Annotated in this window: 54 protein-coding genes and 1 pseudogene; 25 read left to right on the top strand and 30 right to left on the bottom strand. The window is 73.5% G+C overall.

Annotated elements, in window-relative coordinates; translation table 11 throughout:
- Window positions 1–13: 13 nt before the first annotated feature.
- Window positions 14–502, top strand: coding sequence for a glutathione peroxidase (locus tag AB0H28_RS16060; RefSeq protein WP_358039857.1), 489 nt, complete (start codon window positions 14–16; stop codon window positions 500–502).
- A 61-nt stretch (window positions 503–563) separates the two neighbouring features.
- Here AB0H28_RS16060 and AB0H28_RS16055 read toward each other — a convergent pair whose 3' ends face one another.
- Both AB0H28_RS16055 and AB0H28_RS16050 read right to left on the bottom strand, forming a co-directional pair.
- On the bottom strand, window positions 564–1370 hold the full coding sequence (locus AB0H28_RS16055) for an SGNH/GDSL hydrolase family protein (protein ID WP_358039855.1): 807 nt from the start codon (window positions 1368–1370) through the stop codon (window positions 564–566).
- Between the two features lie 343 nt (window positions 1371–1713).
- Window positions 1714–2064 carry a DUF2203 domain-containing protein gene (locus AB0H28_RS16050; RefSeq protein WP_358039853.1) on the bottom strand — a complete coding sequence of 117 codons (351 nt, stop codon included), beginning with the start codon at window positions 2062–2064 and terminating at the stop codon, window positions 1714–1716.
- Between the two features lie 170 nt (window positions 2065–2234).
- Here AB0H28_RS16050 and AB0H28_RS16045 point away from each other — a divergent pair.
- Window positions 2235–2379 (top strand): annotated as a pseudogene (locus tag AB0H28_RS16045) (IS5/IS1182 family transposase); the annotation flags it as partial.
- Between the two features lie 26 nt (window positions 2380–2405).
- Here AB0H28_RS16045 and proC read toward each other — a convergent pair.
- From proC to AB0H28_RS16025, 4 genes are all read right to left on the bottom strand, one after another.
- Window positions 2406–3218: a pyrroline-5-carboxylate reductase gene (proC, locus tag AB0H28_RS16040; protein WP_358039849.1), complete on the bottom strand. Its 813-nt coding sequence runs from the start codon at window positions 3216–3218 to the stop codon at window positions 2406–2408.
- 82 nt (window positions 3219–3300) lie between these two features.
- Complete coding sequence (locus AB0H28_RS16035) at window positions 3301–4329, bottom strand: 6-phosphofructokinase (protein WP_358040261.1); 1029 nt, start codon at window positions 4327–4329, stop codon at window positions 3301–3303.
- Window positions 4330–4509: 180 nt separating this feature from the next.
- Window positions 4510–5013, bottom strand: coding sequence for a pyridoxamine 5'-phosphate oxidase family protein (locus tag AB0H28_RS16030; protein WP_358039846.1), 504 nt, complete (start codon window positions 5011–5013; stop codon window positions 4510–4512).
- A 239-nt stretch (window positions 5014–5252) separates the two neighbouring features.
- Window positions 5253–5750: a polyadenylate-specific 3'-exoribonuclease AS gene (locus tag AB0H28_RS16025; protein ID WP_358039843.1), complete on the bottom strand. Its 498-nt coding sequence runs from the start codon at window positions 5748–5750 to the stop codon at window positions 5253–5255.
- A gap of 243 nt (window positions 5751–5993) precedes the next feature.
- Here AB0H28_RS16025 and AB0H28_RS16020 point away from each other — a divergent pair, with 243 nt between their 5' ends.
- Window positions 5994–6686 carry a Crp/Fnr family transcriptional regulator gene (locus AB0H28_RS16020; protein ID WP_358039840.1) on the top strand — a complete coding sequence of 231 codons (693 nt, stop codon included), beginning with the start codon at window positions 5994–5996 and terminating at the stop codon, window positions 6684–6686.
- Between the two features lie 65 nt (window positions 6687–6751).
- Here the strand turns inward: AB0H28_RS16020 and AB0H28_RS16015 are convergent, their stop codons facing one another.
- Window positions 6752–6949 (bottom strand): hypothetical protein, encoded by a 198-nt coding sequence (locus AB0H28_RS16015; protein ID WP_358039837.1) that lies wholly within the window; start codon window positions 6947–6949, stop codon window positions 6752–6754.
- A 184-nt stretch (window positions 6950–7133) separates the two neighbouring features.
- On the opposite strand from AB0H28_RS16015, the gene AB0H28_RS16010 reads away from it, so the two are divergent.
- The 3 genes from AB0H28_RS16010 to AB0H28_RS16000 all read left to right on the top strand — a co-directional run bounded on the left by AB0H28_RS16010 (window position 7134) and on the right by AB0H28_RS16000 (window position 13166).
- Window positions 7134–10598, top strand: coding sequence for an adenylate/guanylate cyclase domain-containing protein (locus tag AB0H28_RS16010; RefSeq protein ID WP_358040258.1), 3465 nt, complete (start codon window positions 7134–7136; stop codon window positions 10596–10598).
- Window positions 10599–10742: 144 nt separating this feature from the next.
- Window positions 10743–11576: a DUF308 domain-containing protein gene (locus AB0H28_RS16005; RefSeq protein ID WP_358039834.1), complete on the top strand. Its 834-nt coding sequence runs from the start codon at window positions 10743–10745 to the stop codon at window positions 11574–11576.
- A 171-nt stretch (window positions 11577–11747) separates the two neighbouring features.
- Window positions 11748–13166 (top strand): trehalose-6-phosphate synthase, encoded by a 1419-nt coding sequence (locus AB0H28_RS16000; protein ID WP_358039832.1) that lies wholly within the window; start codon window positions 11748–11750, stop codon window positions 13164–13166.
- A gap of 15 nt (window positions 13167–13181) precedes the next feature.
- Here AB0H28_RS16000 and AB0H28_RS15995 read toward each other — a convergent pair whose 3' ends face one another.
- From AB0H28_RS15995 to AB0H28_RS15970, 6 genes are all read right to left on the bottom strand, one after another.
- Entirely contained in the window at window positions 13182–14009 is an 828-nt protein-coding gene (locus tag AB0H28_RS15995; protein WP_358039829.1) for an alpha/beta fold hydrolase, read from the bottom strand.
- Entirely contained in the window at window positions 14006–15415 is a 1410-nt protein-coding gene (locus tag AB0H28_RS15990; protein WP_358039826.1) for an NAD(P)-binding domain-containing protein, read from the bottom strand. The genes AB0H28_RS15995 and AB0H28_RS15990 overlap by 4 nt, the downstream gene beginning before the upstream one ends.
- Before the next feature lie 475 nt (window positions 15416–15890).
- A complete protein-coding gene (locus tag AB0H28_RS15985; protein WP_358039823.1) occupies window positions 15891–16592 on the bottom strand; it encodes an endonuclease/exonuclease/phosphatase family protein in 702 nt (233 codons plus the stop codon).
- A gap of 1 nt (window position 16593) precedes the next feature.
- Window positions 16594–17541, bottom strand: a complete 948-nt coding sequence (locus AB0H28_RS15980; RefSeq protein ID WP_358039820.1) for an ROK family glucokinase — start codon at window positions 17539–17541, stop codon at window positions 16594–16596.
- Window positions 17542–17614: 73 nt separating this feature from the next.
- Window positions 17615–18259, bottom strand: a complete 645-nt coding sequence (locus AB0H28_RS15975; protein WP_358039817.1) for a hypothetical protein — start codon at window positions 18257–18259, stop codon at window positions 17615–17617.
- A gap of 42 nt (window positions 18260–18301) precedes the next feature.
- Window positions 18302–18757, bottom strand: a complete 456-nt coding sequence (locus AB0H28_RS15970; protein WP_358039815.1) for an SRPBCC family protein — start codon at window positions 18755–18757, stop codon at window positions 18302–18304.
- 98 nt (window positions 18758–18855) lie between these two features.
- On the opposite strand from AB0H28_RS15970, the gene AB0H28_RS15965 reads away from it, so the two are divergent.
- From AB0H28_RS15965 to AB0H28_RS15945, 5 genes are all read left to right on the top strand, one after another.
- Entirely contained in the window at window positions 18856–20664 is a 1809-nt protein-coding gene (locus tag AB0H28_RS15965) for a long-chain fatty acid--CoA ligase (protein WP_358039812.1), read from the top strand.
- A 14-nt stretch (window positions 20665–20678) separates the two neighbouring features.
- Window positions 20679–22373 carry a GAF domain-containing sensor histidine kinase gene (locus AB0H28_RS15960; protein WP_358039809.1) on the top strand — a complete coding sequence of 565 codons (1695 nt, stop codon included), beginning with the start codon at window positions 20679–20681 and terminating at the stop codon, window positions 22371–22373.
- A gap of 7 nt (window positions 22374–22380) precedes the next feature.
- Window positions 22381–23049, top strand: a complete 669-nt coding sequence (locus AB0H28_RS15955) for a response regulator transcription factor (RefSeq protein WP_007072219.1) — start codon at window positions 22381–22383, stop codon at window positions 23047–23049.
- Between the two features lie 200 nt (window positions 23050–23249).
- Window positions 23250–24062 carry an SAM-dependent methyltransferase gene (locus AB0H28_RS15950; RefSeq protein WP_358039807.1) on the top strand — a complete coding sequence of 271 codons (813 nt, stop codon included), beginning with the start codon at window positions 23250–23252 and terminating at the stop codon, window positions 24060–24062.
- An 85-nt stretch (window positions 24063–24147) separates the two neighbouring features.
- On the top strand, window positions 24148–25821 hold the full coding sequence (locus tag AB0H28_RS15945) for a bifunctional diguanylate cyclase/phosphodiesterase (RefSeq protein WP_358040256.1): 1674 nt from the start codon (window positions 24148–24150) through the stop codon (window positions 25819–25821).
- Between the two features lie 124 nt (window positions 25822–25945).
- Here AB0H28_RS15945 and AB0H28_RS15940 read toward each other — a convergent pair whose 3' ends face one another.
- The 4 genes from AB0H28_RS15940 to AB0H28_RS15925 form a co-directional block, all read right to left on the bottom strand.
- Window positions 25946–27070, bottom strand: a complete 1125-nt coding sequence (locus AB0H28_RS15940) for a glycosyltransferase family 4 protein (protein ID WP_358039804.1) — start codon at window positions 27068–27070, stop codon at window positions 25946–25948.
- Window positions 27067–28326, bottom strand: coding sequence for a M48 family metallopeptidase (locus AB0H28_RS15935; protein WP_358039802.1), 1260 nt, complete (start codon window positions 28324–28326; stop codon window positions 27067–27069). The genes AB0H28_RS15940 and AB0H28_RS15935 overlap by 4 nt, the downstream gene beginning before the upstream one ends.
- A gap of 108 nt (window positions 28327–28434) precedes the next feature.
- Complete coding sequence (locus AB0H28_RS15930; RefSeq protein ID WP_358039799.1) at window positions 28435–28653, bottom strand: hypothetical protein; 219 nt, start codon at window positions 28651–28653, stop codon at window positions 28435–28437.
- Between the two features lie 221 nt (window positions 28654–28874).
- Complete coding sequence (locus tag AB0H28_RS15925) at window positions 28875–30272, bottom strand: NYN domain-containing protein (RefSeq protein ID WP_358039796.1); 1398 nt, start codon at window positions 30270–30272, stop codon at window positions 28875–28877.
- 126 nt (window positions 30273–30398) lie between these two features.
- On the opposite strand from AB0H28_RS15925, the gene AB0H28_RS15920 reads away from it, so the two are divergent.
- From AB0H28_RS15920 to AB0H28_RS15900, 5 genes are all read left to right on the top strand, one after another.
- Window positions 30399–32156, top strand: a complete 1758-nt coding sequence (locus AB0H28_RS15920) for a DEDD exonuclease domain-containing protein (protein WP_358039793.1) — start codon at window positions 30399–30401, stop codon at window positions 32154–32156.
- A 129-nt stretch (window positions 32157–32285) separates the two neighbouring features.
- Window positions 32286–34073, top strand: a complete 1788-nt coding sequence (locus AB0H28_RS15915; protein WP_358039790.1) for an HD domain-containing protein — start codon at window positions 32286–32288, stop codon at window positions 34071–34073.
- A 48-nt stretch (window positions 34074–34121) separates the two neighbouring features.
- Window positions 34122–34661, top strand: a complete 540-nt coding sequence (locus AB0H28_RS15910) for an NUDIX domain-containing protein (RefSeq protein ID WP_358039787.1) — start codon at window positions 34122–34124, stop codon at window positions 34659–34661.
- 224 nt (window positions 34662–34885) lie between these two features.
- Window positions 34886–35719 carry a sugar phosphate nucleotidyltransferase gene (locus AB0H28_RS15905; RefSeq protein ID WP_358040254.1) on the top strand — a complete coding sequence of 278 codons (834 nt, stop codon included), beginning with the start codon at window positions 34886–34888 and terminating at the stop codon, window positions 35717–35719.
- Window positions 35720–35771: 52 nt separating this feature from the next.
- On the top strand, window positions 35772–36059 hold the full coding sequence (locus AB0H28_RS15900) for an Lrp/AsnC ligand binding domain-containing protein (RefSeq protein WP_278104426.1): 288 nt from the start codon (window positions 35772–35774) through the stop codon (window positions 36057–36059).
- A gap of 61 nt (window positions 36060–36120) precedes the next feature.
- Here the strand turns inward: AB0H28_RS15900 and AB0H28_RS15895 are convergent, their stop codons facing one another.
- The 5 genes from AB0H28_RS15895 to AB0H28_RS15875 all read right to left on the bottom strand — a co-directional run bounded on the left by AB0H28_RS15895 (window position 36121) and on the right by AB0H28_RS15875 (window position 41324).
- Entirely contained in the window at window positions 36121–36795 is a 675-nt protein-coding gene (locus tag AB0H28_RS15895) for a DUF4142 domain-containing protein (protein ID WP_358039784.1), read from the bottom strand.
- Between the two features lie 233 nt (window positions 36796–37028).
- The gene (locus AB0H28_RS15890; protein WP_358039781.1) at window positions 37029–38660 is read right to left on the bottom strand and encodes a cytochrome b N-terminal domain-containing protein; all 1632 of its coding nucleotides are present in this window, start codon (window positions 38658–38660) and stop codon (window positions 37029–37031) included.
- Window positions 38657–39751 carry a Rieske 2Fe-2S domain-containing protein gene (locus AB0H28_RS15885; RefSeq protein WP_358039778.1) on the bottom strand — a complete coding sequence of 365 codons (1095 nt, stop codon included), beginning with the start codon at window positions 39749–39751 and terminating at the stop codon, window positions 38657–38659. The genes AB0H28_RS15890 and AB0H28_RS15885 overlap by 4 nt, the downstream gene beginning before the upstream one ends.
- A 67-nt stretch (window positions 39752–39818) precedes the next feature.
- Window positions 39819–40652 carry a cytochrome c gene (locus AB0H28_RS15880; protein WP_358039775.1) on the bottom strand — a complete coding sequence of 278 codons (834 nt, stop codon included), beginning with the start codon at window positions 40650–40652 and terminating at the stop codon, window positions 39819–39821.
- Between the two features lie 72 nt (window positions 40653–40724).
- The gene (locus AB0H28_RS15875) at window positions 40725–41324 is read right to left on the bottom strand and encodes a heme-copper oxidase subunit III (RefSeq protein WP_091059316.1); all 600 of its coding nucleotides are present in this window, start codon (window positions 41322–41324) and stop codon (window positions 40725–40727) included.
- Window positions 41325–41432: 108 nt separating this feature from the next.
- Here AB0H28_RS15875 and AB0H28_RS15870 point away from each other — a divergent pair, with 108 nt between their 5' ends.
- From AB0H28_RS15870 to AB0H28_RS15855, 4 genes are all read left to right on the top strand, one after another.
- On the top strand, window positions 41433–42413 hold the full coding sequence (locus AB0H28_RS15870) for a cytochrome c oxidase assembly protein (RefSeq protein WP_358039771.1): 981 nt from the start codon (window positions 41433–41435) through the stop codon (window positions 42411–42413).
- 53 nt (window positions 42414–42466) lie between these two features.
- Window positions 42467–42865 carry a hypothetical protein gene (locus AB0H28_RS15865; protein ID WP_358039768.1) on the top strand — a complete coding sequence of 133 codons (399 nt, stop codon included), beginning with the start codon at window positions 42467–42469 and terminating at the stop codon, window positions 42863–42865.
- Between the two features lie 78 nt (window positions 42866–42943).
- A complete protein-coding gene (trpD, locus tag AB0H28_RS15860) occupies window positions 42944–43990 on the top strand; it encodes an anthranilate phosphoribosyltransferase (RefSeq protein WP_358039766.1) in 1047 nt (348 codons plus the stop codon).
- 289 nt (window positions 43991–44279) lie between these two features.
- Window positions 44280–44486, top strand: a complete 207-nt coding sequence (locus tag AB0H28_RS15855; protein WP_358039764.1) for a hypothetical protein — start codon at window positions 44280–44282, stop codon at window positions 44484–44486.
- A 149-nt stretch (window positions 44487–44635) separates the two neighbouring features.
- Here AB0H28_RS15855 and AB0H28_RS15850 read toward each other — a convergent pair whose 3' ends face one another.
- Window positions 44636–45061: a cytochrome c oxidase subunit 4 gene (locus AB0H28_RS15850; RefSeq protein ID WP_358039762.1), complete on the bottom strand. Its 426-nt coding sequence runs from the start codon at window positions 45059–45061 to the stop codon at window positions 44636–44638.
- Between the two features lie 11 nt (window positions 45062–45072).
- Window positions 45073–46044: a cytochrome c oxidase subunit II gene (gene coxB, locus AB0H28_RS15845; RefSeq protein WP_358039759.1), complete on the bottom strand. Its 972-nt coding sequence runs from the start codon at window positions 46042–46044 to the stop codon at window positions 45073–45075.
- 169 nt (window positions 46045–46213) lie between these two features.
- On the opposite strand from coxB, the gene AB0H28_RS15840 reads away from it, so the two are divergent.
- Both AB0H28_RS15840 and AB0H28_RS15835 read left to right on the top strand, forming a co-directional pair.
- Window positions 46214–47365, top strand: a complete 1152-nt coding sequence (locus tag AB0H28_RS15840) for an aminotransferase class V-fold PLP-dependent enzyme (RefSeq protein ID WP_358039756.1) — start codon at window positions 46214–46216, stop codon at window positions 47363–47365.
- Window positions 47362–47592: a sulfurtransferase TusA family protein gene (locus tag AB0H28_RS15835; protein ID WP_358039753.1), complete on the top strand. Its 231-nt coding sequence runs from the start codon at window positions 47362–47364 to the stop codon at window positions 47590–47592. Before AB0H28_RS15840 ends, AB0H28_RS15835 begins: the two co-directional genes overlap by 4 nt.
- 141 nt (window positions 47593–47733) lie before the next feature.
- Here the strand turns inward: AB0H28_RS15835 and AB0H28_RS15830 are convergent, their stop codons facing one another.
- From AB0H28_RS15830 to AB0H28_RS15815, 4 genes are all read right to left on the bottom strand, one after another.
- On the bottom strand, window positions 47734–48249 hold the full coding sequence (locus AB0H28_RS15830) for an ATP-binding protein (protein ID WP_358039750.1): 516 nt from the start codon (window positions 48247–48249) through the stop codon (window positions 47734–47736).
- On the bottom strand, window positions 48246–49220 hold the full coding sequence (locus tag AB0H28_RS15825; protein WP_358039747.1) for a carbohydrate kinase family protein: 975 nt from the start codon (window positions 49218–49220) through the stop codon (window positions 48246–48248). Before AB0H28_RS15825 ends, AB0H28_RS15830 begins: the two co-directional genes overlap by 4 nt.
- Before the next feature lie 183 nt (window positions 49221–49403).
- Window positions 49404–49775: an iron-sulfur cluster insertion protein ErpA gene (erpA, locus tag AB0H28_RS15820; RefSeq protein WP_089157290.1), complete on the bottom strand. Its 372-nt coding sequence runs from the start codon at window positions 49773–49775 to the stop codon at window positions 49404–49406.
- Window positions 49776–49911: 136 nt separating this feature from the next.
- Window positions 49912–51072 (bottom strand): glycerate kinase, encoded by a 1161-nt coding sequence (locus AB0H28_RS15815; protein WP_358039744.1) that lies wholly within the window; start codon window positions 51070–51072, stop codon window positions 49912–49914.
- A gap of 43 nt (window positions 51073–51115) precedes the next feature.
- On the opposite strand from AB0H28_RS15815, the gene nadA reads away from it, so the two are divergent.
- From nadA to AB0H28_RS15800, 3 genes are all read left to right on the top strand, one after another.
- On the top strand, window positions 51116–52291 hold the full coding sequence (nadA, locus tag AB0H28_RS15810; protein ID WP_358039741.1) for a quinolinate synthase NadA: 1176 nt from the start codon (window positions 51116–51118) through the stop codon (window positions 52289–52291).
- Window positions 52292–52505: 214 nt separating this feature from the next.
- Window positions 52506–53861: a UDP-N-acetylglucosamine 1-carboxyvinyltransferase gene (gene murA / locus AB0H28_RS15805; protein WP_358039738.1), complete on the top strand. Its 1356-nt coding sequence runs from the start codon at window positions 52506–52508 to the stop codon at window positions 53859–53861.
- Between the two features lie 93 nt (window positions 53862–53954).
- Complete coding sequence (locus AB0H28_RS15800) at window positions 53955–54563, top strand: DUF3043 domain-containing protein (RefSeq protein ID WP_358039734.1); 609 nt, start codon at window positions 53955–53957, stop codon at window positions 54561–54563.
- Window positions 54564–54583: 20 nt separating this feature from the next.
- Here the strand turns inward: AB0H28_RS15800 and AB0H28_RS15795 are convergent, their stop codons facing one another.
- Complete coding sequence (locus tag AB0H28_RS15795) at window positions 54584–55570, bottom strand: ATP-binding cassette domain-containing protein (protein ID WP_358039731.1); 987 nt, start codon at window positions 55568–55570, stop codon at window positions 54584–54586.
- Window positions 55567–56379, bottom strand: a complete 813-nt coding sequence (locus tag AB0H28_RS15790) for an ABC-2 family transporter protein (RefSeq protein WP_358039728.1) — start codon at window positions 56377–56379, stop codon at window positions 55567–55569. The genes AB0H28_RS15795 and AB0H28_RS15790 overlap by 4 nt, the downstream gene beginning before the upstream one ends.
- Window positions 56380–56489: the final 110 nt, after the last annotated feature.

Raw genomic sequence — 56489 nt, 5'->3', positions numbered from 1 at the left:
GTAGCCTGGTCGGATGACCGTTTTCGACGTACCCATCGACGCCCTCGGCGGCGGCCCGGCCGATCTCGACCGCTACCGCGGCCGTGCCCTGCTGGTGGTCAACGTGGCGTCCCGCTGCGGCCTCACCCCGCAGTACACCGGCCTCCAGGCGCTCGCCGACGCCTACGCCGAGCGCGGGCTGACCGTGCTCGGGGTGCCGTGCAACCAGTTCGCCGGCCAGGAGCCGGGCGGCGCTGCGGAGATCGAGGAGTTCTGCCAGGTCAACTACGGCGTCACCTTCCCGCTCACCGAGAAGGTCGACGTCAACGGGCCGGACCGGCACCCGCTCTACGCCGAGCTGGTGTCCACCCCGGACGCCGAGGGGCACACCGGCGACGTGCGCTGGAACTTCGAGAAGTTCCTCGTCGCGCCGGACGGGGCGGTGGCCGCCCGGTTCGCCCCGCAGGTCACCCCCGAGGACCCGGAGCTGCGCGCGGCGATCGAGAAGATCCTGCCGGCGTGACGCACGGCGGAGCGGCATGCCTCCCCTGCGGGGGCATGCCGCTCGCGGTCCGACAGTGCGGTCAGCCGGCGGCGGAGCGGAAGACCGGGTAGTACCCGCCGGACTGCCCCGCGGCCGTCGGGTGGTAGGAGACGGTCAGGTTCAGCACGTTCAACGCGTGCAGCCACTTGGTGCCGTAGCTGCACAACTGGTGGCCGACGAAGATGGACCGGACGTCGGCGAACGTGAAGCCGGCGGAGGTGGCGGCCGTCCGGGTGATGTCGTCGAGCAGGTTGATGCCCTCGTTGATCTTCGCTCGCGAGGTCGCGGTGAGCCCGACGCAGACGGTGCCGAGCTGGTAGAAGACCGGGTAGCCGACCACCACGACGCGGGCCGAGGGGGCGCGGTTGCGGATGCCGTTGTAGACGTTGGCGAGCCGGCCCGGCATCTGGGTGCGGGCCACGTTCATGGCCGAGTTGACCGCCGCTACGCACTTCGACTCGCCCTGGAGGACGCAGGTGCTCATGATGTTGGCGAAGCCGACGTCGTTGCCGCCGATCGTGACGCTGACCAGCGTGGTGGTCGAGGAGAGCGCGGAGAGCTGGCCGTTGATGACGTCCGCCGTGGTGGCGCCGGAGCAGGCGACCGAGCGGTACGAGGCGGGTCGGATGTTGGCGTTGTAGAGCGCCGGATAGGCGTTCGTGCTGCGCAGGCAGTTGCCGCTCTCGGAGGTGTAGCTGTCGGCGCCGACGCCGGAGGCGTACGAGTCGCCGAGCGCGACGTAGCGGTCGGACGGGGACGCCTGGGCGGGGGCGGCGCCCAGGGTCAGCGTGAGCCCGACCGAGGCGGCCAGGGTCAGGGCGAGGGTGGCAAGACGGGATCTCCGCACGTCGCACTCCTGGGGGTGGGAAGTGGTGGTGAGAGATTGATATCAATGAGATCACCAAACATGGAAGATCACCGATTCCTGATCGGTGCCCATAGCGACTTTCGATACAAATCGCTGCCAGGCCAGCGCCCGGTGATGAAGATTTCCGCCGGTGCGTGCTCGCCCGGCCGGCGGTGCGTCCCGCCGGGCTCAGCCGCTCTCGGTGGGCAGCGTCAACCGCATCGCCGGGCGACGGTGCACCGGCCGCCCGGCGCGCTCGGCGCGTAGCTCATCGCGGCGAGCATCATCCCCCCGAGCCGGACCAACTCGGCGGCGTGGTCGCGCGACGCGGCTCGCCCACCGCTCAGATCGGGCGGCGGCCGGCGAAGCCGCACTCGACCCGGTGATACCAGCGGACGTCGGTGTCCCCCTCCAGCCAGCACCAGAGCACCGCCCGGCCGTCCCGCTCACCGGGGAAGTCGAGCAACACCGGGGCGATCCCCTTGACCTCGATGCCGTGCTGGTGGAACTCCTCCACGACGGCGTGCAGCCGGGCCTCCAGCGCCTTCACCTCGGCGAGCCCGCCGAGCGCGCTGGCGCCGTGGTCGGCCAGGTCGACCCGCAGCTCGGCGAGATCGGCACGAAGTTTGATCAGCTCGTCGACGCGGGGGCGCAGGGTGGCCACCAGGTGTCGCGCCTGGGCGAGAGTGAACACCGGGCCAGTATGGAGCACGACGTGGCCCGAGGGGCGACCCGTCATCCGAGCCTCGCGGAGGTGTTTCGCACGGGCTCCCGCAGGTCGGTCGCCGCACCCAGTCGGCGAAGCCGTCCCCGGTCGGGCGAGCCGGAATGCAGCAGCGAGCAGGCCGTCACCGCCCACGTGCCGGACGTGCTCGGCGGCGCTGCACCGACCGCGACGCAAAAGGTCGTGGACTTCTACCTGCACCTGGTCGCCGTACGTCAACCCATCCACCGCGCCCGGACCCTCTACCGCTGGGACACTCGCCCCACCAACCGACGCCTCAGGTGACACCTACCGCCGGTCGCTCTTATCCCTCAGTCGGCCTGGGCGGCCAGTTCGCGGGCCCGGTCGCGGGCCGCCTCCAGCGCCGCCAGCATGGCCGCGCGTACCCCGTGGTTCTCCAGCTCCCGGATCGCGGAGATGGTGGTGCCGGCCGGCGAGGTGACCGCCTCGCGCAGCTTCACCGGGTGCTCCCCGGAGTCGCGCAGCATGACCGCCGAGCCGATCGCGGTCTGCACGATCAGCTCGTGCGCCACCTGGCGCGGCAGGCCCAGCAGGATGCCGGCGTCGATCATGGCCTCGACCAGCAGGTAGAAGTAGGCCGGGCCGCTGCCGGAGAGCGCGGTGACCGCGTCCTGCTGCGACTCGGGCACCCGGACGGTCGAGCCGAGCGGGGAGAACATCTCCTCGGCCAGGGCCAGGTGTTCCCCGGTCGCGTACGCGCCGGCCGAGATGGCGCTCATCGCCTGGTCGACAAGGGCCGGGGTGTTGGTCATCACCCGCACCACCGGGGTGCCGTCGGGTAGGCGGCGGTTGAAGAAGCTGGTCGGCAGGCCGGCGCAGAGCGAGATCACCAGCTTGCCGGCGGGGACCTTGGGGCCGATCTCGTCGAGCAGCGCGGCGGCGTCCTGCGGCTTGACCGAGACGGCCAGCACGTCCGCCTCCGCGACCGCGGTCGGGTTGTCCACCACCCGCACGCCATAGCGGTCGGTCAACTCCTGGGCACGGGCCGGCCGCCGGGCGGTGGCGAGCAGCCGCTCGACCGGCCAGCCGGAGCGCAGCAGCCCGGAGAGCATCAGCTCGCCGATCTTGCCCGCGCCGATCACCGCGACCGTGTGCCCGCCCACCGCGCCTCCTCGTCCGACTGTTAAAAGGGGGCCCCTGCTATACGCCAGGCGTTAACAGGGGGCCCCTCCTTACACCAACACCTCAGCTGCCGAAGAAGACCTCGGCCTCGGCGTACCGCTCCAGCGGCACGGTCTTCAGCTCGGCCGTCGCGTCGGCCAGCGGGACGCGGACGATGTCCGTGCTCTGCATCGCGACCATCTTGCCCCAGTCGCCCTCGTGCACCGCGTCGATCGCCTGCAGGCCGAGCCGGGTGGCGAGCACCCGGTCGAACGCGGTCGGCGTGCCGCCACGCTGGATGTGGCCGAGCACCACGGTGCGGGCCTCCTTGCCGGTCTTGGCCTCAAGCTGCTCGGCCAGCCACTGGCCGATCCCGCCGAGCCGGACGTGGCCGAACGAGTCGAGCTCCTGGTTGTGCAGCACCATCTGGCCGTCCAGCGGCTGGGCGCCCTCGGCGACCACGACGATCGGGGCGTACTGGTGCTGGAAGCGCTTCTCGACGTAGCCGGCGACCTGCTCGACGTCGAACTGCCGCTCCGGCAGCAGGATCACGTTGGCGCCGCCGGCGAGGCCGGCGTGCAGGGCGATCCAGCCGGCGTGCCGGCCCATCACCTCGACGACGAGCGTGCGGTGGTGGCTCTCGGCGGTGGTGTGCAGCCGGTCGATCGCCTCCATCGCGATGTTCACCGCGGTGTCGAAGCCGAACGTGTAGTCGGTGGCGCCCAGGTCGTTGTCGATCGTCTTCGGCACGCCGACCACGTTGACGCCCAGCTCGTGGAGCTTGGTGGCGACGCCCAGGGTGTCCTCGCCGCCGATCGCGACCAGGGCGTCCACGCCCTGTGCGGCCAGGTTCTCCTTGATCCGCTCGACCCCGTTCTCGATCTTGAACGGGTTGGTCCGGGACGAGCCGAGAATGGTGCCGCCGCGCGGCAGGATGCCGCGCACCTCCGCGATGCCCAGCGGCTTGGACAGGCCCTCCAGCGGGCCCTTCCAGCCGTCCCGGAAGCCCACGAACTCGTGACCGTAGGTGGCGACGCCCTTGCGGACCACCGCCCGAATCACCGCGTTGAGACCAGGGCAGTCGCCGCCGCCGGTGAGCACGCCGATACGCATGATCTGCTCATCCTCCTGAAGCATCAGGTGAAGCCCGGTTCTAAGCCCCAGGGTATGTGTCGGATCAGACCATCGGCGCCGTTGCCGGCCCGGGGCGGGCCGTCACTGCGCACTGTAGTCGGCGCGGGTGTGCGCCGGCACCGCGCCCCGGGTCGTCCCGCCCGCCGGGCCGGCTACCGGTCAGTAGCCGACCTCCTGGTTCTCCCCCGCCTTCGGCGGCTTCCCGGTCACCGCCGCTTTGGCGAAGCCGAGCAGGTTGACCACCGTGCTGCCCGGGGAGTCCCAGTACTCGGCGGAGCCGGCGTGCACCTTGATCAGGGTGAGCCCCGGCGTCTGGAGACCGTCCGGGAACCAGGCCTTGAGCACCGGGTTCCACAGCTCCTCGGCGCGGGCCGGGTCCCACTCCTCGGTGGCGGTCCCGGCCACCGACACCCAGGCGTTGTGCTTCTGATCGGAGAAACCGACGTTGACCTGCGGGTTCACCCGAATCTGGCGAATCTTGGCGGAGTCGGCGTACGCGAAGAACCACAGGTCGCCGTCGAAGTCCGCCTCCTGCAGGCCCATCGGCCGGCTGACCAGGCGCCCGTCGACGGCGGTGGTGGTGAGCAGGCAGATCCGGGCGTCCCGGATCAGCTCGGTGACCTTGCGGCGGGCGTCGGTTGCGCTGGTCGGCTCGTTGCTCATGGCACCCTCCTCGGATCGGCGTGATGCCGCTCCGGTGCCCCGGGCAGAACGGGTCAAACCTGCCGTGCCGGTTCGGCAGGCGCTCACGGCCCTCGCTGCGCTCGGTGCGTTCGCACCTGCGGTGCCGGTTCGGCAGGCGCTCACGGCCCTCGCTGCGCTCGGTGCGCTCGCACCTGCGGTGCCGGTTCGGCAGGCGCTCACGGCCCCCGCTGCGCTCGGTGCGTTCGCGCCAGCACCGCTCAGCGGGTGGTCATGGCCCGCCAGCGGGCCAGATTGTGCCGGGCGTCGACGAGCGCGTCGTGGCGGCCGGACTCGGCCTCCGGCAGCCGGGGCCGGCCCCGGTCGTCCCAGAGTTGGCGCAGCTCCTTGGTGAACCGGGGGATCTCCCGCGGCAACGCCGGCATGGCGCCCCAGAGCTGCGCCAGCACCACGTGGTCGTAGGCGGCGTACCAGGCCCAGAGTTCGAGCTGCTCGGACGGCCGGTCGCGGACCGGGGCGAGCAGGAACTCGTGCAGGTCGTCGCGGATCCGTTCCCGCGAGCGCCAGGCCCGGTCGGCCGGCGACGGGAGCTTGTCCAGCACGTGGCGGCGCACCCAGGGCACCGCCCGGGAGTCGTCGAACTCGGTGGAGACCGCGTAGAACTCGCGGCCGTACTCGTCGACCACGCCGATCGACACCAGGTCGACCGTGCGGCCGTCCTCGATGAACTCGCAGTCGTAGAAGTAGCGGTAGACCATCGCACCCATCCTCGCCCATCGGCCCCGCCGGGCCGCCGTCGGGGCGTCGACCGAGGTCGGCGCGGCGCCGGCCGACGGCCGGCATGGTCACGGAAGTGTCTCCAGGGGTGTACAGCACGCTACCGGGACGTCATGATCTGATGTGTACCGCCGTCGGGCGCCGAACCGGTTGAGCTGCCTCGTCCGGGACTGACAGCTTCACCCGGTGTGCGAGTGGTGACTTCTGACCGGGGAGGGGTTGGCGTGGAGTCTCGCATGCCGGAGCCAGGCGACGCGCTCACGGGCGTGGAGATGTTCGCCGGGCTGGAGCCGGAGGTGCGGCAGCGGGTCATCGCCGCGGCCGTGCCACGCACCTACCGCAAGGGGCAGCTCCTCTTCGTCGAGAACGACCCCGGCGAGTCGCTGATCGTGCTGCGCCGGGGCGCCGTGGCGGTGTTCCGCACCGCCCCCACCGGCGAACGGGCCGTGCTGTCGGTGATCCGACCCCCGGACGTGCTGGGCGAGGTCTCCCTGCTGGACGCCTCGACCCGGTCCGCCTCGGCCGAGGCGATCGAGGACTGCGCCGCGCTGGCGCTGTCCCGCCCCGCCTTCATGGAGCTGGTGCACTCCAACCCGCGCATCCTCGACGCGGTGATGCGCTCGCTCGGCCAGTTGATCCGCCGGCTCACCGAGCAGAACGCCGACCACGTCTTCCTCGACCTGCCCGGCCGGGTGGCCAAGACGCTGGTCCGGCTGGCCGGCGAGAGTCAGGCCCCGATGATCACCATCGAGCTCAACCAGAGCCAGCTCGCCGAGATGGCCGGCGGCTCGCGGCAGAGCGTCAATCAGGCCATCGGCTCGTTCGCCAGCCGCGGCTGGCTGCGTACCGAGGGTCGCCGGATCGTGGTCACCGACGTGGCCGCGCTGCGCCGCCGCGCCGGCATGAGCGACCGCTGAGCCGCCGACGGCGGGGCCCGGCGATCGATCCGCCGGGCCCCGCCGTCATGAACCGCGTCGTCGCGTCACTTGTCCTCGGTGTCGGCCGGCGGCGCGGTCGGGCCGGGGCCGATCTTCGACGGGTCGGTCTTCTTCGGCGGCGTGGTCGTCGTGGTCGTGGTCTCGGACGATCCGCTGCTCGTGGGCTGCTCCACCATGCCTTTTTCCTCCAGTTCGGCGAGCGTGACGGCATCCACGTCGACCGTGTCGCCAGTGGCCCACACCGTCCCTCGTGGATCGGTCCAGGGGGCGGAAAGCCGGACGTGCACGGCACTCTCCCTGTCGACGGGACTTCCTGCTAGGGGAGACTAGACCCGGCCGAACAGCCGTGACGTCCCGTCGACCCGTCGGGTACCCGACTGCCAGGTCGCGCGGGACACTGGGTACCTCACGCGTACGGAGCCGGACATCGACCTCACCTGTGGACACTGCGCCCGGAGCGCCGGGCCGGACGACCGCTTCTGCGGCGGGTGCGGCCGGCCGCTCGCGGCGGCCTGCCCGGGCTGCGGTCACGCCAACGACCCCGGCGCCAACTTCTGCACCAACTGCGGTCAGCCGCTGCGCGACCACGCGGTAGCGGTGCAGGAGGACCGCCGGCAGGTCAGTGTGCTCTTCATCGACATCGTCGACTTCACCACGTACGCCGAACGGGCCGACCCGGAACAGGCCCGCGGGTTGCAACAGGCGTACTTCGCCACGGTGCGCCGGCTGGTGCACCAGTACGGCGGGGTGGTGGAGAAGTACATCGGCGACGCGGTCATGGCGTTGTTCGGCGCGCCGGTGGCCACCGACAACGACGCGCTGCGCTGCGTACGCGCCGGGCTGGAGCTGCAGCGGAGCCTGGCCCGGCAGCCGTCCGGGCCGCACCCTCCGCTCGGCTTCCGGGTCGGCATCGCCACCGGCGAGGCGCTCGTCGACCTGGCCGCGGCGCGCGACGGCGGCCAGGCCTTCGTCACCGGCGACGTGGTCAACACCGCGAGCCGGTTGCAGGCGCTGGCCCCGGTCGGCGGCGTGGTGGTCGACGAGAGCACCTGGGGGGCCACCCGGCGCGAGATGGAGTACGCCGACCAGCCGCCGGTGACGCTGCGCGGGCGGTCCGCGGTGAGCCGGATCTGGCTGGCCGTGCAGGCCCGGCCCCGGCGCGACGACCAGGGCGCCGAGCTGACCCCGATGGTCGACCGGGACCACGAGCGGGGGCTGCTGGTCAGCGCGCTGCACCGCACCATGACCGAGCGCACCTCACAGCTGCTGACCGTCTTCGGGCCCGCCGGGGTGGGCAAGAGCCGACTGCTGCGCGAGCTGGCCCGGCACGCGGCGAGCCTGCCCGGCCCCCGGGTCAGCTGGCTGACCGGTCAGTGTCCGCCGTTCGGCGAGAACGTCACCTACGCCGCGCTCGCCGACATCGTGCGGCGCTGGGCCGGGCTGACCGGCGCCGACGACCCGGTCGCCGCCCGGGAGCGCCTGCGCGAGCGGTTGGGGCGGCTCGCCGACCCGCACGCGGTCCGGCTGGCCGAGGCGCTGGGCCCGCTGCTCGGCCTGCCCGGCGAGCGGCTCACGTCGGCCGAGACCGAGGCGGCGTGGCGGCGTTTCCTGCTCGCGCTGGCCGCGACCGGCCCCACCGTGCTCGTCTTCGAGGACATGCACTGGGCGGACGAGGCGATGCTCTCCTTCGTCGAGCAGCTCGGCGCGTCGGCCCGTAACGTGCCGCTGCTGGTCGTCGCGACCGCCCGGCCGGAGCTGCGCGAGCGGCACCCGGCCTGGACCGGCACGATCAGCGGCGCGATGTCCATCTCGGTGCCACCGATGCACGACGGCGACATCGGCACCCTCTACTCGCTGCTGCTCGGCCAGGCCACGCTGCCCAGCGACGCCCGCGCGCCGCTGATCGAGTTCGCCGACGGCAACCCGCTCTACGCCCAGGAGTACGCCCGGATGCTGCTCGACGGCGGGCTGGTCGAGCGCACGAGCACCGTGGCGCGGCTCGGCCCGGCCGGGGGCGCCGGGATGCCGCGTACCGTCCAGGCGGTCATCGCCAACCGGCTCGACCTGCTCGACCCGGCCGACCGCGCGGTGCTCCAGGCCGCCTCGGTGGTCGGCGTGCAGTTCTGGGCGGCGCCGGTGGCGCTGGCCCTGGGCCGGCCCGCGGAGTGGGTGGCCCGGGCGCTGCACCGCCTCCAGCGGCGCGACCTGGTCTTCGAGCTGCCCGCCTCGACCATGCCGGGCCAGCCGGAATACCGGTTCCGGCACGTGCTGGTCCGGGACGTCTGCTATCAGCGACTCCCCCGGGCCGAGCGGGTCGCCCGGCACCAGCGCGCCGCCGACTGGTTGGAGCAACTCGCCGACGGCCGGCAGCACGACCTGGCCGAGGTGGTGGCCAACCACCGCTGGGCGGCGCACGAGATCGCCCGCACGGTGGGGCTCGACCAGGCCCCGCACGCCGCCGCGACCCGGGCCGCGCTGCACCGGGCGGCCCGCCGGGCCTACGAGCTGCACGCGCTGGACACCGCCGCCACGCTCGTCGAGCGCGCGCTCAGCGTGGAGTGCGGCCCGGACCCGGCGCTGGAGCTGTTCCAGGCCGAGCTGACCTTCTACGCCGACCAGGACGGGTTCCTGGTCGACGGCGGCACCGCCCTGCTCACCGGCCTGGCCGGGCGGCTGGCCGACGCCGGTGACCTGCCGGGCGCGGCGAAGGCGTGGCGGCTGCTGGCCACCGCGGCGTGGGCCCGGGCCGACCGGTCGGAGACGCTGCGCTGCCTGGACCGGGCGATCCGGCTGCACGCCGCGCTGCCGGACAGCGAGGACAAGGTCGGCGTGCTGCTGGAGCTGGCCCGGGCGCACATGCTCGACGCCGAGACCGAGCCGGCCTGCGCCGCCGCCGGCAGCGCCGCCGAGCTGGCCGAGCGGTTGGAGCTTCGCGAGGCGCGGGCCAACGCCCGGATCACCCTCGCGGTGGCCCGCTACCAGGCCGGCGTCGAGGAGGCGTACGCCGAGTTGGCCGAGGTCACCGAGGAGTGCCGGCTGGAGCGGCTGACCAGCCGCCGGCGGGCGGTGCAGAATCTCGCCTGGGCGTTGCAGGAGGAGGGGGACCTGGCCGGCTCGGCCCGGCTGGTCGACGAGCAGCGGTCCCTGGACCTGGGCGGCGAGCACGGGCTGACGATCGGCTTCGCCGACCAGTGGGCCCGGTCCTACTACAGCGGCGACTGGACCGCGGCGCTGCGGATGGCCGAGGGTTCCACCCGGCGTCCGACCGACGAGTGGGACCTGCACATCGTGGCGGTGTCCGGCTGGATCCGGGCGTTGGGTGACGGCCCTGCCGGCGGCGGCGACCCCGACCTGGTGGACCAGGCGCTGGTCGCCGCCCGGCGCAGTGGTTTCCACCGGGTGCTGAGGTCCACGGTGGCCCACGCCGCGCTCTGCCGGGCGGTGCAGGGCCGCCGGGACGACGCGCTCGCGCTCCTCGCCGAGCTGGACGAGGACTGGCGGCGGACCCGGATGATCCCGTTCGCCGAGTGGGTGCCGGCGGTCGGCCACGTCGCCGGCCTGCTCGGCGGCGACGCCGCGGTGCTGGTGCGCGACCTGCTGGGTCGCGCGCCGCGCGCCACCCGCTGGGCGCGGGCGGCCGGCCGGTCGGCGGACGCGGCGCTGGCCCGGCACGACGGCGACCTGGCCCGGGCGGGCCGGTTGTTCACCGCCGTCGCGGCGGACTACGCCGGGATGACCGACGTCACCGACGAGATCATCGCCGCCGCCCTGGCGGCGGGGCCGTTGGCCGAGGCGGACCCGGAGGCCGCGACGCGGACACTGGCCCGGGTCCGGGCGTTCGCGGACCGGCACGCCGCCGGCGGGCTGCTGCGCGTCGCCGGGGCCGGTTGACCTCAGGCGAGCCCCGGACGGGTACGGTTTTCGGCTTTGGTGGTGAAGGTGACTTTTCGCCGCGCCACAACGCACTCCCGGAACCGGGCCCGGACGTGTCAGGATTCAGGGCACGGCGTCAGGCCGCGATGAAGGGGGTGTCCGGTGTCAGGGGGCGGGCCCCGCCGAGGGCGGCGGGACAACGGGCTCGACGCGGCCGAGTACGCGGTCGCGGGCGACGTCGATCCGCGCGTCGGCGAGCACCTGCTCGACGTGCTGGCCGCCGGCGGCATCGCCGCCTACCTCCAACCCTCCGCCGACCTGAATCCGGTGACCCGCACCACCACGGTGCCGGCCCGCCCGGTCGACCGGCTCTACGTCGACCGGTTCCACCTGAGGACCGCCCGCGACTACCTCACCCAGCTCGCCGACGAGGGTGGCGAGCCGCCGCCCGACGAGCCGGACATCGAGGCCGAGTGGGCCAAGATCGTCGCGGGGTTCCACACCGCGCCGGCCGCTGGCGGCAACCCCTGGCCCGCCGCCGAGGACGTCGACGACCCGGCCGCGCCGGGCGGTGGCGCCACCGGCCGCGCCGACGAGCCGGCCGGTCCGACCGCCACCGACGTACGCCGGCTGCCCTACGCCGCGGACGTCTCCGGCATCTCGGTCAGCCGCGACCGGCACGACGAGCCCTCCCTGCTGGACGGCCTGGACACGTTCGGCGCCGGCCTGCCCGACGACGCGTCGGCCGAGGAGCACTACACCCCGCCCCCGCCGCCCCCGCTGCCGCGTTTCTCGAAATACGCCGTGCTCGGCGTGCTCAGCATCGTGCTCGGCTTCCTGCTGTTCCTGTCCCCCACCGTGATGTCGCTGGTCGACCCGCAGGTGGTGACGCTGCTCGGCTTCACCGGCATCCTGGCCGGGTTCGTGATGCTCATCTGGCGACTGCGCCCGGGCGACCGGGACGACCACGACCCGGACGACGGCGCGGTCGTCTGAGCGGCGTCCGGGTGCCTGCCCGGATCGCGGGACGGCAGACGCCCCGCGGCTGGCGGGTAACAGGGGTGTAACTTACGGTCAGTAGGAATACCGCTGAACGTCACGTCCCGCACCGGCTGTCCGGTTTGCGCTTGATCCGGTCGCCGGTCCCCCTGCTGAGCGGATTGCCCGATGCGACAGAGTCCCCTCGTGGTGGTGGCCAACCGCCTCCCCATCGACGACAGCGTGGCGCCGGACGGCGCCTTCGAGTGGCGCCGCAGCCCCGGCGGCCTGGTGAGCGTCCTGCACCCCCTGCTCCGGCACACGCCCGCCACCTGGGTCGGCTGGGCCGGTGGCACCGGCCCCGCTCCCGACCTGCCCGACGTGGACGGCGTCCGGATGCGCTCCGTCGCGCTGAACGCCGAAGACTTCCGTGACCACTACGAGGGCTTCGCCAACGCCACCCTCTGGCCGCTCTACCACGACGCCGTCGAGCAGCCGGAATACCACCGCCGCTGGTGGGAGGCCTACCAGCGGGTCAACCAGCGGTTCGCCGAGGCCGCCGCCGAGGTGGCCGAGCCGGGCGGCCTGGTCTGGGTGCAGGACTACCACCTCCAGTTGGTGCCCGGTCTGCTCCGCGCGCTCCGCCCCGACCTGCGGATCGGCTTCTTCCTGCACGTGCCGTTCCCGCCGCCGGAGCTGTTCATGCAGCTCCCCCGCCGCTCCGAGCTGCTGCGCGGGATGCTCGGCGCCGACCTGATCGGCTTCCAGCGGGCCCAGGCCGCGCACAACTTCGCCCAGCTCGCCACGAAGGTGCTCGGCCTGTCCGCGACCGACCGGCGGATCGGCGTGGACGACCGGGTGGTGCGCATCGGCGCCTTCCCGGTCGCCGTCGACACCGCCGAGGTGGCCGCGCTCGCCGCCCGGCCCGAGGTCGCCGATCGGGCCCGCCGGCTGCGGCAGGATCTCGGCCAGCCGGAGAAGGTGATCCTCAGCGTCGACCGGTTGGACTACACCAAGGGCATCGAGCAGCGGCTCAAGGCCTACCGCGAGCTGCTGGCCAGCGGCGACGTCAAGGTCCGGGACACGGTGCTGGTGCAGGTGGCGGTGCCCAGCCGGGACCGGGTGGCGCAGTACCAGATCCTGCGTGACCGGGTGGAGCACCAGGTGGGCCGGATCAACGGCGAGTTCGGCCGGGTCGGCGAGCCGGCGATCCACTACCTCAGCCAGCCGTTCGACCGCGCGGAGCTGGTGGCGCTCTACCGGGTCGCCGACGTGATGGCGGTGACCCCGTTGCGCGACGGGATGAACCTGGTGGCCAAGGAGTACGTGGCGGCCCGGGTCGACGACACCGGCGCGTTGCTGCTCAGTGAGTTCGCCGGTGCGGCCGCCGAGCTGGAGCAGGCGTACCTGGTCAACCCGCACGACCTGGACGGCCTGAAGCAGGGGCTGCTCGCCGCGCTGCGGGCCGGCCCGCAGGACGTGGCGACCCGGATGCGCGCGATGCGCGAGCACCTGGCGCACAACGACATCCACGCCTGGGCGGCGTCCTACCTGAGTGCCCTGGAGGAGAGCGGGTCACTCGTCGCCCGCCGGGCCGCCGGCCGCTGAGCCGACGCCCGGCGCTCACCCCGAGGTGGGCGCCGGGTCCTTGTCCAGCCAGTCCAGGATCGCGTCGATCGGCTCCCGCCAGCGGGCGTCGAGCATCAGGTCGTGACCCATGCCGGGGAAGAGCAGCGGGGCCGAGGCGTAGCGGCGGGCCGCCCTGGTCAGCGCGGTCGCCGGCAGGACGCGGTCGTCGGGGCTGCCCAGCACCAGCATCGCCGGGCTGCCCACCGCCGGCTCCGGCTGCCGGCCGGTGAGCAACTGCCACTGCGCGCGGCGACCGGCCCGGCCCAGCCGGGCCACGTGCCGGCGGGCGTCCGCGTCGGGCAGTTCCCGGCTGAACAGCTGCCGCCGGTTGAGCCGCAGCCCGGCGCCGAAGACCGCCGGCAGCGTGCCGGCCGGGTTGCGGCGCAGCGCCGCGCCGAACGTCGCCCAGTCGCCGAGCACCGGCGCGACCAGCACCGCCGCCCGGGCCGGGTAGCGGGACAGCGCGTGCGCCACCACCCGAGCACCGGCGCCGTGCCCCACCAGCACCGCCTGCCGCGGCAGGCTCGCCGCCACCTGCACCACGTCATGGGTGTACGCGCGCAGCGTCGCCTCCGGCGCCGGCTCGCTGCCGCCGTGCCCGCGCAGGCTCACCGCGTACGCCGGGAAACCGCGACCGGCGGCGTGGCCCAGCCAGTGCTCGGCGAACGCCCACGCGCCGTGCCCGAAGCCGGGCACGAACAGCAGCGGCGGTTTGGCCTCCTCCTGGTCCGGCATCGCGGCCAGCACCTCGCGGCGCACCGGCCGTTCCGGCCGGGCCCACTCCCAGGCGCGGACCACCCGCACCCGCCCGGTGGTGGTCATCTGGCTCCCTCCAGCTCGTGCAGCGCCTTCTGCAGGGCGCGCAGGTAGTCGGCGTGGCCGACCTCGAACCAGTGCCGGGTGCTGTCCTTGACCTTCGCCGAGTATCGCTCGCCGAGACCGGCGCGGACCCGACGGTCGAACGCGGCGACCCGCTCCGGTCGGGTGGCGCGCAGCGTGAGCAGTCGGGCGAAGAGCACGCTCTGCCAGTGCGAGATGGCGAAGATGCCGGAGTCCGGCTGGACCAGGCCGACCACGGCCAGCGTGGGAGAGCCCGCGCTGAACGCGTTCAGCCACAGCCGGGGCTTGCCGGAGCCGTCCTCGTCGCCGAGCACCCGGCCCTGCATGAACTCGAAGCGCGGCAGGTATCCGGTGGCGAAGACCACCAGCTCCGGGTCGATCCGCCGGCCGTCGGTCAGCTCGACGGTGCGGTCGTGGAACCGGGCCACGTCCGGCACCGGCGTGATCTCGCCGTGCCCGACGTAGTAGACGAGCTGGCTGTTGGCGATCGGGTGCGTCTCGTAGACCCGGTGGTCGGGCTTCGGCAGGCCGAACCGGGTCAGGTCGCCGACGGTCAACCGCAGCGTCCAGTGGTAGAGCCACTGCCGCACCCGCAGCGGCACCCGCAGCGCCAGCAGCGTGTCGTTGACCTGGTCGGCCGGGCGGCCGAGGACGTACTTCGGGGCGTACCAGTAGCCGCGCCGGGTGGAGTGCCAGCAGTGTGACGCCTGCTGGGCGGCCTCCACCGCGATGTCGCAGCCGGTGTTGCCGGCGCCCACCACCAGCACCCGCTTGCCCCGCAACTGGGCCGGGTCCTTGTAGGACGAGGCGTGCATGACGTCGCCCCGGAACTCCGCCAGCCCTTCGTACCGGGGCAGTTTGGGCGACCAGTTGTGGCCGTTGGCCAGCACCACGCCGGCGTACCGGGAGGTGCGCTCCGGGCCGTAGCCGCCGGTGCTGCGGGTCGTCACGTCCCACCGGTCGCCGTCGACCGGCTCCACCCGGACCACCTCGGTGCCGAACCAGACGTGCTGGCGCAGGTCGAAGTGGTCGGCGTAGCGCTCGAAGTAGGACAGCAACTGGCTGTGGTGCGGGTAGTCCGGCCAGTCGTCGGGCATCGGGAAGTCCGGGAACTGGGTGAACGGCCGGGACGAGATGAGGTGGGTGCTGGCGTACACCGGGCTGCGGTCGTGCCGCCAGTTCCACGCCCCGCCGACGCCGGTCTCCCGCTCGTAGCAGTCGACGCCGAAGCCGGCCTCGCGGAGGTTCTTCACGGCGGTCAGCCCGCTGGCGCCGGCGCCGATGACGCAGACCGTGTCGCCCCGGTCGGAGACCGGCCGGTCGTCCCGGCTCGGGGCGGCAGTGGCAGCCGTGGCGTCCGGGCGGCCGGGATCGGTGGAGGAGGGCACCGGGAATTCTCCTTTTGTGCGGCACGCATGCCGGTCGGTGCGAAATCCTGCCGACAATGCCCGCCGTTGTCCAGCCGTTCCGGACCTCGTGCGGGCATCGCGGCGCTCGATGCCACGATCGGCCTGACGCACGGTCACCACGCCCGGCTCACCCAACGTGAGGGCGAGGCCGCGCCGGAGGCGTACCTGCTCCGCGCCTTTGCTCTGCAGCCACGGACGCAGCACGGACGTGAGCTGGGCAGACCGGCGCGGGCCGGCGGTTCGCGGCCGACTGCCGCGATCACCATGGGTGACTGCTGCGCAGATGGCCGCAGAGCAAAGGCGGCGGCGGGCGGAGTCCGCCGCTGGCCGATGCGTCACGCTCCGTCGTGACGTTCGGCGCGCCCGCCGGTGTCGCGCGGCACCGACACACCGCCGTCGCCGTCCGCGAGACACGCCCGCCCGCCCGCATGCGCGGGCCGCGGCGGGAGCGCGGTCAGTCGGCGGTCGGCAGCAGCAGATCGACCAGGACCGGGAAGTGGTCGCTGGCCCGGCGCGTGCGCGGGGTGTCGACCACGTCGTAGTCGACCACGCCGATCCGCGGGTCGACGAATAGCGCGTCGATGCGGCGCCGCGGGTCGGCGCAGGAGAACGTGTGCCGGTCGGCCCGGTCGGCGGCGACCGCGGCGTCGGTAAACCCCTCGGCCACGGTCCGCCAGGCCGGCCCGTCCGGCCCCTCGTTGAGGTCCGCGCCGGCCACCACCGGCAGTGGGGACGCGGCCAGTTCCCGCTTGAACGCCGCCGCCTGGGCGGGCCGCTCCGCCGGGTCCGTGGACAGGTGCGAGCCGGCCAGCAGGAAGCCGACGCCGCCCACCCGGCACCGTGCGTACGCGGCCCCGCGCAGGTGCCGCCCCGGGGTGAGCGGGTAGCGCGCGCACCGGGTGTCGGTGACCCGCACCCGCAGGCTGGTCAGCAGCACGTTGCCCAGCGACGGCAGCCCACCGGCGGCCACCACGAGGCCGAACGAGTCGGCGAGCGTGGCGCACTTCTGCCGCCACCGGAACCGGCGCGGCCCCTCCTGGACGATCACCACGTCCGGCGCGGCCTCCCGGACCACCTCGGCCAGCGCGGCCGTGTCGTCACGCTGCGAGTGGACGTTGTACGACAGCACCCGCAGCGGCACCCCCGGGCCCGGCACGTCAGATCCGCCGGGCCAGGTCGGCGGCGCCGATCACGCCGGCGGTGTTGCCCAGTTCGGCCGGGCGCACCTCGGCCACGGGCAGGCGGCTGCGCTGGGCCAGCGCGTCGGCGAACGACCGCCGGGTCGGGCCGAGCAGCAGGTCCCCGGCGTCGATCACGCCGCCGCCGACCACCAGCACCTGCGGGTCGAGGATCTGCGCCATGTCGGCGAGGCTGGTGCCGAGCCAGCGACCCACCTGGGCGAACGCCTCGGTGGAGACCTGGTCGCCGCCCTTGGCCGCGGCGGTCACCATCGGGCCGGTGATCGCCTCGGCCTCGCCGTCGGCCAGCTCCAGCAGCGCGGCGGCCCGGTGCGGCTCCTGCCGGGCGGCGGCGCGGGCGAAGCGGACCAGCGCGCTGCCGCTGGCGTACTGCTCGATGCAACCGAGCCGGCCGCAGCCGCACTGGTGGCCGTCCGGCACGGTGAGCATGTGCCCCAGCTCGGCCGCGATGCCGTTGGCGCCCCGGACCAGCTCGCCGCCGAGCACGATGCCGCCGCCGACGCCGGTGCCGATGGTGAACATGACCATCGAGTCGTCGGCGTCGCGGGCCGCGCCGTAGCGGAACTCGGCCCAGGCGGCCACGTTCCCGTCGTTCTCCACGATCACCGGCAGGCCGGTGGCGTTGCCGACGTAGGAGCGCAGCGGCTCGTCCCGCCAGGCCAGGTTGGGGGCGAAGAGCACGGTGGAGCGGGAGGCGTCGATCCAGCCGGCCGCGCCGATTCCGACGGCCTCGACGGTACGCCCGGTGGACAGCTCGGTGACCACCTCGATGATGACGTCGCGGGTCTTGGCCACGTCGTCGGCGGGGGTGTCCCGGCGCGTCTGCACGAGCACCGCGCCGGTGTCGTCCACGACACCACCGGCCACCTTCGTGCCACCGACGTCGACTCCGATGGTCAGCGTCACCGCTGCCACTCCCCTCTGCTGTGCTCCCCCGGCACCGGCCGAACCGGCCGTGCGCTCCCGGGATGTCCGGTGGTCAGGCCCCGTCGCCTGGTGCGTCCGCGCCCGCCTCGCCGGGCGCCCGCGAGGCGGGCACCACTGGACTGCCGGCCGGCGGCCGGCTCGCCGCCGGCGCATCCGGCCCGGCGGCGTCGACGGGCGGTTCCGAGGCACCCGGGTCGGCCGCGCCCTCCCCCCGGGTGGCGGCGGCCCACACGTCCTGCTCGGGTGCCGGCTGAGAATCATGCCCGGTACGGGTCGCCTCGCGCCACACATGGTCGGCCGAGCCGGTCGGCGCGGCACCGGCCGGGGGCGCCGGTGGCGTCGGCTCCGCCGGTGCGGCCGGTCCGCCCGACGTCGGCGGCGCGAACGCCCGCAACATGCTGGCCACCCCCGCTGCGAGGTCGCCGGCGCCGGTGGCGAGCCGCTCGGCGAACTCCGGACTCGGGTCACGCAACGCCGCGATCCCGCGGCAGAGCGGACAGACGCAGCATTCCGGCGACCCGGTGGCGAAACCGGTGCCGGCGGCGCCCGGGCTGTGACCGAGGACACCCGAGAGGATCCCACCGAGCGGGCCCTGGCCCGCCCCGGACGAGGCGGCGGCGAGCCGCGCGGTGGCCAGCAGCGTGACGACGAGGCGCTCGGCCTCTTCCCGGGCCGAACCCGGATCGGTGGTGCCCATGGTTCGGCTCCTCAAGCGTGACGACCGGGACGGCGAACGGGATCAGTCTGCCGCACCGGGTGTTTCTACCCGGTGCTTGAGCTGCTTCAACGCCGTATCCATGATCATTTTCTCGGCCTTGCGGCGGAACATGCCGAGCATCCCCACCGACAGCTCCACCTCGAGCGTGTAGGTCACCGTGGTCGTGCCGTCCGAATTGCCGAGAAGGTCGTACGACCCGCGCTGGGACCGCTGCATGCGCGACGGCGCGACCAGGTGCCACTCGATGCGGGAGATGTCCTCGGCGTACTCGTAGGCCAGCACGTACTCGTCGGCCAGCACACCCGCGTCCAGCGTGAACCGCACCTGACTGGCGTAGCCGTCCTCGTACTCCTCGACCACCTCGGCCCGCCGCACCGCCTCGGTCCACTCCGGGTAGCGGGGGAAGTCACAGATGACCGCCGCCACCCGGTCCGGTGACGCGCCGATGATGATCGACTGGGTGGAGGAGTCCGCCATGGGGGGAGGCTACCCGGCCGCCCGGCCAGGCGGGCGGGTAGGTTTCGACTGAGCCGACCAGGCCGGCCCGGCGCCGGTGCGAGCACGAGGGAGTGCAGGTGCGCGAGTTCTCCGTCCCGCCGATCGTCACCGTCGGCGACGCGGCCAACCTGACCGACCCGGTCTGGGAAAACGCCGAGGTCGCCCCGGACACCGTGCAGTTCGTCCGGGCCACCGGCGACTCCGGGCCCGCGGCCCGGGTCGAGGTGACCTGTCGACAGTTCCGGGACGAGGTGGTCGCGGTGGCCCGGGGCCTGGTCGCGGCCGGCGTCTCCCCCGGCGACCGGGTCGCGCTGATGAGCCGCACCCGCTACGAGTGGACCCTGTTCGACTACGCCATCTGGGCGGCCGGCGCGGTCACCGTGCCGATCTACGAGACCTCCAGCGCCGAGCAGGCCGCCTGGATCCTCGGCGACTCCGGCGCTGTGGCCGTGGTGGTGGAGAGCACCGCCCACGCCACCCTGGTCGCCGGCGTCCGGGACCGGCTGCCCGAGCTGCGCGAGGTCTGGCAGATCGAGCTGGACGCGGTGGACGAGCTGGTCACCGCCGGCGCGTCGGTGGACCCGGCCGAGGTCGAGGTACGCCGCTCGATGCTCAAGGCCGACGACCTCGCCACGATCATCTACACCAGTGGCACCACCGGCCGGCCGAAGGGCTGCGTGCTGACCCACCGCAACATCTACGCCGACATCGCCAACGCGGTGCCGGTGCTGCCGAACCTGTTCCGCGAGGGCGCCTCGACCCTGCTCTTCCTGCCGCTGGCGCACGCGTTCGCCCGGCTCATCCAGGTCGGCGTGGTGCAGGCCCGGGCCACCATGGCGCACTGCGCGGACACCAGCAACCTGGTCGGCGAGTTGCAGGACGTCAAGCCGACGTTCGTGCTCTCCGTACCCCGGGTCTTCGAGAAGGTCTACAACGGCGCGCGGCAGAAGGCCGAGGCCGACGGCAAGGGCTCGATCTTCGACCGGGCGGAGAAGGTCGCCATCGCCTGGAGCGAGGCCCAGGAGCTTCCCGGCGGGCCGGGGCTGGCGCTGCGCGCCCAGCACGCCCTCTTCGACAAGCTGGTCTACGGCAAGCTGCGCGCGGCGCTCGGCGGCCGGTGCCGCGACGCCATCTCCGGCGGCGCGCCGCTCGGCGCCCGGCTCGGGCACTTCTTCCGCGGCGTCGGGGTGACCATCTGCGAGGGTTACGGCCTCACCGAGACCTCGCCGGCCGCCGCCGCCAACCTGCCCACCGGCACCCGGATCGGCACGGTCGGCCGCCCGCTGCCCGGCGTCACCGTCCGGATCGACGACGACGGCGAGATCCTGATCTCCGGGGACATCGTCTTCCAGGGCTACTGGCACAACGAGGAGGCCACCGCCGAGGCGCTCACCACCGACGGCTGGTTCCGCACCGGCGACCTGGGCCAGCTCGACGAGGACGGCTACCTCAGCATCACCGGCCGCAAGAAGGAGATGATCGTGACCGCCGGCGGCAAGAACGTCGCCCCGGCGGTGCTGGAGGACCAGGTCCGGGCGCACCCGCTGGTCAGCCAGTGCGTCGTCGTCGGCGACCGGCAGCCGTTCATCGCGGCGCTGGTCACCCTGGACGAGGAGGCGCTGCCGAAGTGGCTGGCCGGGCAGGGGCGGCCGGAGACCACGAGCGCGGCCGAGCTGCGCGAGGACGAGGCGCTGCGGGCCGAGGTGCAGGCCGCGGTCGACCGGGCCAACCTGTCCGTGTCCAAGGCCGAGGCGATCAAGGTGTTCCGGATCCTGCCGCAGGACTTCACCGAGGCGACCGGCGAGCTGACCCCGTCGCTGAAGGTCAAGCGACAGGTCGTGCACAAGACGTACGCCACGGAGATCGCGGAGATCTACCAGCGCTGACTACCATCCGTCAGGTGCCCGCCTCCACATCCGGACTGCCACCGACGCAGCTCCTCGCGGTCGGCGCCCGCGCGGTCCTCCTCGCGCTGGTCGCCGCCCTGACTCTGTTCGCCACCCGCGACCCCGCCCAGCTCTGGTGGATCGCCCTGCTCGGCCTCGCCGGGCTGCCCGCCGTGCTCGCCCCGCAGCACCGGCTACTCGCTCCGATCAGCCGCTTCGCCGAGGTGGTGGTGCTCGGGCTGGCGGCCAGCCAGGTCGCCGCCGAAGCCCAGCTCACCGGCGTCGTCGACGGGCGGGGCGCCTCCGCGGTGCTGCCGTACCTCGCCGTGCCGGTCACCGTGACCGCGTTGCGCCGGCGGTTCCGCGAGGGCGCCGCGCTGCTCGTGGTGGCCGCGGCGACGCTGCTGGTCAGCGCCGCCTTCACCGAGGTCGGCGGCGAGGCGCAACTCGGCCAGGTCGGCTACCTGGCGGTCTGCACCCAGTGGCTGATCCTGGCCGGCCTCGGCCTCTACACCGCCGGCACGTTGCAGCGGGTGATGCGGGTCCGCGGCGAGGGCAAACCCCAGCCGTACGCCGAGGCCACCCGACTGCTGACCCAGCTGCGCACGGTCGCCCGCCAGCTTCCCGGCGCCACCCTCGACCCGGGCGGCATCTCCGAGCACCTGCTGGAGGAGCTGCGGGTGGTCGCGAAGACCGACCGTGGGGCGGTGCTCTCCGCCAGCGGCGGCGGCCGGCTGGTGGTGCTCGCCCAGATCGGCGCGGACCGGGTCGACTGGGAGACCACGCTCGACGCCGACTCGGCCATCGCCGACGCCTGGGCCAGCCAGCAGCCGACCGTCTCGGCCCGCTCGCAGGCCCGGTCCCGGCACTCCGGCGACGTGTCGGCGCTGATCGTGCCGCTGGTCGCCGGCGTGCGCACGGTCGGCCTGGTGGTGATCGAGGCGGACACCGGCGCCGCGTACCCGCCGCCGGTGGTGTCCCGGGTCACCGCGCTGACCGGCCCGGCGGCCCTGCGGCTGGAGGCGGCGCTGCTCTTCGACGAGGTGCGTTCGCTGGCCACCAACGAGGAGCGGCAGCGGCTGGCCCGGGAGATCCACGACGGGGTGGCGCAGGAGCTGGTGATGGTCGGCTACGGCATCGACAACGCGCTGGCCACCGTGCACGACGACGCCGAGGAGACCGCCGACTCACTGCGCACGTTGCGCCAGGAGGTCACCCGGGTGATCACCGAGTTGCGGCTCAGCCTGTTCGAGTTGCGCAGCGAGGTGGACCGGCACGGCGGCCTGGCCGCCGCCATCGCCGAGTACGCCCGCACCGTCGGCGCCTCCGGCGGGCTGCGGGTGAACCTGTCGCTGGACGAGTCCACCGCCCGGCTGCCGGCCGCCACCGAGGCCGAGTTGCTGCGTATCGCCCAGGAGGCGGTCACCAACGCGCGCAAGCACGCCGGTGCGTCGAACCTCTGGGTCACCTGTGAGGTGGATCCCCCGTACGCCCGGATCGAAGTGTCGGATGACGGTCACGGCATCGGTGACCAGCGCCCCGAGGGGCACTATGGTCTTGCGATCATGGCGGAGAGGGCGGAACGTATCCGAGGCCGGTTGGAGATCAGGCCGCGGCAACCCAGCGGCACAACCGTGGCGGTGGTACTCGGCTCGTCGCCCCGGCGCGATAAGGTGCGCGGCAGCGCCGCAGCAGCAGAAGGGGAGTAACCCGAGGATGACCACCAGCCCGACACCGGCCACCCGGACCAAGGTTCTCCTTGTCGACGACCACGACCTGATCCGCAAGGGTCTGCGACACGCCTTCGAGCGGGACCGGCAGTTCGAGGTCGTGGGCGAGGCCGCCACCGCCGCGGAGGGGGTGCGCCAGGCCGGCGCGCTCCAGCCCGACGTGGTGATCATGGACCTGCGGCTGCCCGACGGCAGCGGCCTCGAGGCCACCCGCGCGCTGCGCAAGTCCAGCGCCTCGATGGGCATCGTCGTGCTCACCATGTACGCCGGCGACGACCAGCTCTTCGGCGCCCTGGAGGCGGGCGCGAGCGCGTTCGTGCCGAAGACCGCCCCGGCCGACGAGGTGGTGGCCGCCGCCCGGCACGCCGCCTCCTCCCCCAGCGCGTTCACCGCGGCCGACCTGGCCGAGGCGATGAAGCGCCGGCTGGCCCCGTCCGGCCCGCAGCTCTCCCCGCGCGAGGGCCAGGTGCTGCGGCTGCTCGCCGACGGCATGAGCGTGGCCGGCATCGCCAAGCAGCTCTTCGTCAGCGAGTCGACCGCCAAGACCCACATCTCCAAGCTCTACGAGAAGCTGGGCGCGGCCAACCGGGCCCAGGCGCTGATGACCGCGCTTCGGCTGGGGCTGCTGGAGGCACCCGACGCGCCGAAGTTCTGACCCCCCGCAACGCCGGAGAGACCCCGCCCGCACGCCGGGCGCGGGTCTCTCCGCCGTTGCGGGTGGCGACGACCGCGCAGGGTGAGCGGCCGGACGCAGAGCGACGGTGGTCTTTGCACCACGACGGCGGGCGGGCAGAATACCCGGGTGATCCGCGCGGCGGTGAGGCCGCGAGTCGCCGACACCCAAGGGGCAGGGACATGCAGCGGCCGGACTGGGCACCCGAGACGATCGACATCGAGCGCCCGAGCGTCGCCCGCATGTACGACTACTACCTGGGCGGGTCGCACAATTTCGCGGTCGACCGGGCCGCCGCCCGGGCGATGGTGGAGGCGGTGCCGGAGGCCCCGCTGATGGCGCAGGCCAACCGCGCCTTCCTCCGCCGGGCGGTGCACCACCTGGTCGAGGCCGGGGTGCGCCAGTTCCTGGACATCGGCTCCGGCATCCCCACGGTCGGCAACGTGCACGAGATCGCCCAGCGCGTCGACCCGGAGTCGCGGGTGGTCTACGTCGACGTGGACCCGGTGGCGGTGGCGCACAGCCAGGAGATCCTGGCCGGCAACGAGCGGGCCGTGGTGATCCAGGAGGACCTGCGCCGCCCGGAGGCGATCCTGCGCCACCCGGACGTCACCCGGCTGCTCGACTTCTCCGCGCCGGTCGCGGTGATGATCGTGGCGGTGCTGCACTTCGTCCCGGACTCCGACCGGCCCGAGGAGATCCTCCGGACGCTGCGCGCGGCGCTCGCGCCCGGCAGCCACCTGGTGCTCTCCCAGGCCAGCGACGACGGCCGCGACGACACCGGCGAGCGGGCCGAGGCGGAGCGGGTCTACCGGCGCACCGACAGCCAGCTGTTCATCCGCGGCCGGGCCGAGCTGACCGCGCTCTTCGCCGGCTTCGAACTGGTCGACCCGGGCGTGGTGTGGGTGCCGCAGTGGCGGCCGGACGCACCGGAGCAGGCGGAGCACGCCGAACGGGCGGTCTTCATGGGCGGGGTCGGGCGGCTCGGTGGCTGAGGACGTGGACACGCCGGCGGATCGCCGTCCCGGCGTCTTCGCCCGGGCGTGGGCCAAGGCGGTCTCCGGGACCAGCTACCTGCCGATGACCCAGGCGCAGCTGGAGGAGATGCTGCAACGGCTCACCGACCGGTTGGCGCAGGCGCTGCGCGCCGACCCGTTCGACCTGCGGATCGGCCAGCAGGTGGGGGCCGAGCTGGTGCAGTCGCACATCGCCTCCGCCGAGGGGCTGGGCCGCACCGTCGAGGTGATCCAGCTCCGCCTGGTACGCGACCTCGACCTGGTCGTCGACGATGTCGAGGACCGGATGGCCCGGCTGCTCGCCACCGTGGCCACCGGGTACGCGCGGGCGCTGCGCGACCGCACGCTCGACGAGCAGGAGTCCATCCGGCGGGCCGCCATGATGGCCCGGGCGCAGGCCGAACGGGCGCTGCGCGACAGCGAGGCCCGGTTCCGGCACCAGGCCACCCACGACCCGCTGACCGACCTGCCGAACCGCACGCTGTTCACCGAGCGGCTGACCGCCGCGATCACCTCGCCCGGCCGGGGCGCCGAGCGGGTCGGGGTCTGCTTCCTCGACCTGGACCGGTTCAAGGTCGTCAACGACTCGCTGGGCCACCAGGTCGGCGACGCGCTGCTGGTCGCGGTGGCGCAGCGGCTGCGCCGGGCGCTCGGCGAGCACCTGGTGGCCCGCCTCGGCGGCGACGAGTTCGTGATCCTCGTCGAGCGCACCGCCGGCACCGGCGACGTGGTCAAGGTCGCCGAGGCCGCGCTGGACGCGGTGCGCGAGCCGGCGCTCGTCGACGGGCACGAGCTGGCGGTCTCGGCCAGCATCGGCATCGTGGAGCGACCGGTCTCCGGCACCTCGCCGATGGAGTTGATGCGCGCGGCGGACAGCACGCTGCACTGGGCCAAGGCGGCCGGCGGGGCCCGCTGGTCGCTGTTCGACGCCGACCGCAACCGCCGGGAACTGGCCCGGTACGCGCTGGCCGCGGCGATCCCGGCAGCGCTGGACCGGGGCGAGTTCTACCTCGACTACCAGCCGCTGACGTCGCTGCGCGACGGCCGGGTGCTGGGCATGGAGGCGCTGGTGCGCTGGCGGCACCCGGAGCTGGGGGTGCTCCGGCCGGACAGCTTCATCCCGCTGGCGGAGGAGACCGGCCTGATCGTCCGGCTCGGCAGCTGGGTGCTGGCCGAGGCGTGCCGCGAGGCGGGCACCTGGGCGGCGACGGGCGGCGACGCCCCGTTCGTCAGCGTCAACCTGGCGGTGCGGCAGTTGCACCGCCCCGACCTCGTGCCCGAGGTGCGCGGCGTGCTCGGGCGCACCGGGCTGCCACCGGAGCGGCTGCAACTGGAGGTCACCGAGAGCACCATGATGAGCACCGTGGCCGAGCCGGTCCGGGCGCTGCGGGTGCTGGGCGACCTGGGCGTCCGGGTGGCCATCGACGACTTCGGCACCGGCTACTGCAACCTGGCCTACCTGCGTGACCTGCCGGTGAACGAGATGAAGGTGGCCGGTGAGTTCGTCTCCGGGCTGCGCGCGCCGGCCGGAGAGCCGGGTGGCCGCACCGACGAGCGGATCCTCGCCTCGCTGGTCGCCCTGGCCCACGCGCTCGACCTCACCGTGACCGCCGAGGGGGTGGAGACGGCCCACCAGGCGGAGCGGCTGCGCGCCATCGGGTGCGACGCCGCGCAGGGCTGGCACTTCGGCCGCCCCGGCCCCGCGGTGCAGCACCTACGCCGCGTGCCCGCGGCGTAAGGAGGGGCCCCTTCTTAACGCCTGCGGTAGAGAAGGGGCCCCTTCTCACACCTCGGGCCGGGTGCGAGAGCGCGCAGCGGGCCGGGCGCGGAGGGGCGGGCGGCGGGAGCCACTCGCGGGCGGGTCAACCGGCGAGCAGGGTGGCCATCCGCTCGGCCTGGGTCTCCCAGCGCCACTCCCGCTGCACCCAGGCGCGACCGGCGGCGCCGAACTGGCGGGCCAGGTCCCGGTCGGCGAGCAGGGTGGCCACCCGGTCGGCGAGCTGGGCGACGTCCCGGCCACGGACCACGTAACCGGTCTCGCCCTCGCGGACCGCGTCCGGCGCGCCACCGGAGTCGCCGGCCACCACCGGCAGGCCGGTCGCGCTCGCCTCCAGGTAGACGATGCCGAGCCCTTCGACGTCCAGGCCACGGTTGCGGGTGCGGCAGGGCATCGCGTAGACGTCGCCGGCGGCGTAGTGCGCGGGCAGCTCGGCCGAGGGCACGGAACCGGTGAACACCACGTCCCGCTCCACCCCGGCCTGCCGGGCCAGCTTCTCCAGCGTCGCCCGGTAGGGGCCGCCGCCGACCACCAGCAGCGCCGCGGCCGGCACCCGGCGGCGGATCTCCGGCAACGCCCGGATCAGCGTGTCCTGCCCCTTGCGCGGCACCAGCCGCGACACGCACACCACGACCGGCCGATCGGCGAGCCCGAGCCGCAGCCGGACCCGCTCGCCGTCGACGTCGGGGTGGTAGGTGTCGACATCGACCCCGGGCGCGAGCCGGCGCAGCTCGGTCAGCCCGTCCAGCGCCCGGGCCAGCCGGAGGCGGGTGTACTCGCCGAGGTAGGTGGTGACGTCCACGCCGCGGCCGATCCGGCGCAACGCCGACCGGGCGCCGGGCAGCGCCGCCCAGCCGACCTCGTGCCCGTGGGTCAACGCCACCGCGCGGCGGATGCCGGTGCGCCGGCGCAGCCCCGGCGCGAGCAGACCCAGCGGCGCCGCCGCGCCGAACCACACCGTGTCGCAGTCGTACGACCGGGCCAGGCGGGCCGCCCGGCGGGCCACCAGCGGCGTGGGCAGCAGCACCCGGGTGCGTTCCCGGACCACCTCGAACGGCTGGTCGGCGTCGAACTTCTCCGCCCCGCGCCAGCTCGACGCGTAGACCACCACCGAGCCGGGCGGCTGGCGTACCGCGAGGTTGTGCACGAAGGACTGGATGCCACCGGGCCGCGGCGGGAAGTCGTTCGTGATCAGCAAGGTGCGGCTCATCCGCCGTGCTCCCTGGCGTAGGCGCGGGCGGCGGCCATCCGCTCCACGGTGGACGGGTGGGTCGCCGACCACAGGTGTTCCCAGCGGGGCGGATCGGGGTCGGCCAGGTTCACCCCGGCCAGCCGACGCTGCATCGCCTCGAACGTCGCCGGGTCGCCGGTGAGCGCCAGCGCGTGCGCGTCGGCCCGGGCCTCCACCCGGCGGGAGACCAGCGCCTGCACCGGGGTGGCGACCAGACCGGCCACCGTGACCAGCGCGATCAGCAGCGGGAACGCGGTCGGCTGGGCGATCGAGTCGACACCGGCGAGCCGCAGCAGCGGCGTCCACGAGCCGACCAGGTAGAGGGCCACCACCGCGGCAGCCGCGCCGAGCGCGCCGATCAGCGTGCCGGTCCACACGTCTCGGTCCTTGGCGTGGCCCAACTCGTGCGCGACGACACTCGTCACCTCGGCCGGCTCGGCCTCACGCAACAGGGTGTCGTAGACCACCACCCGCCGGGTGGGCCCCAGCCCGGAGACGTAGGCGTTGACCGCGCGGGTCCGCCGGGACGCGTCGGCGACCAGCACGTCGCGCACCGGGACGCCGTCGCGGGCGGCCATGGTGGTCAGCTCGGTGCGCAGCGGACCGGGCTCCATCGGGGTGAACCGGTTGAACACCGGCTCGACCAGCACCGGCAGCACGAACGACAGCACCACCACGAGCGCGGCGGCGCCGGCCGCGCCGAACGCCCACCACCAGCGGGGGGCGAGCCGGACCACGGCGTAGAAGCCGAACAGGACCAGCGCGCCGATCACCGCGCTGACCGCGTACGACTTGAGCAGGTCGACCGCCCAGCCACCCCAGCCCTGGGTGCTGAGCCCGTAGCGCACCAGCACCGTGCGGCGCCAGGCGGAGAGGGGAAGCGTGAGCAGGTCGGCGAGGAACACGACGCCGAGCCCGCCGAGCACGGCCTGCGCGATCCAGTGCCCGCCGAACGGCCGGCCGGCCAGCTCGACCAGGCGCCCGCCCAGCGGGGTGAGGCCGAGCAGCAGCGCCACCACCAGCCCGAGCGCGAGCGCCGACCAGCCGGCCGGGCGCAGCGCGCCGTGGAAGGCCCGGCCCCGGGCCACCTGCTCGACCGGGAGCGCCCGCAGCGCGGCGAGCTGATCGGCGCGGGGCGCCGGCGGTCGGCTCCACGGCACCAGCAGCGCCACGGCCACGATCAGCGCCACCGCCAGCGTGGCGAGGGTCAGCAGCGCCCAGGCACGCGGCGTCACCGTCGCACCCCGCCGCCGTGATTCGCCCGCGTCATGCCGCTTCCCTCCGCCGTGACCGCCCATCCTATGGCCCGGTCCGGTCAGGCGACCCGGGTGCCCGGGACGGATTCAGGCGACCCGGCGGCGACCACCGGCCCGGCGGGGCGCGGGCGCGGTCGCCGGCGCCAGCACCTCCACGTCGAAGCCGGCGCGGGCGAACACCTCGATCGCCCGGTGTTCGGCCGGCCCGAGGTCGGCCGTCGCCGGGTCGGGGTCGAGCAGCGCGGTCACCAGACAACCGGCGCAGCCGGCGCCGCGGATGCCGCAGCCGTCGCAGTCGATGAGCATGGAACGCCTCCTGACGCGGTCGCCGGTGGCGGTCGGGAGAGGGACCACCACCGTCGGTCACCACGAGGATAGGCGGGGGGTACGACAGAACCGGACAACGAGGCAGCACCCACCCCGAAAACGATCATCCAGTCACCAGTACGCCGAAGTGGTGCGATCGATCCGCCCTGGACCCCGCCACCTCCCCGAGGTGGCGGGGTCGATCACCCGGTGCGCAGCGGTCAGGAGCGGGCGAGCCGGCGCAGCAGGGAGTCGGCGCCGAGCGGATACGCGCCATGCCGGCGTACCCCGTCGGCGACCTCGCGGTCGGAGGAGACCACCACCACCGGCCGCCCGGCCGGCTCGGCCCGGACCAGCCGCCGGATCAGCTCGTCCGCGGTCTCGCCCTTGCGCGAGAACAGCACCCGCACGCCGCGCGGCGCGGGCGGCAGCCCGTGGATCCGCTCGGCGCCGTCGAAGACCACGGTGACCTCGTCCCCGGTCTGCGCGGCGATCCCGCCCAGCCCGGTGATCAGCCGTTTGCGCTGCTGCTCCAGCGACATCTCGCCGAAGCCGCGCTTGGTGACGTTGTAGCCGTCCACCACCAGGTGCGCCCGCGGCAGGGCGAGGAGCTGGTCGAGGCGGGCCGGATCGTCGGTGTCGCGGGCCCGCGTCGCCGCACCCGCCGGGGCGGCGCCCGGCTGATCGGCGAACGCGTCGGCGACGAAGTCCGCCGGCAGCGCGTCCACCGGGTCGAGGGCCAGCTCCCGGCGCAGACCCACGGCCGCCTGGCCGATCGTCTCCAACAACAGCCACAGTCGGGCGTCGTCGACCGAACGCGCCTCCTTGGCGCTGGCCCGGGCCACCCCGGCGGCGGCCTCCGCCTCGGCCAGCCGGGCCCGGGCGCGGCGCAGCTCGGCGTCCGCGTCGGCCGCCGCGCGGGCCGCCCGGCCCCGCTCGGTGGCCAGCATCTCGGTGGCCTTGCGCTCCCGGGCCTGGGTCTCCCGCAGGGTACGGGCCAACTGGCGGGCCTCCTCGCGAAGCTGCCCCAGCTCCTCCCGCACCCGGGCCAGCTCGTCGCGCAGCTTCTCGGCCTCGACCCGGGCCACCGCCCGGTCGTGCTCGGCGCGGGTGGCCCGCTGTTCGGCCTCGCGGACCAGCTCGGCCACCACCGCGCTGTCCGCCTCGGCGCGCACCGCCTCGCCGCTGGCCTCGATCAGCTCCCGCCAGCCGAGGGGGCGGGCCAGGTAGGCCAGGGCGGCCACCTCGACCGGGTCGGCCGCGGCGGGCGCGGTGCCCTCCACCACCGCCGCGCCGAGGTCGCCGGCGTCGGCCAACACCCGGGCGCTGACCCGCTGCCGGAACAGCGGATCGGCGGCGAGCTGGGCGGCGATCACCGGAGCGCCGAGCCGGGCCCGGCGGTTCGGGGCGAACTTCGCGACCCGGCGCAGCGGCACCGGCACCTCGTCGCCGGGCAGTCCGGGCAGCACCGCGGCGGTCAGCGCGACGATCCGCTGCCGCACCGGCTCGGGAAGCGTGGGCTCGGGCTCGACGGTCGCGGCTTCCTCGCCGGCCCCGGGCACACCGACCACCGGCTCCTCCGGGGAGGAGCGGTCGTCGTGCGGCTCGGCGAGGGGCATGTGGCAAGTCTCCCACCCCGACCGGGCCCACCACCCGGTGAGTGAGCCGATCTCTCATCGTAGCCCCGTGGTATCGGCGGGACCGGAGTGACGCAAGTGTCGGACCGTGCCGTTACCGTCCCGCGGGTGACGGGAACGGAATACGTCCAGCAGGCCCTGGCCGGCCTGGACCGGGCGGCGGGCGGCGGCGTCGACCCCGCCCTGCCGCTCTACGCGACCACCTTCGTCGTGGTCGACCTGGAGACCACCGGCGGCGCGCCGGACGGCGGCGGGATCACCGAGATCGGCGCGGTCAAGGTCCGTGGCGGCGAGGAGCTGGGCGTGCTCGCCACGCTGGTCAACCCGGGCGTGCCGATCCCGCCGTTCATCACCGTGCTGACCGGCATCACCCAGGCCATGCTGCTGCCCGCCCCGCCGATCGAGCAGGTGCTGCCGAGTTTCCTGGAGTTCCTCACCGACGCCGTGCTGGTCGCCCACAACGCCCCCTACGACGTGGGCTTCCTCAAGGCCGCCTGCGCCCGGCACGGCTACGCCTGGCCCAACCCGCGGGTGCTGGACACGGCCGCGCTGGCCCGGCGGGTGCTCACCCGCGACGAGGTGCCCAACCGGAAGCTGGGCACGCTCGCCGCCTACTTCCGCACCGCCACCCGACCCAACCACCGGGCGCTGGACGACGCCAAGGCCACCGTCGACGTGTTGCACGGGCTGATCGGCCGGCTCGGCGGGCACCGCGTCGACACCGTCGGCGAGGCGATCGAGTTCGCCCGCGCGGTCACCCCGACCCAGCGCCGCAAGCGGCACCTCGCCGACGGGCTGCCGAAGGTTCCCGGCGTCTACATCTTCCGGGCCGCCGACGACCGGCCGCTCTACGTCGGCACCTCCGGCGACATCGCCACCCGGGTCCGCAGCTACTTCACCGCCGCCGAGAAGCGGGCCCGGATCTCCGAGATGCTGGCCGCCGCCGAGCGGGTGGAGGCGGTCGAGTGCGCCCACTCGCTGGAGGCCGAGGTCCGCGAGCTGCGGCTGATCGCCGCGCACGCCCCGCCGTACAATCGTCGCTCGAAGTTTCCGGAGCGCCAGGTCTGGCTCAAGCTCACCGACGAGGTCTACCCCCGACTGTCGGTCGTGCGCGGCCTCGGGCCCGCCGACACCGCCTACCTCGGCCCGTTCCGGTCCAAGCAGGCCGCCGAGCTGGCCGCCGCCGGCTTCCACGACGCGGTGCCGCTGCGCCAGTGCACCCACCGGCTCTCCCGGCGCACCACCATGCCGGCCTGCGCGCTGGCCGAGCTGGGTCGCTGCCCGGCGCCCTGCGAGCATTTGATCACCCCGGAGGAGTACGAGCACCGCGCCGCCGCCCCGTTTCGCACCGCCACCCGCGACGATCCCGCGGTGGTGGTCGACGCCCTGCTCGCCCGGATCGAGACGCTCTCCGCGGCCCACCGCTACGAGGAGGCCGCGGTGGTCCGGGGTCGGCTGGCGGCGGTGCTGCGCGCGGCCGTCCGGATGCAGCGCCTGGCCGCGCTGACCGGCATCGCCGAGCTGGCCGCCGCCCGGCCGGCCGCGCGCGGCGGGTGGGAGCTGGCCCTGGTCCGGCACGGCCGGCTGGCCGGGGCCGGAGTGTCCCCGCCGGGCGTCCATCCCCGACCGACGATCGCGGCGATCCGGGCCACCGCCGAGACGGTGCTGCCCGGGCCCGGCCCGGTGCCGGCCGCCACCGCCGAGGAGACCGAGCGGATCCTGTCCTGGTTGGAGCGGGACGAGACCCGGTTGGTCGAGACGACCGCCGGATGGGCGTCCCCGGTGGCCGGCGCGGGCCGCTTCCGCGACCTGCTGGCCAAGGCGGAGCACGGCGGCTCCCACCATTTCTCGACCGAACGCTCATGACCAAGTGTCCGATCGGACTACGTCGACTCCCTTAGGCTGTTGAAGGAGTGCAGTCCTGCCCGATTCGCGGGCCTGCTTCCGGTCGCCGGTCCCCCGACGGCCGAGGGCCGGGGTGAGGAGGTGTCCCAGGTGGACGTCGACGCCGGACACGGCGCCGCCCTGGGCGGTTCCCTTCCGACCCAGGGCGAGCTGCCGCTCACCCGCCGACTGCGCTCCCTGCTCACCTGGCCCGCCGCCGACAGCGACCCGGTCACCGCACTGGTCCGTGCCCACCGCGGCATCCACCCCAGCGCCGACGCGTCGGTGCTGCGCCGGGCCTACACGATCGCGGAGAACATGCACCGCGGTCAGTTCCGCAAGAGCGGTGAGCCCTACATCACCCATCCGTTCGCGGTGGCGCAGATCTGCGGCGACCTCGGCATGGACACCACCACGCTGGTCGCCGCGCTGCTGCACGACACGGTGGAGGACACCCGCTACACGCTCCAGGCCCTCCAGGAGGACTTCGGTCGCGAGGTGGCCCACCTGGTCGACGGCGTGACCAAGTTCGACAAGGCGTTCTACGGCAAGGCCGCCGAGGCGGAGACCGTCCGGAAGATGATCGTGGCAGCCGGCAAGGACGTCCGGGTGCTGGTCATCAAGCTGGCCGACCGGCTGCACAACATGCGCACCCTCGGGGTCCGCTCCGCCGCCTCGCGGGAGCGGATCGCCCGCAAGACGCTCGACGTGCTGGTGCCGCTCTGCGACCGGCTGGGCATCCAGACCCTCAAACGCGAGCTGGACGACGTGGTGCTGCTGCACCTGCAACCCGAGGAGCACGCGCGCATCGCCCGGTTCGTGCACGACCGGCCGGGCTGGGACGCCTACCTGGCCGACGTGGTGGCCCGCACCCGGGCGGCGCTTCGCCGCAGCCGGGTGGACGCCGAGGTGTCCCCCCGTCCGCGGCACCTCTACTCGATCTGGAAGGACACCGTCGCCGGCGCCCACGCCGCACCGTTCGACCTGCCCCGCATCGCCATCGTGGTGGACGGCCCGGCGACCGACTGCTATGCCGCGCTGGGCGCCGTGCACGGGCTCTGGCGGCCGGTGCCGGGCCGCTTCAAGGACTTCATCGCCTCACCGAAGAACAACCTCTACCGGTCGCTGCACACCAGCGTCTGCGGCCCGCAGGACCGCACCGTGGAGGTGCTGATCCGCACCACCGAGATGCACCGCGCCGCGGAATACGGCGTGGCCGCCCACTACCGCTTCCCCCGCGCCGCGGGCCGGGCCCCCGACCGGGCCGCCGAGTTGGCCTGGCTGCGCCGGGTGCTCGACTGGGAGCAGGACACGGTCGACCCGACCCAGTTCATGGCGTCGCTGCGGTGCGACCTGGCAGAGGCGCAGATCCAGGTGGTCGCCGACGGCCGCCAGGTGGTACTGCCGGCCGGGGCCACCCCGGTCGACCTCGCGTACGAGCTGGGCACCGAACGCGGCGACCATTGCCTCGCCACCCGGATCAACGGCCGGTTGGCTCCGCTCTCCTCCGAGTTGGAGGAGGGCGACGTGGTGGAGATCTTCACCGAGAACGACGCGGAGAGCGGCTTCGAGGCGGACGTGGCCCCGCGCGGGCCGCGCCGGGAGTGGCTGGGCTTCGTCAAGTCCCCGCACGCCCAGATGCAGATCAACAGGTGGTTCGCCGAGCACACCGAGCCGGGCATCTCGATCGCCGACAAGGTCCGTCTCGGCCGGGCCTCGATCGGCCTGGCGTTGCGCAAGCACGACCGGGGCCTGGCCAGCGACCTGCCGCTGCTGCGGCTCTCCGAGGAACTGGGTTATCCCGACCTGGAGACGCTGCTGGTGGCGGTCTTCGACCGCACGGTCGAGCCCGACACGGTGGTCCAGCAGTTGATCGATCTGGTCGACCACCGGCAGTAGCCGAAGGGCCTTCGCCCGTGGCCCTCGGCCGGCCACTAGCCTGGAGGCATGATCCCCCGCGCGCGTGCCACCGGACGGGCCCTCGGCTACCGGCTGTTCTACCGGCTCCCGGTCCCGCTGCGGCGGCGGCTGGTCCGGCTCGCCGTGCCGAAGTACATCGTGGGCGCGGTGACGCTGGTCCGGGACGCGGAGACCGGCGGCGCGGGACGGATCCTGCTGCTGCGCCAGCCACCCGGGCACAGTTGGAGTCTCCCGGCCGGTCTGCTGCAACGCGGCGAGGCCCCGGTGGTCGGCGCGGCCCGGGAACTGCACGAGGAGTCCGGTGTCCGGCTCTCCCCCGACCGGCTCCGCCCGGCCGTGCCGAACGCGGTCGTGCACGCCAAGGGTTGGGTGGACGTGGTCTTCGAGGCGGACGTGCCGGCGTCACGCACCGCGTTGAAGGTGGACGGGGCCGAGGTGTTGGAGGCTGCCTGGCACCCGGTGGACGACCTGCCCCGGCTCAGCCGCGCCACCGCCAACCTGCTGGCCCACTACGGCATCGGCCCGCACGCCGGCCCGGTCCCGCCGGCGGCGCCACCGGCCTCGTGACCCCCGTCGATGCGCGCACCCCGGCCTCGGACGGCCCGGCGCCGGCCGGGCGGACGGTCGACGACCGGGCACCGGGCACCGGAACGACGGGTGACCGCCCGTCGAGCGGGCCGGCGGCGCACGCCGGGCCGGCGGCGCACGGCCGCACCCCGAGCGGCCCGGACGCGGGCGGCAGGCCAACGGCGCACGGCCGCACGTCGGGCGGGACGGCAGCGGGTGTCGAGGTGTGCGCGGTGGTGCTGGCGGCCGGTGCGGGCACCCGACTGCGGCCGTTGACCGAGCGGGTGCCGAAGGCGCTCTGCCCGGTCGGCAACGTGCCGCTGCTCGACCGGGCGCTGGCCCGGCTGGCCGGGCTCGGGCTGACCGGTCCGGACCGGGTCGCGGTCAATGCCTGCTACCTGGGCGACCAGGTGGTGAGCCGGGTGGGCGGCCGGGCGCACCTGTCGGTCGAACCGGGCGATCCGCTGGGCACCGCGGGCGGCGTGGGGCGGCTGCGGGACTGGATCGGTGGGCGGGGCGTGCTGGTCGGCAACGCCGACGCGTACCTCGCCGACCCGGCGGCCCCGCCCGGCGCGGACGTGGCCGCGCTGCTCGACGGGTGGGACGGGCGGAGCGTACGCCTGCTCGGCCAGCCGGCGGGCGACCCGGCCGCCCCCGGCACCTTCGCCGGCCACCGCTTCGTCGGCTTCTCGCTGCTGCCCTGGCGGCTGGTCCGCGACCTGCCGGCAGAGTTCGGCGACCTGGTCCGGGCGGTGTGGCGGCCGGCGGAGGCGGCCGGTGCGCTGACCGTGGTTTCCTACCACGGCACCTTCTACGACACCGGCACCCCGGCCGACTACCTGGCCGCCAACCTGCACGCCGCCGGCCCGGACGGGCTGGTCGACCCGTCCGCCGCGGTGCACGCCCCGGTCACCCGATCGGTGGTCGGCCCGGGCGCCCGGGTGTACGGCGCGGTCGACCGGTCGGTGATCTGGCCGGACGCGACCGTCGCCACCGGGGAGCGCCTCGACGGGGTGATCCGGGCCGGGGTCGACCTGACCGTCCCGGCCGCGCGCTGACCGCACCGGGCTCTAGCATGAGCCTCGTCGCCGACGAACGGAGAAACGTCCCGTGATCACCGCGATCGTGCTGATCGACTGCTCCACCGACTCCATCCCCGAGGTGGCCGAGGCGCTGGCCGACCTGCCCGGCGTCAGCGAGGTCTACTCGGTGGCCGGGCACGTCGACCTGATCGCCATGGTCCGGGTCCGCGAGTTCGAGCAGATCGCCCAGGTCATCGCCGGCAGCATCTCCAAGGTGCCCGGCGTGCTCAACACCGAGTCGCACATCGCGTTCCGCGCTTACTCCCAGCACGACCTGGAGGAGGCGTTCGCGATCGGGCTGGCCAGCGCCGACTGAGAGACGGGTGGCCGGCCCGCCCCGGTACGGGCGGACCGGCCACCGTCGGCCGTACGGCGCGTCAGCTCTGCGCGGGTTCCGGGGTCTCCGTGGTGCCCGGAGCGGGCTCCTCGGTCCCGTTGCCGCCCGGAGCCGGCGACTCGGTGCCACCCGTCCCCGGCGACGTGGTGCCGCCCGGGCTGGGCGTGCCGCTGGCGCTGGTCTGCGGCACCGGGACGCCCAGGGTCTGCGCCAGGGCCACCAGCGCGTCGTAGTGCGCCTGGAGCACCGGCAACGCGTCCTGGGCGAGCTGGACCACCGACTGCTCGGAGCCCTGCGAGATCTCCGTCTGGGTGGCCTGGATGGCCTGGACGTGGCCGGCGAGCTGCGCGGTCACCCACTCCTTGTCGAACTGGGCCCCGTTCAGGCCGTTCAACTTGTCGAGGACCTTCTGCTGGTCGGCGGTCGGGTCGGCCGGCAGCTGCACGTTGAGCTGCTGGGCGGTCGACTGCACCGTCTGGTCCAGCTGGGTGTGGTCCGTCACGAACATCTTGCCCAGGTCCTTGACCTGCTGGTTCTGGCCCTTCTGCTGGGCCAGGTTACCCGCGGTGATCTCGAACAGGTTGACCTGGTGCACCGCCTGCAGATACTGGGTGTCCTGCGTCGACGGTTGCGCCGCGGCCTGCGCCGCGGCGGCGGGCGCCAGCCCCACGACCACCAGCGCGGCCAGCAGACCCAGGCGTTTGATTCCCAACATGCGTTCCTCCCCCATGAGACGTCGGACCGCACGGATACCCGGCTGACCGGGGTTATTCCTGCGATTGCACCCGTCCGGGGTGCCGGCGGCGGGAGCGGGAGGTGTCGAGCGGGGCCCCGCCACCTCCGAAAGCGTTGAGCGGGGCCCGCCGTACCGGAAGGGCGGGGCGAAAACGCCCGTGGCGCCCACCGGAGGAATCCGGCGGGCGCCACGGTCAGTCGTACCCGGAAGGGTCAGCGACGGCTCTCGCCGCTGCTGATCTCCTCCCGCTCCGCCCGGGGCTCGACCGGCGGGTGCCCCGGCGAGACCGGCGCCTCGGCCGGCTTCTCGATCGGGTAGAAGAAGCCCCGGATCGCCGGGCCGAGGGCACCGAGCCGGTTCATCTTCTTCGGCACCACCCAGCCGACGTAGTCCAGTGCCGGCGCGTGGCCGTCGTGCCCGTCGGCCGACGTGAGCGGCTGGTGGACCTCGACGAACCGGCCGTCGGGCAGCCGCTTGATGATGCCGGTCTCCACGCCGTGGGCCAGCACCTCCCGGTCGTGCTGCTGCAGACCCAGGCACAGCCGGTAGGTGACGTAGTAGGCCAGCGGCGGGATCACCAGCAGGCCGACCCGGCCGGCCCAGGTCATCGCGTTCAGACTGATGTGGAACTTGTCGGCGATCACGTCGTTGCCGCCGGAGAGCGTCAGCACGACGTAGAAGGCGACCGCCATGGCGCCCACCGCGGTCCGGGCCGGCACGTCCCGGGGCCGCTGGAGCAGGTTGTGGTGCTTGTAGTCCTTGAGGCGGCGGGCCTCCAGGAACGGGTACATCGTCGACAGGCCCACCAGGATGCCGGGGAGCACCACCGTCGGCCAGAACAGCGGCGGGATCACGTATCCGTCGCCGATCGGGATGCTGATCTCCCAACCCGGCATGAGTCGGGTCGAGCCGTCGAGGAACATGACGTACCAGTCGGGCTGGCTGGCCGCCGAGACCACCCACGCCTCGTACGGGCCGAAGTACCAGATCGGGTTGATCTGGAAGAGGCCACCCATCAGCGCGATCACGCCGAAGACGACCATGAAGAAGCCGCCCTGCTTGAGCGCGTAGCGCGGGAACATCCGCTCGCCGACCACGTTCTCGTTGGTGCGGCCGGGGCCGGGCCACTGGGTGTGCTTCTGCTTGAACACCAGCCCCAGGTGCACGCTGATCAACGCCACCAGCAGGCCCGGGATGAGCAGCACGTGGGCGATGAAGAAGCGGCTGATGATGATGGTGCCGGGGAACTCCCCGCCGAAGATCGACGAGCTGACCCAGGAGCCGATCACCGGGATCGACAGGATGATGCCGGAGGCGATCCGCAGACCGGTGCCGGACAGGCCGTCGTCCGGCAGCGAGTAGCCGGTGAAACCGGCCAGGAAGCCGACCCAGAACAGCAGCGAGCCGATGATCCAGTTGGTCTCGCGCGGTTTACGGAACGCGCCGGTGAAGAAGACCCGGAGCATGTGCACCACGATCGCGGCCATGAACAGCAGGGCCGCCCAGTGGTGCATCTGCCGCATGATCAGGCCGCCCCGGACGTCGAACGAGATGTCCAGGCTGGAGGCGTACGCGGCCGACATCGGGGTGCCCCGCAACGGAGCGTAGCTGCCGTCGTAGGTCACCTCGGTCATCGCCGGCTCGTAGAAGAAGGTCAGGAACACACCGGTCAGCAGCAGCACCACGAACGAGAACAGCGCGATCTCGCCGAGGAGGAAGGACCAGTGGTCGGGGAAGACCTTGTTCAGCAGCTTGCGCAGCGGCGTGGCGACCTGGAACCGGTCGTCCACCGCCCCGGCGGTCTTGGCCGGCAGCGCGGCCGCATCGAACTTTCGGCGCTTCATGGCCGCTCCCAGAAGTCGGGACCGATGGTCTCGGTGTAGTCGGACCTCGCCACGAAGAAGCCCTCCTCGTCCACCTCGATCGGCAGCTGGGGCAGCGGCCGGTTCGCCGGGCCGAAGATCGGCCTGGCGTTGTCGGTGATGAGGAACTGGGACTGGTGGCAGGGGCAGAGCAGCCGGTTGGTCTGCTGCTCGTAGAGGCTGGCCGGGCAACCGGCGTGCGTGCAGATCTTGGAGAACGCGACGTAGTTGCCCCACATGTAGTCGCCGTGGCCGACATCCGGCCGCGAGTTGGCGGCGCGCGACTTCTGCGCGTCGTCCTCGCGCAGGTGGATCAGCAGGGTCGGCGAGTCGGCGTGCTCGTTGCTGACCCCGCCGGGAATGCCCGGGAACACGGTGAGCTGGCCGCCGACGCTGACGTCGGCCGGGCGGATCGGCCGGCCGTCCTCCCGGATCAGCCGGATCTTCCTGCCGCCCTCGGCCGGCGCGAAACCGGTGGTGAACATCTGGTTGTTCTTGTGCGGCTGCTCGATCAGGCCACCGATCAGCGGCGCCGCGGCGACCGCGCCGACCGGCGCCAGGCCGGCGAGCAGCGAGATGCCGAGCAGCGGCCGGCGCTTCACGCCCAGCTCGTCGGCCAGGTAGAGCATGGTCTCACCGGTGATCTTGCGATCCTCCGGGTTGCCCGGCTGGTCGTGCCGGTCCTGGATCGAGACCTCCTTGGGCAGCAGCTTCTTGCCCCAGGTCAGGATGCCGAAGCCGATGCCGAGCAGGGCCAGGCCCAGGGTCAGGCCGAGCAGCGGGGTGTAGAGCTTGTCGCCACCACGACCGGCCTCCCACTGCCACGGCCACCAGATGTAGATCACCAGGAAGGCGGTGGCGAAGACGCCGGTCAGCAGGAACATCATGGCGACCGTACGGGTCAGCCGGCGCTCGGCCTTGCTGCCCCGGACCACCTGCTCCTCGTAGTGGACGATCTCGATGTCGTCCCGCCGGGCGCCCTCCTGGACGATGTCGAACCGGGAGAGCCGCGGGTCGTACAGGTCGACCGGCTCCCGACCCTGCGGGGCCTGGTGCTCGGTGTGGGTGCTCATGCCGTCACCTCGCTACGCGTGGCGCCGGTGGCCGGCACCAGGGCAATGATACAGATGTTCGGCCGGGTCACGACTTGCCCGCGATCCACAGGCTGGCGAAGACCAGCGCGACGATGCCGACCAGGAAGATCGCCAGACCCTCCGTCGACGGGCCGTACCGGCCCAGGTTGAACCCGCCCTGGTCCTGGTCGCTCTTCAGGGTCTCCTGGATGTAGGCGATGATGTCCGCCTTCTCCTCCGGGGTGATCTGGTTGTCGCCGAACACCGGCATGTTCTGCGGGCCGCTCAGCATTGCGGCGTAGATCTGCCGGTCGCTGGCCGGCTTCAGGCTGGGCGCGTACTTGCCGGAGGAGAGCGCGCCGCCGCCACCGCCGAACGCGTGGCACTGCGAGCAGTTGATCCGGAACAGCTCGCCGCCGGTGGACAGGTTGGCGCCCTCGCGCAGGTTGCCCGACGGCACCTGCGGGCCGCCGCCGAGCTCCTGGATGTACTGCCCGAGCTGGCGCACCTGCTCGTCGGTGAACTGCGGCGGCTTGCGCATGGCCTGGGCCTCCTGCCGGGCCATCGGCATGCGACCGCTGCCAACCTGGAACTCGACCGAGGCCGACCCGACGCCGATCAGGCTCGGGCCCCGACCCTCGACGCCCTGGGCGTTGCGACCGTGACAGGTCACGCAGCTCACGTCGAACAGCGCCTTGCCCTCGTTGCCGGCGGCGGTCAGCGGCGGGTTGTCCTGCGCCTGCACGCCCGGAGCGAAGACGGTGTAGGCGCCGCCGGCCAGCATCAGCGCGGCGGCCAGCCGGACCGCGGCACCCAGCCGGCGGCGGCCCCTGCTGCGCGCTACGGGCCGCCCGCGCAACCGCGCGAGCAGACCGCGTCGGCGGTCGTTGTCAGAAGTCATGACCTGTGTCCTTAACCGGTTGGACCTTGTCTCAGGGGACGGAGCAGCGGCGCGGTTCGTGCCGCGCCAAGATCACTGAAGCCAGTAGATCATGGCGTACAGCCCGATCCACACGACGTCGACGAAGTGCCAGTAGTAGGACACGACGATCGCCGAGGTCGCCTGGGCCGGGGTGAACCGGCCCATGGTGGTACGGACCATGAAGATGATGAAGGCGATCAGGCCGCCGGTCACGTGCAGGCCGTGGAAGCCGGTGGTCAGGTAGAACATCGACCCGTAACCGTCTTCATTGATCTTGACGCCCTCGTGCACCAGGGTCCGGTACTCGTTCGCCTGGCCGAGCACGAAGATCAGACCCATCACGAAGGTGATCGTGAACCACCGGCGCAGGGCGTGGACGTCGCCCTTCTCGGCCGCGAAGACACCGAGCTGGCAGGTCACCGAGGAGAGCACGAGGATCACCGTGAAGGTGGTCGCGTACGGGATGTTGAGGACCTCGGTGTGCTTCTCCCACTGCTCCGGCGCCGCCGCGCGGATCGAGAAGTACATCGCGAACAGCGCCGCGAAGAACATGAGTTCGCTGGAGAGCCAGACGATCGTCCCGACGCTGACCATGTTGGGACGCGTCAGTGAGTGGATCCGGCTCTTGTCAATGGCTGGGGCCGCAGTCACGCGGTCATTATTGCCCTTGACCGGGACCGACGATCAGCGGGGTGGCAAACCCGGGCCCGCAGTGGCCCGATCGTGGTGGTCCGCTTCGCCTGACCTACCCTGAAAAGCGTGCTGCACGTCGATCAGATCCTCGCCGCCACCTCGGTCGTCGCGCCGGCGACCGAGGCGGCCGGGGGCGAGGGCGCCCCGCCGCCGTTCACCGTGGCCCGGGTGCTCACCGAGACCCGGCCGGAGAGCTGGCTCACGCTCGGCCTGGTGCTCGCCGCCGGGCTCTACCTCTACGGCGTGCACCGGCTGCGGCTGCGCGGCGACCGCTGGCCGGTGCTGCGCACCGTGGCGTTCCTCGGCCCCGGCCTGGGCGGCATCGCCCTGGTCACGATCACCGGGTTCGGCGCGTACGACACCACGCTGCTCTCGGTGCACATGGTGCAGCACATGGTGCTGTCGATGATCGCACCGATCTTCCTGGCCCTCGGCGCGCCGGTGACGCTGGCGTTGCGCACGCTGCCGGTGCGGCCCCGCAAGCGGCTGCTCGCGGTGGTGCACAGCCGGCTGGCCCGGATCTACAGCTTCCCGCTGGTGGCGTTCGCCATCTTCGTGGCGAACCCGTTCGTGCTCTACTTCACCAACCTCTACGAGTTCACCCTGCGCCACGAGTGGGCGCACGAGCTGGTGCACGCGCACTTCATCATGACCGGCTGCGTCTTCTTCTGGCCGCTGCTCGGGCTGGACCCGCTGCCGGGGCGTTGGCCGTACCCGGCCCGGGCGCTGCTCATGCTGCTGTCCGTGCCGTTCCACACCGTGCTGGGGCTCACCATCATGCAGAGCACCACGTTGCTCGGCGGCGACTGGTACCCGTCGCTCGGCCTGGCCTGGTCCGACCCCCGCAACGACCAGGTGGTCGCCGGCGGCATCCTCTGGGCCGGCGGCGAGTTCGTCAGCGTCACCATGCTGGCCGTGCTGGTGGTGCAGTGGATCAAACAGTCGGAGCGGGAGGCTCGCCGGCTGGACCGCGAACTCGACCGCCAGGAGGCCCGCGAGCGCGCCGCCGGGGCGAGCGCCGGGGCCGGGGCCGGGCCGACCGGCTGAATGTGACGCCCGCTACGATCAGCGGGCAGCTACGAGGTGGGAGCCACGTCACGATGAGCGATCGTCTTTGCACCGTCCTGCTCTACAGCGACGACCCGAAGGTCCGGGACCGGATGCGGCTCGCCGTCGGCACCCGCCCGGCGCCCGGCATCGAGATCGAGTTCGTCGAGGCGTCCGACTACGCCGGCTGCGTCCGGCTGGTCGACGACTACGAGATCGACCTGCTCCTGCTCGACGGCGAGGCGAGCCCGGGCGGCGGCATCGGCATCGCCCGGCAGATCAAGGACGACCGGGACGACGCGCCGCCGACCTGCGTGGTGCTGGCCCGCGCCGCCGACCGCTGGCTGGCCGCGTACGCCCAGGTCGACGCCACGCTGACCCACCCGCTGGATCCGGTGACCGCCGGCAGCACGCTGGCCGAGCTGCTGCGCCGCACGCACGCCGCGGCCTGATCCATCCCGCGGCGCCACGGCGACGCGGCCGTGGCGCGCCCCCAACCGCTTCACTTCACGCCGCTCGGGAGGCCCGCCATGGGCGAACGGACCTGGCCGCTTCTGCTCAACGCGCTGCTGCGCGGCGAGGAGCTCTCCACCGCCGACACCGCCTGGGCGATGGGTGAGATCATGGCCGGCTCGGCCACGCCCGCGCAGATCGCCGGCTTCGCCGTGGCGCTGCGCACGAAGGGCGAGACGCCGGCCGAGCTGGGCGGCCTGGTCGAGGCCATGCTGACCCGCGCCGTGCCGGTGCGGCTGCCCGAGGAGGTACGCGCCACCGCGCTCGACGTGGTGGGCACCGGCGGCGACCTCGCCCACACGGTCAACATCTCCACCATGGCGGCGCTGGTGGTCGCCGGGACCGGCGTCCGGGTGGTCAAGCACGGCAACCGGGCCGCCTCCTCCTCCTGCGGCACGGCGGACGTGCTGGAGCAGCTCGGCGTGCCGCTCGACCTGGCGCCGGAGCAGGTGGCCCGGTGCGTCACCGAGGCCGGCATCGGCTTCTGCTTCGCCGCCCGGTTCCACCCCGGCATGCGGCACACCGGTCCGGTCCGGCGGGAGATCGGCGTACCCACGGCGTTCAACTTCCTCGGCCCGCTGACCAACCCGGCCCGGCCCCGCGCGGGCGCGGTCGGCTGCTTCGACCGGCGGATGGCGCCGGTGATGGCTGCCGTCTTCGCCGCCCGCGGCGACTCGGCGATCGTGGTGCGCGGCGAGGACGGGCTGGACGAGTTCAGCACCGGCGCGCCGACCCGGGTCTGGGTGGCCCAGCAGGGCACCGTCAGGGAGTCGCTGTTGGACGCGGCCGAGCTCGGGGTGCCCCGGGCCACCCTGGCCGACCTGCGGGGCGGAGATGCCGTCTACAACGCCGACGTGGTCCGGCGGCTGCTGGCCGGCGAGACCGGCCCGGTGCGCGACGCCGTGCTCGTGAACGCGGCGGTCGCGCTGGCCACCCAGGGCCCGCTCGACGGCGACCTGCACGAGGCGGTGCGCGCCAACCTGGGCCGGGCCGCCGAGGCGGTCGACTCGGGCGGGGCCGCTGCCGCGCTGGACCGCTGGCTGGCGGTCGCCCGCACCGCCTGACCGGTTGCCTGTCATACCCGCCTGGCAAACTACAGGGGAGTAATTCTCCGCTTTCAGGACGAAAGTCATGAGCGGACGGTGGCCCTGTGGGGGCGATGGCCCCGTGGGGGCGATGGCCCCGTGGGGGCGATGGCCCCGTGGGGGCGATGGCCCCGTGGGGGCGATGGCCCCGTGGGGGCGATGGCCCCGTGGGGGCGGTGGCCCCGTGGGGGCGGTGGCCCCGTGGGGACGATGGCCCTGTGGGGTGATCGCTCCCCGCCGCCGGCACCCGGAGCGAGAGGAGACGCCCGTGTCGGATCACGAGCTCTACTGCGACACCTGCGAGGGCGTCGTGCTGTTCGAGACGCCGTTCTGCGCCGACGGGCACGGCGCCGACTGCCCCGAGCTGGTCTGCACCGGCTGCGGCGCGGCCCTGCTGGTCGCCACGGTCCGGTTCCGCATGCCGACCCGCTCCCGCCGGCGCGCGCCGCGCCCCACCCGCCGCCACGCCGCCTGACCCCCATCCCCCGCACCGACAGCACGCGACCGTCGAGCGAGGCACCTCGGCACAGCGCGACCGCCCCGCCGGGCAGCAGGCGGGAAAGCGGCAGGCCCGCGGCCCCGGGAAGGGGGCGCGGGCCTGCCGCGGGTGTGCGGGTGGGTGGGTCAGTGCTCGGCGGTGCGGCGGGTGCCGGAGTAGTACTCGAAGAGCAGCCCGCAGGCGGCGAAGACCACCGCCACCAGGCCCAGGCCCAGCAGCCAGAACTGCCAGAACACGAGCCCCAGGCCGGCGATCGCGGCGGCCAGCGCCAGACCGAACGGCCAGTAGCTGCCCGGGCTGAAGAAGCCGATCTCACCGGCGCCGTCGGCGATCTCACCGTCGGCGCGGTCCTCCGGACGCAGGTCGATGCGGCGGGAGACGAACCAGAAGAAGCCGCCGCACATCGAGGTGAGCAGGCCGGACAACATCAGTGCCACCGTGCCGACCCACTCGACGCTGCCACCCTCGCCCCAGGTCCAGAGGCCGTAGAGCATCGTGGCGCCGAACAGGAACACCGAAATGACGGTGAAGATCTTCCACTCGGTCTTCATGCCGGACCCCCTCAGCTTCCCGCGCCGGCCGTCGCGTCGGACGGGTTGAAGTTGGCGGTGTTGCGCCGCGTGTCGAAGGGCTTCGTGGTGGTGGCGTACGGCTTCTCACCGATCGAACTGAGCGCGTCCTGGGTCGACTGGCCGCTCTTCTTGGCCGCCAGGAACTGCTCGTACTTCTCCGGCGACACGACCCGCAGCTCGAAGTTCATGAAGGCGTGGTAGCTGCCGCACAGCTCGGCGCACCGGCCGACGAACGCGCCCTCCTGGTCGATGCTGGAGACCTCGAAGGTGTTCCGGATGCTGCCCGGGAAGACGTCTCGCTTGAACAGCAGCTCCGGCACCCAGAACGAGTGGATGACGTCGCGGCTCTGCTCCTCGAACCGGATCGACCGGCCGCTCGGCAGCACCAGCACCGGGATGACCTCGCTGGTGCCCAGCACCGAGGCGACCGTGTTGGCGTCCCGGCCCTGCCCGTCGCGGTAGTTGAACTGCCAGTTCCACTTGAAGGCGACGACCTCGACGGTGACGTCCGGGTTCTTCGACTCCTTGACCACGTCGGTCTGCACGACCGCGGTGTAGTAGAAGAGCACGGAGACCACGAGGATCGGCGCGATGGTGTAGAGGAACTCCATCGGCAGGTTGTAGCGGGTCTGCACCGGCAGCTGGTTGCCGCGCTTGCGGTAGCGGATCACGCACCAGAAGATCAGGCCCCAGACGAACACGCCGACCGCGAGCGCCGCGATGCAGGAGGCGATCCACAGGTCGTACATCCGGTGCGACTCGGGCGTGATGCCGCCCTGCGGCCAGCCGAAGCCGCCGAATGCCTTGCCGACGTCACAGCCGGTGAGCAGAACCAGCAGCGCCGCTCCGCCGAGACCGAGCCCGACGAGTCGACCAGCACCACGCCGCCGGCGCCCACCGGCTCCCGGGGAAGCGCTGTGCCGTACGGCCGACGGCCGTACCTCCGAACTCCTTGCGACCACCTGGTCCTGCCTCCCTAGCGCGCCGCGGCGGTTGTTTCCCTGACACCGACGGCAAAGGCGTCACCGACGGTCGCAGATTACTCGACCATGGCGGGCCTGGCCGTCTTGGGGTCACTGTCCGCCCCCATCGGGGGATCTTGGGCGTACCCGGGCGATAGCGTGGAATGTCATGAACGCCTCCCCGGTCTACCTGGACGCCGCCACCGCCGCGCCGCTGCACCCGGTCGCGCGGCAGGCGATGCTTGCCGCCCTGGACGACGGCTGGGCGGACCCGGCCCGGCTCTACGCGCCGGCCCGCCGGGCCCGCCAGCTCCTCGACGCCGCCCGGGAGGCCGCCGCGCAGACGCTCGGCGTCCGCGCCGACGAACTCTCCTTCACCCCCAGCGGTACGGCCGCCGCGCACGCCGCCGTGCTGGGTGGCCTCGCCGGGCGACGGCGCGCCGGTACGACGCTGGCGCACTCGGCGATCGAGCACTCGGCGGTGCTGCACGCCGCGCAGCGGCACACCGCCACCGGGGGTGACGCGGTGTCCGTGCCGGTGGACCGGTCGGGCCGGCTGGACCTGGACGCCTGGGCGGCGGCGGTGGGCGGCCCCGGGGTGGCACTGGCCGCGTTGATCGGGGCCAGCCACGAGGTGGGCACGGTGCAGCCGGTGCCCGCCGCGGCGGAGTTGTGCGCCGAGGCGGGCGTGCCGCTGTACGTGGACGCGGCCCAGTTGGCCGGCCGAGCGCCGCTGCCGTCGGGCTGGTCGGTGCTCACCGCCAGCGCGCACAAGTGGGGTGGGCCGCCCGGGGTGGGCCTGCTGGTGGTGCGCAAGGGCACCCGCTGGGAGTCGCCGTACCCGGCCGACGAGCGGGAGTCGGGGCGTACCCCGGGGGTGGTGAACCTGCCGGCGGTGGTGGCCGCGGCGGCGAGCCTGCGCGCGGCGGCGGCCGACGCGGCGGCCGAGGCGGCCCGGCTGACGCCGCTGGTGGACCGGATCCGGGCCCGGGTGGCGGCGGAGGTGCCGGACGTGGAGGTGGTCGGCGACCCGGTGGACCGGTTGCCGCACCTGGTGACGTTCTCCTGCCTGTACGTCGACGGCGAGGCGCTGCTGCACGCGCTGGACCGGCGCGGCTTCGCGGTCTCCTCCGGCTCGTCCTGCACCTCGTCGACGGTGCGGCCGTCGCACGTGCTGGAGGCGATGGGGGTGCTGTCGCACGGCAACGTGCGGGTGTCGTTGCACCGGGAGACCACGGAGGCGGACGTGGAGCGGTTCCTGGCCGAACTGCCCGGGATCGTCGCGGCGCTGCGGGCCGAGGCGGGGGTGACCGGCCTGTGAGCGACCCGGACGAGGTGCTCGACTGCCGGGGCCAGCGCTGCCCGCTGCCGGTGATCAACCTGGCCCGGCGGTTGCCCGGCCTGCCGGCGGGCGCGGTGGTCCGGGTGCTGGCCGACGACCCGGCCGCGGCCGTGGACATCCCGGCCTTCTGCCGGATGCGCGGCCACGAGTTCCTCGCCGCCCACCCCGACCAGGGCCCCGCCTACGACATCCGCCACACCCCCTGACACCCACCCTCCCACCCGCCCACCCGCCCACCCGCCCACTCTCCGCGCAGATTCACGGAAAGAGTGGCTGATCCGGCCCGTTAAGGCACTCTTTCCGTGAATTAGCCCTGTGAGGGTGGGGTGGGGTGGGGTGGGGTGGGGTCAGTTCAGGTAGGCGAGGATGCCGGGGAGGGGGTCGGCGGCGACGGCGGTGTCGACCACCAGGCGCGGGCCGATCAACGGCTCGTACTCGGCGCGGCGCACCAGCGTCTGCTCCCAGGTCACGGGCTCCCCGGACGGCCGGGCCTCGACCCGGCGGCGGTGTTCCGCCTCGTCGCCGCAGTGCACCTCGATCATCCGCAGCGGCACGCCGGCCCGCTCGGCCAGGTCGTGCCAGAGGCCGCGGGCGCTGGCAACCGGGTTCACCGCGTCGACCACCACGCTCAGCCCCAGGCCCAACTGCACCTCGGCCAGCCCGGCGACCGCGCCGTAGGCGGCCATCCCGGGCACGCCGCCGGTGAGGCCGTAGCGGCCCAGGGCCCGCTCGACCGGGTCGACCGGCAGGACCGGGGCGCGCAGCGCCGCGCCGACCCGCACGGCCAGGGTGCTCTTGCCCACCCCGGGCAGCCCGGCGAAGGCGACAAGCACCTGCCCCGCCGGACCGGCCGGGGCGCTCACGACAGGTGCGGCCGGACGTCCTCGGCGGCCGCGTCCCCGTACGACTCGGCGAGCCGCTTGACGAACAGGTCCCGGCGGACCTCGTACTCCTGGCCGCCGAAGTTCTCCAGCACCAGCGTGGCCAGCAGGCAGCCGACCTGGGCCGCGCGCTCCACGCCGACGCCCCAGTCGAGCGCGGCGAAGAAGCCGGCCCGGAAGCCGTCGCCCACGCCGGTCGGGTCGACCGCCTGGATCTCCCGCGCGATCGGCACCCGGATGGTGCCGATCTCCCGGCCGGCGATCTCCACGCCCTGCTTGCCCAGCGTGGTGACCCGCACCGTGACCCGGTCCAGCAACTGCTCGTCGGTGAGGCCGGCCTTGCTCTGCAGCAGCGACTTCTCGTACTCGTTGGTCATCAGGTAGTCCGCGCCGTCGACCAGGCCGAGCACGTCCGCGCCGTCCATCCGGGCGAGCTGCTGCGACGGGTCGGCGACGAACGGGAAGCCCCGCTCCCGGCACTCGGCGGAGTGCCGGATCATCGCGGCCGGGTCGTTGGCGCTGACCAGCACCAGGTCGAGCCCGCCGAGGCGCTGCGCCACCGGGGCCAGCTCGATGTTGCGCGCCTCGCTCATCGCCCCGGCGTAGAACGAGGCGATCTGGCACATGTCGGTGTCGGTGGTGCAGACGAAACGCGCCGTGTGCGCCACCTCGCTGACGTGCACCGAGTCGCAGTCGACGCCGTGGCGCTCCAGCCAGGAACGGTAGTCGGCGAAGTCGGCCCCCACCGCACCGAGCAGCGCCGGCCGCAGCCCGAGCTGAGCCATGCCGAACGCGATGTTGGCGGCCGTGCCGCCGCGCCGGAGCACCAGCTCGTCGACGAGGAAGGACAGCGAGACCTTGTCGAGCTGATCGGCGATGAGCTGGTCGGCGAAGCGACCGGGGAAGCTCATCAGGTGGTCGGTCGCGATCGAGCCGGTCACGGCGATCTTCATGTCACCCCTCGTGGTCGGGAGCACGGCGCGGTCAGCCTACCGGTCGTTCCGGCCCTCCGGACGGCGGTCGGTCGCCCGGCGCACAACCCGACGTCACCGGACGGACACGACAAAACGACGGGACCGCCCCCGGTGGGGACGGTCCCGTCGTGCCACGGCGTCGGAACGCCGACTCAAGCCGGATCAGCTGAACGAGTCGCCGCAGGCGCAGGAGTTGCCGGCGTTCGGGTTGTCGATGGTGAAGCCCTGGGCGTCGATCCGGTCGGCGAAGTCGATGGTCGCGCCGGTCAGGTAGGGGGCGCTCATCCGGTCGACGACGACCTCGACGCCACCGAAGTCGGTGACGACGTCACCGTCGAGCGACCGCTCGTCGAAGAAGAGCTGGTATCGCAGGCCGGAGCAGCCACCCGGCTGCACCGCGACCCGGAGCCGCAGGTCGTCGCGGCCTTCCTGCTCGATCAGGGCCTTGACCTTCTGCGCCGCGACGTCGGTCAGGACGACGGTGCTGGGGGCCTGCGTGGCCTCGGTCGACTCGGTCTGCGCTGGCGTGGTCACGTGGAAGTCTCCCTGCGCGGTATGAGGTCCGGACGTTCTGGCCAACGCCGCACGTCCGCCAGTATTCCCGGTGGTCCACCCCCGATCGTACGCCGTGGCCGGCGGGTCCACCCGGTGGCGTGACCAGCGGAACCCGTCAGCGGCTCCACTGCCCGGCCAGCCGGGCGCCGAGCGCCCGCAGGCCCTCGGCCGGGCGCTCCATCGCCGTCACCACTCCCCCGTGCTCCTCGCCGCCGAAGTGCTCGACCAGGCTGTACGCCTCGGTGACGCCGGCCGCGGCGGCCTCCCGCCGCCCGGTGCTCACCCGTCCGGCCAGCACCACGCAGGGCACACCGCGGTCCCGGGCCGCCCCGGCCACCCCGGCGACCACCTTGCCGCGCAGCGACTGGTGGTCGAAGGAGCCCTCGCCGGTGACCACCAGGTCGGCGGCGTCCAGCGCGGCGTCCAGGCCGACCGCCCGGTTGACCAGCCCGATGCCCGAGGAGCACCGGCCGCCCAGGGCCAGCACCGCCGCGCCGAGCCCGCCGGCCGCGCCGCCGCCGGGCAGCGCCCCGAGCCCCGGCGGGCAACCGGGCAGCCGCTCTTGCAGCACCTCCGCCCAGCGTTCCAGCGCGGCGTCCAGCAGCAGCACGTCCGCCCGGTCGGCGCCCTTCTGCGGGCCGAAGACGCTGCTCGCGCCGTGCAGCCCGAGCAGCGGGTTGTCCACGTCGGTCGCGGCGACCAGCGGCACGCCGCGCAGCCGGGGCACACCGTCGAGCGTGGCCACCCCGGCCAGCGCCGCCCCGCCGTACGGCAGGGCCCGGTCGCCGGAGTCGAGCGGGGTGACGCCGAGCGGGACGAGCATGCCGGCGCCGCCGTCGTTGGTGGCCGAGCCGCCCAGCCCGATCACCACGGTCCGGGCGCCCGCCTCGATCGCGGCGGCGACGAGCAACCCCAGCCCGTACGAGGTGGTGGCCTTCGGGTCGCGTTCGGCGGCCGACAGCAGGTGCAGGCCGCACGCCTGGGCGCTCTCCAGGTAGGCCACGCCGTCGTCGGTGAGCAGGATCTCACCGGCGGCCGGGCGGCCGAGCGGGTCGACGGTGCGCACCGGCAGCAGCCGCCCGCCGAGCGCCCCGGCGAGCACCTCGACGAAGCCGGGACCGCCGTCGGCAAGTGGCCGCAGCAGCAGGTCGTCACCGGGGGCCACGGTCCGCCAACCCTCGGCCACCGCGGCGGCCACCTCGGGGGCCGGCAGCGTGCCGGCGAACTTGTCCGGGCAGAGCAGCACGCGCATGCCGAGCAGTGTGGCAGGCCACATCGTGAGCGGCTGCGCGGCGGCCGGGCTGTGGGACCATGGGGGCGTGACTTCGACCTGGGTTGAGCCCTCCAACACCGCGACTGCGCTGCTGCTCCTCGGCCGCGGCAGCGACCCCGCCACCGAGCGTGGCGTGGAGTGTCCGGGTGACCTCCCCGCGCCGAGCGACCCTGACCTGGTCGCCCGCGCCGCCGCGGCGAAGGCCGCGCTCGGCACGAGGGTGTTCGTGCTGGGCCACCACTACCAGCGCGACGAGGTGATCCAGTTCGCCGACGTGACCGGCGACTCGTTCAAGCTGGCCCGGGAGGCGGCGGCCCGCCCGGACGCGGAGTACGTCGTCTTCTGCGGCGTGCACTTCATGGCCGAGAGCGCGGACATCCTCACCACGGACGCGCAGAAGGTGATCCTGCCCGACCTGGCGGCCGGCTGCTCGATGGCCGACATGGCGGTGCTGTCGCAGGTCGAGGCCGCCTGGGACGCGCTGACCGACCTGGGCGTGGCGGCGGACACCGTTCCGGTGACCTACATGAACTCGTCCGCCGACATCAAGGGTTTCGTCGGCCGGCACGGCGGGGTGGTCTGCACCTCGTCGAACGCCAAGCGGGCCCTGGACTGGGCGTTCGAGCAGGGCCGCAAGGTGCTGTTCCTGCCCGACCAGCACCTTGGTCGCAACACCGCCGTGCTGGAGATGGGCTTCTCGCTGGACGAGTGCGTGCTGTGGGATCCGCACAAGCCGAACGGCGGGCTGACCGCCGAGCAACTGCGCGACGCGAAGATGATCCTGTGGCGGGGGCACTGCTCGGTGCACGGCCGGTTCACGCTGGAGAGCGTGCAGGACGTGCGGGCCCGGGTGCCCGGCGTCAACGTCCTGGTGCACCCGGAGTGCCGCCACGAGGTGGTCACGGCCGCCGACCTGGTGGGCTCCACCGAGTTCATCATCAAGGCGATCGAGGCGGCGCCGGCCGGTTCGGCCTGGGCCGTCGGCACCGAGCTGAACCTCGTCCGCCGGCTCGCGCTGGCCCACCCGGACAAGCAGATCATGTTCCTCGACCGGGCGGTCTGCTACTGCTCGACGATGAACCGGATCGACCTGCCGCACCTGGTGTGGGCGCTGGAGGAACTGGTCGCCGGCCGCGTGGTCAACCAGATCACGGTGGATCCGGAGACCGCCGGGCACGCCCGCGCGGCGCTGGACCAGATGCTCGCGCTGCCGGGCGCCTGATCACCGTCGGTCACCTACCTGGCACGGAAACGCACCGGAATCCCCGGTTCGTGCCCTGCCTGGCGATGTGACCGATTCCATTTTCGTCACGGAGGGCTATGCTGCCGGGGCGACGACACATGCGGGCCGGTTTCCCCATGGCCGCGATCCGGGTAGCGATGAAACATCGCGGGCCCCCACCTACACGGCAGCACCCAACGCGCTGGAGGTTGCGTTGACCGACGACGTCCTGGTCGTACACGGAGGAACTCCGCTCGAAGGGCGGATCCGCGTGCGCGGCGCGAAGAACCTCGTGTCCAAGGCGATGGTCGCCGCCCTGCTCGGCGACACACCCAGCCGACTGTTCGACGTGCCACGCATCCGTGACGTCGAGGTCGTCCGCGGGTTGCTCGGCCTGCACGGGGTGAAGGTGACCGACGGCGGGGAGGACGGCGAGCTGGTCTTCGACCCGTCCAACGTCGAGAGCGCCAGCACCGACCAGATCAACGTGCACGCCGGGTCGAGCCGGATCCCGATCCTGTTCTGCGGCCCGCTGCTGCACCGGCTCGGCCACGCGTTCATCCCCGACCTGGGCGGCTGCCACATCGGCCCCCGCCCGATCGACTTCCACCTGCAGGCGCTGCGCGAGTTCGGCGCGACCGTCGACAAGACCCCCGAGGGCCTGCACCTGTCCGCCCCGAACGGGCTGCACGGCACCAAGTTCGCGCTGCCCTACCCGAGCGTCGGCGCCACCGAGCAGGTGCTGCTCACCGCCGTGATGGCCGAGGGCGTCACCGAGCTGCGCAACGCCGCCGTCGAGCCGGAGATCATCGACCTGATCTGCATCCTGCAGAAGATGGGCGCGATCATCAAGGTACACACCGACCGGGTGATCGAGATCCAGGGCGTCAAGAAGCTGCACGGCTACACCCACCGGCCGATCCCGGACCGGATCGAGGCGGCGAGCTGGGCGGCGGCGGCGCTGGCCACCCGCGGCCACGTCGAGGTGCTCGGCGCGCAGCAGGCCGACATGATGACGTTCCTGAACATCTTCCGCTCCGTCGGCGGCGAGTACGAGGTCACCGACGCCCGCCCGCCGAAGCTCGGCGACCCGGGTCAGGAGGGTGGCATCCGGTTCTGGCACCCGGGCGGCGAGTTGAACGCCGTGGCGCTGGAGACCGACGTGCACCCCGGTTTCATGACCGACTGGCAGCAGCCGCTGGTGGTCGCGCTCACCCAGGCCCGGGGCCTGTCGATCGTCCACGAGACGGTCTACGAGCAGCGACTGGGCTACACCGAGGCGCTGAACACGATGGGCGCCAACATCCAGGTCTACCGGGACTGCCTCGGCGGCACCCCGTGCCGGTTCGGCCGGCGCAACTTCAAGCACTCGGCGGTGATCGCCGGGCCGAGCAAGCTGCACGCGGCCGACCTGGTCATCCCGGACCTGCGCGCCGGGTTCAGCCACCTCATCGCGGCGCTCGCCGCCGAGGGCACCTCCCGGGTGTACGGCGTCGACCTGATCAACCGCGGCTACGAGGACTTCGAGGCCAAGCTGTCGGACCTCGGCGCGCACGTCGAGCGCCCCTGACGCACCCCTCGGTGGGTCCGGCGACCCGCCACGGCCGCGCCCGGCGTACCCGCGATGTGCACCGGGCGCGGCGCTTTGGCTACCCTTGCCGACGTGCCGTCGCTGTTTCGCCGCAAGTCCGCCGACCTCGTCGAGGATTCCGTCACCCCGGTGACGTCCGACGAGGAGCCCACCGCCGCGCGCCCCCGGGGCTACACGCCGAGCAAGAAGGAGCTCGGGGTGACCACCCCGAAGCGCCCGGCCGCCGGCCGCCGGCCGACCGCCCCGGCCCGCCCCCTGACCAAGGAGGAGGCCCGGGAGCAGCGGCGCGCGGCGCGCGCCGAGTCCGCCGCCGAGTTTCGCCGCGAGGGCGGCCCGCGGGACCGGGGCCCGGAGCGGCTGCTGGCCCGCAACGTGGTCGATTCCCGGCGTACGATCGGCACCTGGTTCTTCGGCGGGGCGTTGATCGTGCTGGTCGGGTCGAACCAGGCCATGCCGCCGATCGTCCGGCTGCTGGCCAACCTGCTCTGGGGCGCGCTGGCGCTCGGCGTGCTGATCGACTCGGTGCTGATCAGCCGGAAGATCAAGAAGCTGGTGCGCGAGCGTTTCCCGAAGAGCACCGAGAGGCTCGGCTCGCTCTACTTCTACGCGATCATGCGGTCGATCACGTTCCGCCGGATGCGCGCCCCCGCCCCCCGGGTCGCCATCGGCGAGAAGGTCTGAGTGTTGATAGGGGGCCCTTCCTATACGCCAGGCGTTAACCGGGGGCCCTTCCTTTCGCGCTGGTAGAGGTGGGCGACGACCTCCTCGATGTCCGGCTCCACGATCGAGACGTCCCGCAGCGTCGCCAGGCCGGCCAGCCCGGCGACCACCTCGGCCACGCTCGCCGACTCCAGCGCGAAGACCAGCCGCTGCCCGTCCGCCTCCACCCGGTGCAGCGACGCGCCGGGCAGCAGCGGCGGCTCGGGCAGCGCGGCGTCCAGCTCGGTGACCACCATCCGGCGCGAGCCGTACCGGCGGTGCAGCTCGGCGATCGAGCCGTCGTGCACCACCCGCCCGTGGTCGATCACCACGAGCCGCCGGCAGAGCCGTTCGATGTCGGCCAGGTCGTGCGTGGTGAGCACCAGCGTGGTGTCGCCGGAGCGGCCCAGCTCGGCCAGGAAGCCCCGGACCGCCTGCTTGCTGACCACGTCCAGCCCGATCGTCGGCTCGTCGAGGAAGAGCACCTGCGGGCCGTGCAGCAACGCCGCGGTCAGCTCGCCGCGCATCCGCTGCCCGAGGGAGAGCTGCCGGACCGGGGTGTCCAGGAACTCGTCCAGGTCGAGCAGGCCCCGGCAGCGGGCCAGCCGGGCGGCGTGCGCGGCGGCCGGCACCCGGTAGATGTGCCGCAGCAGGTCGAACGACTCCCGCAGCGGCAGGTCCCACCAGAGCTGGGACCGCTGCCCGAAGACCACCCCGATGCGCAGCGCCAGCCGGGTCCGGTCGGCCACCGGCCGCAGCCCGCAGACCTGGGCCCGCCCGGCCGACGGCGTCAGCACGCCGGTGAGCATCTTCAGCGTGGTCGACTTCCCGGCGCCGTTGGGGCCGATGTAGCCGAGCATCTCGCCGCGCTCCACCCGCAGGTCCACGCCGTCCACCGCGGTCACCGTCCGCTTCTCCCGGCGCAGCCGCCCGGCCCGGACCCGCACCGTGAACTCTTTGCGCAGGTCGTCCATCTCGATGACGCTCATGACCCCGTACTCCGGTAGTGACGGATCCCGACCCGCCAGGCCAGGGCGGCGACCGTCGCGGCGAGCACCGCGACGCCCGGCGCGGCCCATCCCACCCAGGACGGCAGGCCGAGCGGGTCGGCGCGGCCCAGCAGCGCCAGCGCCGGGTGGTAGCTGACGAACGCGAACCCCATCCCGTACGCGAACAGCGCGCGGAACCACCCGCCGTAGACGGTAATCGGGTACGCGGTGAAGTCGCGCCCGCCGTAGGTGACCGAGTTGGCCAGCTCACCCGAGTCCACCCAGTAGAACGACACCGTGGCGGTGGTGACGAAGACCGAGGCGAAGAAGACCACCGCGGCCGGCGGGGCGACGACGGCCAGCGCGACCCGCCCCGGGGTCCAGTCGATCCCGGCCGAGGCGAGCGCGAAGCCGAGCACGGCCAGCCCGAACACGGCGCGGGACACCTTGCGCAGCGGCAGGTCCATCAACAGCAACTGGGGCAGCGCGGCGAGCGGGCGGACCAGCACCGCGTCGAAGAGGCCGGTGCGGACGTAGCGGGGCAACCGTTCGATGTTGCCGACCAGCAGGTCGGCGGCGGCGAACCCACCCGTCGACAGCCCGACCACGACAAGCGTCTCGCGCAACGTGAAGCCACCCAGCTCGCGGGTCACCCCGAAGATCACCAGGACGGTCACCACGTCGAACACGGTCGCGCCCAGGTTGCCGACCAGGTCGACCAGGAACGACGTGCGGTAGGCCGTCTGGGAGCGCGCCTGCGCACCGAGCAGCGACCGGTACGCCCGCAGCGCGCCACCGCGCTCAGCCACCCCCGACGCGCTCCCGCGCTCAGCCACCCCCGACGCGCTCCCGCGCTCAGCCACCCCCGACGCGCTCCCGCGCTCAGCCACCCCCGACGCGCTCCCGCGCTCAGCCACCC

Source organism: Micromonospora sp. NPDC050980 (assembly GCF_040653835.1).
Lineage (GTDB): Bacteria > Actinomycetota > Actinomycetes > Mycobacteriales > Micromonosporaceae > Micromonospora.
This window is presented reverse-complemented; position numbering and strand designations above follow the sequence as displayed.

What these genes read in the sequence shown, in the direction of transcription:
- AB0H28_RS15850 (WP_358039762.1), bottom strand. Translation starts at nt 45,061, where the DNA reads ATGAAGACCGAGTGGAAGATCTTCACCGTCATTTCGGTGTTCCTGTTC.
- AB0H28_RS15955 (WP_007072219.1), top strand. Translation starts at nt 22,381, where the DNA reads ATGACCACCAGCCCGACACCGGCCACCCGGACCAAGGTTCTCCTTGTC.
- AB0H28_RS15865 (WP_358039768.1), top strand. Translation starts at nt 42,467, where the DNA reads ATGAGCGATCGTCTTTGCACCGTCCTGCTCTACAGCGACGACCCGAAG.
- AB0H28_RS15795 (WP_358039731.1), bottom strand. Translation starts at nt 55,570, where the DNA reads ATGAGCGTCATCGAGATGGACGACCTGCGCAAAGAGTTCACGGTGCGG.
- AB0H28_RS15885 (WP_358039778.1), bottom strand. Translation starts at nt 39,751, where the DNA reads ATGAGCACCCACACCGAGCACCAGGCCCCGCAGGGTCGGGAGCCGGTC.
- trpD (WP_358039766.1), top strand. Translation starts at nt 42,944, where the DNA reads ATGGGCGAACGGACCTGGCCGCTTCTGCTCAACGCGCTGCTGCGCGGC.
- AB0H28_RS15930 (WP_358039799.1), bottom strand. Translation starts at nt 28,653, where the DNA reads ATGCTCATCGACTGCGACGGCTGCGGCATCCGCGGCGCCGGCTGCGCC.
- AB0H28_RS15975 (WP_358039817.1), bottom strand. Translation starts at nt 18,259, where the DNA reads ATGGGCACCACCGATCCGGGTTCGGCCCGGGAAGAGGCCGAGCGCCTC.
- AB0H28_RS15815 (WP_358039744.1), bottom strand. Translation starts at nt 51,072, where the DNA reads ATGTGGCCTGCCACACTGCTCGGCATGCGCGTGCTGCTCTGCCCGGAC.
- AB0H28_RS15910 (WP_358039787.1), top strand. Translation starts at nt 34,122, where the DNA reads ATGATCCCCCGCGCGCGTGCCACCGGACGGGCCCTCGGCTACCGGCTG.
- AB0H28_RS15970 (WP_358039815.1), bottom strand. Translation starts at nt 18,757, where the DNA reads ATGGCGGACTCCTCCACCCAGTCGATCATCATCGGCGCGTCACCGGAC.
- AB0H28_RS15995 (WP_358039829.1), bottom strand. Translation starts at nt 14,009, where the DNA reads ATGACCACCACCGGGCGGGTGCGGGTGGTCCGCGCCTGGGAGTGGGCC.
- AB0H28_RS16035 (WP_358040261.1), bottom strand. Translation starts at nt 4,329, where the DNA reads ATGCGTATCGGCGTGCTCACCGGCGGCGGCGACTGCCCTGGTCTCAAC.
- AB0H28_RS16030 (WP_358039846.1), bottom strand. Translation starts at nt 5,013, where the DNA reads ATGAGCAACGAGCCGACCAGCGCAACCGACGCCCGCCGCAAGGTCACC.
- AB0H28_RS15950 (WP_358039807.1), top strand. Translation starts at nt 23,250, where the DNA reads ATGCAGCGGCCGGACTGGGCACCCGAGACGATCGACATCGAGCGCCCG.
- AB0H28_RS16000 (WP_358039832.1), top strand. Translation starts at nt 11,748, where the DNA reads ATGCGACAGAGTCCCCTCGTGGTGGTGGCCAACCGCCTCCCCATCGAC.
- AB0H28_RS15825 (WP_358039747.1), bottom strand. Translation starts at nt 49,220, where the DNA reads ATGAAGATCGCCGTGACCGGCTCGATCGCGACCGACCACCTGATGAGC.
- AB0H28_RS16025 (WP_358039843.1), bottom strand. Translation starts at nt 5,750, where the DNA reads ATGGTCTACCGCTACTTCTACGACTGCGAGTTCATCGAGGACGGCCGC.
- AB0H28_RS15925 (WP_358039796.1), bottom strand. Translation starts at nt 30,272, where the DNA reads ATGCCCCTCGCCGAGCCGCACGACGACCGCTCCTCCCCGGAGGAGCCG.
- AB0H28_RS15840 (WP_358039756.1), top strand. Translation starts at nt 46,214, where the DNA reads ATGAACGCCTCCCCGGTCTACCTGGACGCCGCCACCGCCGCGCCGCTG.
- AB0H28_RS15895 (WP_358039784.1), bottom strand. Translation starts at nt 36,795, where the DNA reads ATGTTGGGAATCAAACGCCTGGGTCTGCTGGCCGCGCTGGTGGTCGTG.
- AB0H28_RS15880 (WP_358039775.1), bottom strand. Translation starts at nt 40,652, where the DNA reads ATGACTTCTGACAACGACCGCCGACGCGGTCTGCTCGCGCGGTTGCGC.
- AB0H28_RS15890 (WP_358039781.1), bottom strand. Translation starts at nt 38,660, where the DNA reads ATGAAGCGCCGAAAGTTCGATGCGGCCGCGCTGCCGGCCAAGACCGCC.
- AB0H28_RS15945 (WP_358040256.1), top strand. Translation starts at nt 24,148, where the DNA reads ATGACCCAGGCGCAGCTGGAGGAGATGCTGCAACGGCTCACCGACCGG.
- AB0H28_RS16060 (WP_358039857.1), top strand. Translation starts at nt 14, where the DNA reads ATGACCGTTTTCGACGTACCCATCGACGCCCTCGGCGGCGGCCCGGCC.
- AB0H28_RS15940 (WP_358039804.1), bottom strand. Translation starts at nt 27,070, where the DNA reads ATGAGCCGCACCTTGCTGATCACGAACGACTTCCCGCCGCGGCCCGGT.